Genomic DNA, 57671 nt, shown 5'->3' with positions numbered 1-57671 from the left:
TCGTACTCCCTGGGCCCGGGAGAAGGTAGAGAAACTCTACCTGATGACCCTGGAGCAGCCCCTGAGCTGGCCCTATCAACCTATTTAACGGATCCTTTCATGGCACTGAAACTCAAGTACAGCTACCAAGGTGAAACCAAGATCATCGGTTACGCCAACGACAAACACCACAGCATGTTTGAGGCCGCCGCCATCGCCGAAGGCCTCGATATCCGCAGCTACCAGATGCTGGAACAGCAAGTTCAGGCCAGTACCCGGGACAAGCAGGCCCACCGTGACTTTCGCGATAATTACTTTCGGGATCTGGGCTTCGATGACGTCCAGGTGATCCGAGACGAAGAGTAGCGCGGCCCCCATACCAGCCATGGGGGGCCAGTGGCCCCCCCTTGGGTTCTCAATGAACCGTCGTATTCGCCTTTCGCCGCTTCCTCGGCTTACGTTTGCGAGCATGGTTCGGTATGGGCTTCAATGCCTCCTTGCGCTTCTTCCGCCGCTTGGGGAGCATCAAAAACAGGACGCCCATCAGAGCCAATAGGAACAGAAGGACAATGGTAACGGTTTGCATGGCATCTCCTCTTGCCGCGGTGCTCACCAGCCAGTGTGACACGCTCCCTTGGCACTAATTGAGATCTTGCTCTAAATTTCAACAGCCTAGAGATCTCGCATCAGATCTTCCAGATCCTCGTCAGCATCGCGCAGCATCGCTTTGAGCCGACCGGCATCCTGCTCATGCAGCGTCAGACACCAAGTCTTCGGGCCACGGCAGACCACCCGGGTTCCTCGCCTGTCATCAACGAACCCTAGCTGTTCCACCGAAGCCAAATAGCGCTCTCCGGACGGCTCCAGATCCACCTCCACCAGGCCGGTGGGATCGATCCAGATCTGTGCCCGTCCATGCTCCGGCTCCAACAAACGAAACTCTCGATTCTGCACAATCATAACGTCCCCCTGACGGACCTCATTCTTTCAAAACGAACTCACACTCAAGTGTGGATCAGGGACTAGCCCACCGCTGGCGAAATGCTCAAAAGTGAAAGAATTTCATGATCGGGATCAATGTCTGCCAGGGCGTTTTTCACCCGCATTTACCGCTATAGATAGGGGCGGATCCCGAAGAACCGGGCAGTTCCAAAAGGTGGAGTGGGCACAGTAAAGATTGACCGTGTAATTGAAGTCCAGCACAAAGGGCACGCCGGTGCCTGAGGGCAGCTCCACATAGAGTTCGCGCCCGCCCCCGTAGGTTGTTACCCCATTGCTGGCATCTTTGAAGAAAAACAGCAGTTCCTGAAAGGGAGGCTGGCCATCCGTGTGATACGCCGCCAGCTGCACCGCCTCGCCCTGCCAGTCAAAATGTACCCAGCCAACACGGTAGAAGCGATTTTTCAGCCCCTGGACCGTTTGAAACATCACCGCCTCGGGGGCTTGAGGCTCAAAACGGGCAGTGATCCGGGCCATGGGGTCGTAATCGAAGAATCGATACCCAGGGAATGCCTCCACCCTGGGGTGCGCCGGATCGCGAACAAATGCCCGCAGGCCATCGCTATAGAGTGCGCCCAAGGTAATAAACAAACCATCATTGAGGGGATATTCCTCCCCCGCCATCAGCAGTCGTTGCTCGCCATATTGCTCCAGAAGCACCCCCTCTCCCCGATGGGCGATACGCAGATCAGCCTGATCAGGCTGGGCGGTCCAGCGGATCATCTCCGCCTCCATACCAGTATCGAGAAAAGCCTGATCCCCCGGCTTAAGGTAGCGTGCATCGCGGATATTCAGGAATGAGGCGCTAGGATCCCGTGCCTTTGCCGTCCGAGCATCGAGCCAATCCTGCCAGGCCGTGCGCCAGGCCGCCTGCTCCGGAGTGACACTCGGCTGGCACGCCGCCAGCACCAGCACCATCACTCCCCATAAGATCCTTCCCATCCTGCATCCTCCCGTGTTCGGCTCTCCTAGCCTACCTTTGCACTTTCGTCATCGGCAACAGGCCGGGATGATTCGCCACGATGTGCCAATTGAGCCATGATCTGGAGACGCTCCTGCTCATTCAGGGTACGCCAGGCGGCGATCTCATCCAGGTGGCGCCAACAACCCACACAATGCTGTTGCGGATCCAACTTACACAGGCCAACGCAGGGACTCGACACACTCATATCCTGACTCCTTCTGATCGGGGGGCTCCACCATAGCGCTCCCACAGATCATTGTCAGCCTAATGCCGCCGCTGAGAAAAGGCTGGCATCCGTCAACCGACTCTGCTTTGCTAAACCCTAAGCATTAAGCAAGGAGCCACTCTATGTCATCGCGTCTGTCCAGCTTGCTTGCCCTGCTCCTTGTCCTGCTGCCCGCATGCAGCAGTCAGAGGGGCCAGGTGGATTACAATGATGCCTTTGATTTCAGCACCATAAATCGTTATCAACTCGCCAGCCCCCAAGAGCAGCAGGATCCCCTGATGGCCCAGCGGATGGCCACGGCGATCCAGGCCAACCTGTCGGCCCGTGGCTGGCAGGAGGGAATGGAAACCGATCCCAGTGCCGTCACCATCCACTATCGCAGCCATACCGCCGTGCAGACCAAAGACAGTGGCCTAAGCATAGGGGTCGGCGGCGGACGAGCCGGCAGCCGGGGCAGCATCAGCGGTGGGGTGAGCTTTCCGGTAGGGGAGCGAGAAGAGCAGGTGCTGCGTCTGCAGATCGACATGGTGCAGCAGGGGGCCCTGATCTGGCGAGGCAATGATGAGATCCCCCTGCCTGAGCGGGAAAATCCGGAAAAGCGACAACAGAGGATCACTTCCGCCGTTGTTGCACTGCTGGCGCAGTTTCCGCCGGCCCCCTAATTTCCCCTCCGCACAGTGATCGGGAGTCGCTTGCCCTTTCCACAGCGAATGAAAAAACGGCCCCTGGGGGCCGTCGTGTTTTGGCTTCGCTCACAGCGGAGGGCTTAGAGCGCCCATAGCTGGCTCAGTTGACCAACCAGATCGGCCCCACCCTGCTGCTCCAGATAACCGAGGATCACCGGCGCAAACTGGGCGATGCTGGCCGCATTCAGGCCAAAGCTGTCAAAGGCGCCCAGTACATTGGCCATGGACAGGCCACCCTCGCCTTCACCGAGCAGGCCGCCAAGGGCTCCAAGGGTCCCCGCATCAAACTGGCCCAGATCCACCGCACCGGCCAGCCCACTGGCCTCGGGCAACAGCTGGGTCAGTTGACCCCACTCCTCGCCCCCCAGAGAGGACTGCGCCAGCGCCAGCAGGGCACCTGACCCGCCACTGGCCTGGTCCTCGGTCACCCCAAGCTGAGACACCAGACTCTCCACCAGGCCACCTGAGTTTGCTGCATCCGGCGCCACCACGCTTTCGGTCGGCTCCTTGCTGCCAAAGAGATCTGACAGCCAGCCCGCCTGGACCGGGGCACACAGGAGGGCACTCAACAACACAGCAGAGCCAATCATCTTGTTCATTTCATTTCCCTTATACACATCAAAACTCATTGAAGTGTAGACAGAAATTCAGTTACCGCCGGATCAGCGCACCTCCACCACACCGCGATAGCCAACAAAACGGCATTCTTCATTCAGCTCTCCTTAAAATGGCCAAGTAACTCAATGAAGTGTAGATCCCATTAGGCAACTTAGCGGGCCATGAACGCCTCTATCAAAAAACGCAGCTTACGCCCTTTCCTATACCAAAAGCGCTCGCGTTTCGGCGGCGCGGCGCGAACGGCCGACAAGCGCTTGGCCTGTACTTCCGGTGTAGTGAATTGATGGGTTTCCCAGTCGTAATAGCTTGGGTAGTGCACCAAAGTACCAAAGATCAACTCTTCCAGACTCAACTGCCGGGTTCGACGCTGTGCTATTACTTCCGATGGGGCTTCATCTTGAGTCAGGCCCCAGCCCGCATAGAAAGGCCAGCCATAGGTCACCACCCTCTTACCCTGCAGCAAGGCTTCAAACCCAGAGAGGGAGCTAATGGTATGCAACTCGTCAGTCTGGGCAATACAGTCATGGATATCCACATCGCGCAGCTCAAGATCAGCACAGCGGGCCAGGACTTCGTCACTCACCCCACCGATGCGATTACCACTGGTAACATCCGGGTGAGGCTTATACACCACGTAAGCATAGGGATTTAACTGCCGCACCCGCTCAAGCAACCCCGCATTGGTTTTTATCTCAACGCCACCGAAAGCGATAGAGGCATCATCCTCCACCTGACCGGCAATCAGCACCACCCGGCTTCTGCCGGACTGGCGGGCCTGTGCCTGAAGATCCACCTGAGCGCGCTCCCCCACGTTGTACTTGCTCACCTTCCCTGCCAACAAGGTTTGCTGCAGAGCTACGGCACGCAGGCGCTCAGCATCGGTAAACAGATGGGTTTGCAGATAGGACTCCAGATCCGACGGCCCGGTGCCATCGAAGTAGATCCCTTGGGCATCCAACACCAAAGAGCCGGAGCGACGCAGATCCGAGCCTAAGCCCACCGAGCGGATAAAGCCGTCTTCCATACGCCAAACCGGCACGTCCTTAGTCGCCAACTCAGCCTGCAAGGTCAAAAACTTCTTGCCCCAGAGCACCACCGCGTCGTCTGGCGTCGCCATGCACTTGATGCTTTCCGACGAGACAAACTGCACTGTCTGGCCAAAAGGCGCCAAGAAGCAACGAACGAAGGCCCGTTTCCACAGCGAGAAGCCCACGGCATAGATAGTCCGAGCCTGTGTCCTGTCTTTGCCCTGCTGAAGGTGAATAAAATGCTCGAGCACCGCCTCCAGCTCGCCCCGCTCCAGCGTAGCGGGATCCAGGTAACGGCAGTAGTCGAAATAGGTGTGGTAGAACAGCTGCAGCAAGGTCAGCGCTTGAGTGCGCCGAGGAACGACATATTCCATCTGAGCGCTGCGATCATCCGTCAATCCCCACCCCGCATAGAAGGGCACACCGAAACAGCTGACCTGTTTGCCCATCAGTAAGGCTTCAAAGCCCAGCTGAGAGGTCACCACATACAGATGGTCGAACGCCTCCACCAACGCCAAGGGATTCACATCGTCGCTGATCACCCTCACCCGAGACTGATCCAACCCCGTCAGGTAACCTTGCTTCAATCCCTTAAGCACATCGGGATGGGTCTTAACGAAGATCTGCGAGTCGGGATACTCTTCCAGCGCACAGGCGAGCATCCGCTCGAACGACTCCGGCCCGGCCAGTCCGCACTCCACCGACATATCACCAATGGTCTGATCCACCAACAACACCTTGGGCCCTGCCACCGAATCAAGCCGCTGACTCAACGCCTCGGACAGCTCGGCGGAGGTATGGTGGTTATACTTACTTAAACGATAGTTCTGGATCTGTGCCAGCGCCTGCTGCGCCCGCACCTGCTGCGACTCGCTCAGTCCCGGAGAGTCGTTAAGCAAGGACTCCAGATCACTGGAGGAACGTGCATCGTAATAGATCCCCTGGGTATCCACGATCAGCGAGTAACGCATCGTCCCATCACCCGGGTGGCCGGCGTAGCAAAGGAAGCCGTCTTCGAGCTGCCAAAAAGGTAGGCCTTGGGCCGTGAACCATGCTCGAGAACGCTGGGTGTTGGGCTTACGCCCCCACCCAACGGCGGCTTCCACACCAGCAGGAGGAGTGCGCCGACGCCCGATGATCTGACGTATCGGCTTATCAGAGAAAAAGCGATGAATGTCGTTGGATCTTGCGATACCAAAAGAGCCAGTAAGCAGCATTAAGAGCACTCAAATAAAAACGCGCATCACTAAACAGCAACGCGCGATTAAGAAACCAAACTGATGTTATCAATTCGAAAGACTACCGTGCAGCAAAGAGTTGGCGCACCGCTTCAAGATCCGATTGCGTATCGACGCCAGGGGCAGGAGAGTCCGCAACCACACTGACGTGGATCTTCATCCCCGCATGCAAGGCACGAAGCTGCTCAAGGCATTCCAGTTGCTCAATGGCAACAGGCGCCATCGCAGCCAAACGCTTAAGTGCCGCAACACGGTAGCCATACAAACCGATATGGCGCAAGGGTGACAATACATCGAACCCCTGCTCCAATCGGCCATCTCGGTCGAATGGAATGGGCGCACGGGAGAAGTAGAGCGCCAGCCCATCGGCAGCACATACCACCTTCACAGCATTAGGATCACGGTACTGGTTAAGATCCGCCACCGGGGTCGCCAAGGTAGAGATATCCGCAGCACTCACGTTGATCAGATCAGACGCAGCTTGCTCAATGCAGGCAGCCTCGATCAACGGCTCATCACCTTGCACATTCACTACGATAGCATCGTCTGCCCAGCGCAATTCGGTCGCCACCTCGGCCAGTCGATCAGTGCCCGAGTCATGATCGTCACGGGTCATGAGCGCCTGTCCGCCGAAAGCGGAAACGGCCGCAAAGACCTCATCATGATCGGTCGCAACCCAAACACGCTCAGGGGCAATCCCTGTCTCCAACACCCGCTCCCAGGTGTGCTGGATCATCGGCTTACCACAGATATCCAGTAAAGGCTTACCAGGCAGACGGCTGGAACCAAACCGTGCGGGGATCACCACGTAGTATTCAGCATTGCATTCAGCATTCATCGGTTTATTGCTCCACCAATTCATCAACCAAGTCAGCAGCTTTCACGCCATTGTGAGCAAACAGCCGTTCGATGGCCTCCCGAACAGCACCCTCACCGCCACGTCGCTGTGTCACCCAGTCAGCTTCAGCTTTAACATCTTCAACCGCGTTGGCCGGGGCAATCGAAATCGCGGCTCGGCGCATCGGTGGCAGATCGATCAGGTCATCGCCCATAAAGGCCATCTGACTGGCTTCTATCCCCTCCTTGACCATCACCTCAAGCAATGGTGGAAGCTTATTCTTCTCGCCCAGGATCATGTGGTGCACCCCAAGATCCGTCAGGCGGCGTCGAGTCGATTCAGTACTGCGGCCGGAGATCGCAACCAGGATCACGCCGCTCTTTTTCAGCAAAGAGAGTCCCATACCATCCTGAGCATGAAAGACCTTGAGGCCATCATTCTCACCGTCACGGCCGTAATACAGACGACCATCGGTCAACACACCGTCGATATCGAACGCAAAAAGGGCGATCTTATCGCCCTTAACTTCATTGCACAGCATCAAGCCAGCTCATCCTCAAGATAAGGACGCGCCTTAACAACACGGTCAATCTCAAGCAGGGTCTCGAGCATGGCTTCCATCTTGTCCAGGTGGATCATATTCGGGCCGTCACACAGAGCAATTTCCGGATTGGGGTGAGTCTCCATAAATAGGCCGTCGATCCCCGCCGCCACCGCTGCGCGAGCAAGCACAGGCACAAACTCACGTTGACCACCGGAAGAGGTACCCATGCCGCCCGGCTGTTGCACCGAATGGGTGGCATCGAAAACCACCTTGTGACCAGTCTTACGCATGGTAGACAGGCCACGCATATCGGTGATCAGGGTGTTGTAACCGAAGGAGGTACCGCGGTCACACAACCAGATATCGTCATTACCCACATCGCGGCATTTTTTAGCAACCTGGGCCATATCCCAAGGGGCCTGAAACTGACCCTTCTTGATATTAACCGGCTTGCCGCAACGAGCCACGCGCTGGATAAAATTGGTCTGGCGTGCCAGGAAGGCCGGCGTTTGCAGCACATCCACCACCTCGGCAACACGCTCCACCGGCGTATCTTCATGTACATCGGTCAACACACGCAGACCGTAGGTATCTTTTACCCGCTGCATGATCTCCAGGCCTTTTTCCAAACCCGGCCCGCGGAAACTGTCCGCAGAGCTACGGTTTGCTTTATCAAAGCTGGACTTGAAGATATATTCCACACCCAGCTTATCGGTCAATTCTTTCATATAGCCGGCCACATCCATGACCAGCCCTTCAGATTCCATGGCACAAGGGCCAGCGATTAAAAACATACAGAGCTCTTTTAACAGTTATTCAATTACAGCAAGTTCAGCTTCTTGCACACCAACTGACCTATTCTCAAATAAGGCAAGTAAAGTATTAAGTTTTTCTTTGCTCGGGCTAGATGTCACATGCTTCGTTGATGAATGGCGACAAAGAAGGAAGAAGATATTTTTCTTTGATACGATCTTACTTATTTCCTCCAGATCGTAACAGTCAGCAGCATAAGAACCACATTCAAAATAAATCGGTGAAGAATAAAGGCTTTCTGAAATACATTCAGCCACCGAAACAAACTCCTTTCCACAACCTCCGATCGTTGTATACCAGGAGCTATCATTATGAAATTTAGATGCTTCTAGTGATGTCTGCGGATTAATAGCGACAATGCCCCCAACATTCATCATTGAGCCGATTCTTATTGCTGCATATCCCCCCATCGACCCACCAACAAGGAAAACATTGGACATAGAAATCGAGAGTTCAGAAACCTTTTTTCTAATAATATCAGCATACTTATCTAACTTGGGTTTTTGAGGTGTTCCGCAATACCATTGGTTTTCGGTATCATTCAAAAACAAAAAAGCTGTACTGGCATCCCAAACTTCCGTTTCGTCCCAATACCAAGAATAACGATTGTAAGTTTTTCTAGGTGCATTGCCTGAGAACAATACAACTAACCTCATGCATGACGAGCTTGGATAAAATAGATAATCAATCCCTTCATGGCTATGCTCATAATGCTTAATAACATAATCTCTATCAAAAGGCATCAGACCGGTTTTCATTTTAAAAACCAGCTTGCAAATAGGCTCTCTAAGAGGAATCAAGGACACAATCTGTTCTGGCAATCCTTTTACGTTTGATATTTCCCAGTATCTAAAAACCTTAAGCCACTGCTCATATGAATCCCAGTCCCTTCCGATATCAGAGCTGCTTTCATCGTAAACGAACTTGATAATTTGTGATGTATTAAGAGACATTTATGGCACTCAAAATGAAGTTCGTTACAGTAAGACAAATGTTCATCAAAGCCTCAGATATGTGATTATACAAATCGTTACTTGTCAATTTCTCAAGAAAAATAACAGCCAAGAACTCTACCGGTGCAGTATGGGCAAATAATACACTTCAAAGTCAACGCCATGTATTAATGCCATCCTTTTAAAATATGAATAAACTCTTCCATTCAACGTATAGTACTTTTTCTTATTGAATAGGATTATAAACCTATAGGTCAACTCAATAAACTCCGCACTATTCAAACCATAAACAAGGCTTTGCTCACAAGCATCTGAATCATATTTATCAATATGTCTAGAGCAGAAGTTAGAGTGACCCAGCTCATCTAATGAACCACTCTTTTCCTTGATATAAAGTTCCAGCTCTCGCTCTAGTTTAAGCGGTATTTTTAATCGGAACATATGGAATAAGCAAAGAATTTCTTGACATATTGTATAGATTGACACCTCGCTTTGAAAGTTCTACAAATGCATTTCTTATGTTGTGTATTTGAACGCCTGTAAAGTTATCAATCGGTGCTACTGTTGACTCCTTGTAAAAACGAGGCGTGGCTCCGCTGTAATCAAGGTCGACGCCATATAGCAAAATCTCCCTGACACCAAGGTAATATGACAGTTGCAATGCAAGCAAGGTTGTTGTACAACCAAAAAAATACCCTTTACTCAAATCAAAACTAAAGCCATCTCGCCCTAAGGAACGAATATAATAAGTTGAATCAATTAATTGAGGGCAATCTTGGTATTTTAGCTCCTCACGAAAAACTCTTTTAGTTTTGGATCCCAACCCCTTGGTCAGCTCGAATTTATCCTTATCAGCCAAAAATCGACTATCACTAACTACATAATAGTCCAGGTGAAAGTCTTTCTGTTTCGCCAGCAAAGGAGTACCATTCATACCGATAACAACATGCTCATCGGATAAAAAAGAGAAATCAGTGTCAACAACTGATGGGCCGTTAGCTATAACAATAGCGACTTTCCCTGACTCTTTATTTATTAAGCTCTTAATTTTCATAAAGCCTCACAAACCTTTTTACCAACATGCCAGGCATCAAGTTATTTTTATAATAAGAAAGAGACTCAGAACGTACATGTTGTAAATGCTCTTCATCATAAACCAAATCATTGATCACCTTCTTAATTGAGCCTTTATTAGCTTTTACAAAAGGAGGAAGTGTGCTCACACCAGCTGCCAACATCAGCATTGCATCAGAAAAATAATCGCTATTATTAATAACTGCATTCCCGGCAGCTAAGCCTTCTAGACTAACTTGGTGATAGGAACCTGTAGTGATCTCATCAATTGTGATTATACATTTTTTACGCAACTCAAACAGAAGCTTTGGATGCATGATGGGGGGCGTCAAAATACTTACACTGTTGATGCCTTTTATCGAATCAACAGCCTGCTCTAGTTCAACACAATTCTTATCATTCCAGCGTCCACCGGTTCGAGTATGTGCAGGTGCAAACAGTACTTGCTTTGACGAGTTGCAGTCTACTGAATCGGTAGGTGCGTAAGGAACCAAATTCATAACAGGATGATATTCTTTATACATCCTTGGCTGATACTGAGCAACTGCCAGTTTTTTATCAAAATCAAGACCCATATGTTTTGCCATATCCACAAAAAGTGGCCCTTCCCGTAACGGGGAGTGGACGTGATAAATGAGCTCGCCTGAAAAGTTTTCAGCAACAAGATCAATTATACTGGGCGATATCTCATTATGAACATGACAAATGTCAGCATCATTGAGCATCTCTCGCATAACGTCTAGATCATGATCAGTAGAAAGCAAAATGCTATCTGATAACATCTTGTTTGCTAATTTCCCGGGATAGTCATGCTCAACAAAGTGCATAGACTCTACACCTTCACACATAGAAAGTGCACTACTAATTCTCCCTGGAGAGTTAGCTAAAGGGGTTTTACTCAAGTGTACAATCTTCACTTCTCCACCTTTATTCTTATGCTGTCAGATGTAGCATGGCGGATTATTTCATATGCTGACTTTGAGTTAATGGCAAATTGCAATTTTTGAGATACACTCTCTCGAGCAAGAATAAAGTCAACCTTCTTAGACATGGCAAGTTCAAAACTTGCAAAGTTCTCATAGTCGGCTGGATTTACATCACTTTTCAATTTAACGTACATATCGAAACAACCCTCATTCATACTATCTATATTCTCGAGATAGCCAATGGAGCCATACACTGGTACTAAGTAATCATACACTTTCTCACTGAAATTCTTTGAAATCGCAATAAGTGAAGCAACTAGCTGTGCAGTGTTCCCAAATTCATATTGTAATCTTTCAAATACTTTTAGGCTTTTTATAGACTTGTGCCTTATGATCGCATCAAAGCCATTAGTATAATGGTCAACATCTCTCTTTGACTCGAAACTCTCAGTAAAGATTCCAATAACCATTATATGAGGAGAGGCAGACCGTACAAATTGTGATATATTATTCCCTGGGTTAACAATGACAACGCAGCGATATTTGCCAAGCGATGATTGTCGCATGTTATTGCTCTGGTATGATGCCAAAAAATTAATTGGCTTAACTAAAGCCTCACGTGGCACCGAAACTACTTTTAAGTTTCTTTCCCTAAAACTAATATAGTCGTTCTTAACCAGATCGGAAACAATTCGTTCGTTTTCAATCCTAGCTGTCGTCCGCTCGCAGAGAAAAAGCATACCATAGCTTTTGTATGGTTCTGCTCCATTTAAATTTATTGCAACAACACCACTGTCGTAAGAGAGCTCACCCCCACTGTAGGAGACTAAATTGCTCTTCTTAGGTGACTTTTCTTCCTTGTTTATAATTGACGCCAATTCTTTCTCCCGATTCTTTCGGAAATCGAGAAAAAATCGCTTAGGATCTCTTTTTAGCTTTCTAACTTTGGCTTTCATGCAATTGTCTATATAAAGAATGGTACTTGCGAGCTACCTGACTCCATGTAATGGGAGTCCTAGAGAAGGTAGGCCTACCCCCACCATTCACAATGTTAATTATTCTTCTTAAGTTCTCGACATCATTTTTAATGTCAAAAGTTATATAATATCCCGAAGCACCATCAATCATATAATCAGGTACCATCCCACACCTTGTTGATAATAGGAATGTACTTGAACAAATAGCTTCTGGTACAGATGCCGGCCCAGCTTCATAAGGAGAACCAATATAAAGAACATCTATGTTTTGATACGCCTCAACAATATCGCGATACGTTTCTACACTAACAATTACATTATTTTTGGCCTTCTTTACCTTTGAGTGCTCCCAGTTGCTTCCAACATAGTAGAACAACAACTCTTGTTTTCTGAAATGCTTTGAAAGCTCAAATAGATAAAGCTCTCCTTTGCGATTATCGTTATAATGTCTAGCAACAACACCAACTCTAACCTGATTGCAACTTGTCTTATTTTCGCTCCAATTAAACTTGTCATTAACACCATGAGGTATAAGCTCATTTCTCAGATTTAGCTTCGTGAGTAGCGCTTTCTGCTGGCTATTTATACATGCAACTACCGAGAAGTCACGAAGTCGCCTGATTAGATCAGAAAATTCTATTCCCTGCCTCAAGTCAAATGGATCAAAATGCATAGTGCAAAGACTTTTACCTGGCACAAAGTTACATTTATTGGGCCGGTGAAAATGATACACGTCAGCCCCCTCAATAGGATCTACAGACTTGACAAAGCAGATGTCATCAGTTGCTTCATCTTCAATATATTTAATAAAACTATCAAATATTGATGATTGACTTTCCGATGACATTACATGGTTAACTAACACTATTATCCGAAAGAAAATCAGTCAAAAATCTCAACAACACCAACAACTTCGCCATACGCATCAGCAACAAGCAATGCTTTGACATGCTTTTCCTTCATTTTTTTTTCGGCTTCGGAAATCATATCTTCCGCATCAACCATCATTGGTTCTGAAGTCATAATATCTCTGGCCAAAATAGTGATGGAGTCATTAACTTCATTACGGCTTAATGCCCGGCGAATATCTCCATCAGTGATCAATCCAGCTAACGTTTTACCATCCTCGGAAAGCACGACCGCCAAACCATAACGACACTCTGTCATAGTAAATAGCACATGACGAAGATGATCACTCACTTTGACAAAAGGCAGGTTTTCGGTGTGCATCACATCCTTAACCTTGGTCAGCAAGCGCCGCCCCAAACTTCCACCTGGATGAAACTGTGCAAAATGTTCTGCACGGAAATTGCGCATTTTCATCAGACCCACTGCCAGTGCATCTCCCATCGCAATAGTCACTGTGGTTGAAGTGGTTGGGGCCAGGTTGTTCGGACAAGTTTCCCGATCAAACTTTATTTCAAGAACACAGTCCGCATGCTTAGCCAGAGTCGAGTTCATCCCGCCCGTCATGGCAATGACCTTATTGCCAAAGCGCTTCAGCGACGGGATCAACTGCAAAATCTCATCAGATTCCCCGGAGTTCGATAGCAAAATCACCACATCTTCAGGGCAGATCATCCCTAAATCCCCATGAAAGGCTTCCGCAGGATGAACGAAATAGGTCGGTGTGCCTGTAGAGGCAAAGGTCGCCGTCATTTTCTTTCCGACATGACCAGATTTACCAATCCCTGAGATGATCAAGCGCCCGCTGGAGCGCAAGATCAACTCCATCGCTTGCCAGTAGGCATCTGCGTTCAAATTCTTACCAAGGTTACTTAATGCCTCTGCTTGAACAGAAAAAGAATCTCGGATAGCCGTGACAAATTCACACTCATCACTTGGATGGAGCTGTGCTACAACGGAAAGTGCCATAAATTCGTATCCTTACATTACTACTGCTGCGGCAAGTGCTAGCTGATAGAGCACTTGGGTAAAGTCTTTTGTCACCTGCAGGGATTTAAAGTCTGGTGTCGCTAGCACCATGATTTCATCTCCAGGCGCCATTACTGTTTTGGAGCGTCGGCCAATATCCCCTTCCGTGAAGGTGCCATTCTGGTGCAATACCAACACCTTGACGTTGGATTCTTTCTGAGTGAGGCCACCAGCCAAACGGATGTAGTCCATCAATTTGGCTTCCCTGTCGTAGGTAATGGCAGTGGGTGACAACACTTCACCATGCACCATGACCAGCGCAGAACGACGGGGGATACGAACAACGTCCCCAGGCTCCAAAATGATCTCCTGCGCTTTTTGACTGTTGCTCAAGATAACCTGGCCAATGGGCTCAACATTTCTCGCCCGCTCAATCCACTGCAAGATCAACTGCGCCTCTTGAGTGCGCAGCTTTGCCGCCTCAGCCGTCTCAGCACGGGTGTTCAAAACGGACGATTCGAGTTGCTTCAACGACTGCTCGATCATCGCCGCCTGACGCAGCTTCACACTTTCTCGGAACAGCTGCGCACTCTCAGGCAAAGAGCGATGATTAAACTCAATGCGCCCCATCAACTGTGCCAAGGAGCTGCCATAGGGCAGCACATACTCTTGGGCACTGTCGTGCTCACCCTCAACGCGGACAGAGATAGTGGCATCACGCAGATCAGCGGTCACCTCCAACACATCCCCATTAGCCAGCATGATCCCCTCAACATCCTGTAACGCGTGGTATTCCACCGTCGCAAAGCGGTCCTGTTTTCGGGAGATCCTGACATGTGTGCTCTGTGGCAAAGGCTGCATCACACGCAGTGCGTCCGACAAAGCCCACTCTCTTCTGGAGAACTCGAAGCTATTGGGGTGGCGGACTAGGCCACGAGCCTTAACTCGCGCCCCAACGGGGCGCACAACCAAGGTATCGCCATCACGCAATTGTCGCTGTGCCAACTGACCGTTGAGCAAGAAATCATAGAGGTTGTAGGTCTCCAGCAACCGCTCACCACGTCGAAGCTGCACATCGATATAGGATCCCTGATCACGGGAAATGCCACCGGCCAAATCAAGAAACTTGAGCACGGAATCGGCACTGTGACCGGCATAGAGGCCTGGACGATCGACAAAGCCCGTCACAAACACCTTCACCGGCTGAGCCGCAGCCAAGGTGGCATAGACACCCACGTTGGACTGGTATACCCGCTCGACCGCAGCTTGCACGACCTCATTCACACTGGCATTGGTCACCCCTTGGAGCCGCACCGGCCCAATACGGGGAATAAAGATGTTGCCCTGTGCATCGACCGTGAGGTCATCTTGGAACTCGGTTCCGCCCCACATCTGCAGCTGGATCGTGTCTCCCACAGCGACCGTGTAGTCGGCATTGAAGCCCACAAAGGACTGCTCGGTGAAATCACCACCAAAGAGCCAGTGACCAAAGGGCAGCCCATCGACATTGAGATCCGTACTGGCCTCAGCCACTTCGGCCTTTTGACCGACCTCAATCGCCTTGACGGGGGCTACGAAGCAAAGCAACAGGGCCAAACCGTGGCTTAGAAAACGGGATACTAACGAGCGATTCAAACGACAATTTCCTTGCTTAACCTTACGCATCTGCCTGCTCCCTAATGGTTTTCACAACCAGAGACCAGATCCCGTAAAACATGCTTAATACGATAAAAATGGTGAGGAGATTCTTCAGTCGCAGCGGGTAAGCCGCTTCTTCCGCCAATAGGGGCGACTGCACCACCACTAAGTGCTTCAACTTTCGATAGGCTTCCGTTCGCGCCTGTTCGTAGCCCACCAAAGCCGACTGATAACTGTCAGCGGCAAACCGAACATTCAGTTCTACATCACGGAACAGCGTGCTCAGCTCTGTCAGCGCTCCAGGCTCATCGGACGCCAAGAGGCGCTTCTGCTCCTGCAATTGATTGAGCAAAGCCAGGCGCTTGTTCTTCAGTGCCACCACATCAAACGCATCGTCACGCATGTAGGCTTGCTTCGACTCAAGCTCCGCCTCCAGGCGAACCAACTCGGCATTCAACTCATTGACCAGGCTCTGGACCACTTCACCTTGTACCGTAGGGCTCAGCAGCTCATGCTGACCTTGAAAGCGCACCAACTCAGCCTCTGCAGCGCGAAGCTTGTCCATGGCCCGCTCAAGCTCTCGCTGGACAAAACGCATCTGCTCCTGGGCCAACTGATGACCAATGTCATTAATAAAGAGCTCGGCATGACGCTGCATATTGGCCACCAGGCGTTCAGCAAAATCCGGAGTGAAGCCTTGCGCCTTGATGCTGAGCACCCCGGCCACCTCGTCATAGGCGATGTCGGTGCGCTTGCGGTAGTAGTCAAAAAAGCTTTCTTGCGTTGCATTCGAAGACAGCCTGCTTAACCCGTCCCAGTTGCTGCGCTGATAATGCGCCTTCAACTGCAACTCCTCATCCAGTTTCAGGATAAGGTTGGTACTGAGCAGGTAATCACGAACCAGTAAGGCATCCGCACGTTCTGGCGAGCTGACTCCGGTCATTACTGGCATAAAGTCGCTGCTGGCTTGCGGCCGATCTGCGTCCTTAACGATCACCCGCGCTTCGGCTTCGAAACGATCGGACGCGAGAGCTCCATAATAGATGCAGGCCAGCAGGAAGGCCGCGACTACCCAAAGGAAACCACCAAGCTTCAGCATCTGGGTGCGCGTCCGCTTGGCCACCTTGAGTCCGCTGGAATCGACCAGAAACAGCTTGGGGTTATTTCTAAATTTCCGAAGCTTTCGCTGCCATGATGGCATGACAAGCGCATCGCACCCTTTTTGCGCTTTGGCTGGATGGACTTGGGGGGCACTTGCCTTTGCGTCACTCCCCTTGATCACTTTGTTCGTCACCACAGACTTAACCTTGTTCGCCACCGCCATATCAAGAGCAGCACTGCCCTGAGTCATTCCCTCAGACTGTCCTTTAGGCTGCTCAGTCTTACTGTGTTTCTTATCTAAACTCATAGCGTTTACAGCTTTTGATACCGGGCGATGGCTTCATCAAGGTCTTCATAGGCTTCAAGCTTGCCTTGGTGAAGCACCAGCCCGTAATCACAGTGTTCCTTCATTTTCTTGGCGCTGTGCGCCACCAGCAGAATATTTGCCCGCTCCCGTTTGGCCTCCAGCGCGGCTTTACACTTGCGCTGGAAGGTCTGATCCCCTACAGCCATCACCTCATCCATCAGGTACAGTTCAAAGTCGAAGGCCATGGAGAGGGCAAAGGCAAACTTGGACTTCATCCCTGAGGAGTACCCCTTTACCGGCAACTCAAAGTTATCGCCAATACCTGAGAACTCCTGGACGAACGCCTCCTTTTGTTCGAGATCGTGCTCGCCATAAACCCGGCTGACGAAGCGGGTGTTTTCCCGTCCACTCATGCTGCCCTGAAAGCCACCCGACAGAGCCAATGGCCAGGAGGTACGATAGGGATTAATGATTTTGCCGCTGTTGGGAAAGTCGATGCGCCCCAACATGCGCAGCAAAGTGGACTTGCCGGCCCCATTGGCCCCCATGATGGCTACATCTCGGCCTGCGGGGATGGAAAGGCTAACATCCTTAATAACGTGGCGACGCCCCAGCTTTGAGGGGTACCACTTGGAAACAGATTGCAGCTCAATCATGAGGCGATCATCCGTTGCCAATTCACGCGATACAGCATCATCCCCAACAAAAGAGTGGCCAGCACCCAGTAGCCGAGATATATCCAGCTATCCATGGGGTTCAGGATAATCGGGTAGTTGGCGATCCAAGCGCCTCGTATCAGCTCAAGGGCATGGAGCATGGGGTTCCAAGCCAACCAATGATGGTACTGAGGGGGGACAATACTCAAAATCGGCATGATTGCACCACATAGAACCATCAGGGGCATGGTCAGCATGCTCCAAAACTTGTTAATTGACTCGACGTGCTCCAACAAGCTACAGAGGATCAAACCAAACCCAAAGGCTAACAGCCAAATCGCGGTAATTGAGAGAACGACAAAGAGCAGATCATTGGGTAACGCTTGGTAGCCGACATACCAAAAGCCTGAGGTCAAAGCGATAAAAACAATAATTGAGATGACAAGTTCAAGGAGCAGCCTGGTCATAATCGCCGCAAAAGGGCGCACCATGGGGAAATTGAACAACCCTCTATTTGCTCTTGCAGCATTCATGCCCGCCCCGGCTCCATTTTTAAAGAGAAAAAGAGGAACCAAACCGGTCGCAACAAAAACAGGAAACTCGACATTGCCGACCCCTTCTGCACCTCGGAGACCAAACATGACGGACATGACAACAATAATCGCCAGCGGCTCAACCAAGGCCCAGAGCACACCAATACGATAATTACCAAAACGAGTACTCAGCTCGCGCATTAATAAAGCAAAAACCACATCACTCATCGAGTGTAATGGACTGCGACGGTGTAATCGCTCCATATAAAATAAAAACTCCGCTTTCTATGCTAGCCAAGTAATTAATCACTCGTTACCATGCTTGCACTCCGCTCAATTCAAAGAGCGGTCAAGAAGCTCTTGAACTATACCTCAACCAAGCTGCCATTAATTTGACGGCGGCTAAGGTACGATACCGATAGAACCTTTGCAATACACAAGTGAATACCAAACGATCATGACTCGAATGATGCTCAACTCCCGCAGCCAACGGATTACTGACGGATTGGGTTATCTCTTACACCAGGCTAATGCAATCACTTGTTAAACCACTACCACGCAACGCAAAAACAACATGCAAGAAATAATTTCAGCAAAACTGAGTGAGATTCACGAGCAGGCGCACACTTTCTCCTTGACTGGGTTTGAGATTTTTATTTAATGAATTTTTTACTGATCCAAGGTCCTATAGGGCCCTTTTTTCGTGAATTGATAAAAATACTTACCAACATGGGTCATCATTGTGAGCAGATCGTCCTGAATGGTGGGGACGAATTTTTCTCTGATAAAAATAATGTGCACACATACACTGGCACGCTGGATGATTTCAAGTCCTTCCTGACTGCGACAACCAAGACTTCTCCTATTGATGTGATGGTGTGCTATACCGACAGCCGCCCGCACCATCGCATTGCCCGCAAATTCTGCATAAACAACAAAATCAGTTTTTGGGCTTTAGAAGAGGGCTATCTACGACCGAACTATCTCACCCTTGAACCTTGGGGGGTTAATGCCAACAGCCTACTGTTCAACTCTCCCAAATTGTTGGAACCTTGCGAGACAGAACTTATGCCAGACGACACCCATATCGGTAAGAACTTTGGCTTGAGGATTCGCAACTGCATTATCTACTATCTGGCAATGGCCTATCATCGCAAGCGTTTTGCCAAAGTGGAGTACCATCGAGAAAACAACTGGATCATTGAAGGCTACATGTGGGTGCGCGCCTATTGGCGTAAACTCCGATACAGCCATCGTGATAAGCGCAGGATCTGCCCTTGGCTTGAGCAGCACAGTGGTAGGATATTCTTCCTTCCACTGCAGGTGCACTGCGACTCACAACTATTGCGCCACTCCATCTTCAACAGCATGGAGGAGTTCATCACCACCAGTATCGACAGCTTTGCGCGTTCGGCGCCTATTGGCTGTGTTTTGCTGATCAAGCACCATCCAATGGACCGTGGCTACAAGCACTACGGTGCCATGATTGACCGCTTGGCAAAGCATCATGGCATTGAGGGACGAGTCAAATGGGGCTTCGAATACCACCTGCCAACCATCTATCCACACTTAGCCGGTTGCCTGACTATCAACAGCACAGTGGGGATGTCGGCGATCCTGCATAAGATCCCGACCATCTGTCTGGGTCAGGCGATCTTCGATCTTCCCGAACTGTGCTTTCAAGGGGAGCTGGATGAATTCTGGCATGGTGCGTTGTGGGAAGAGGCGAAGCCACGAGAAGAAGCCGTAGAGCGCTTCCAGCAGAATCTAAAGCGGCTAACTCAGATCAACGGCAGCTTCTACAAGCAGATCCCACTGACCGCTCAACGGGTCGCGGAACGTATTGTCAGTGGGACGATCCACATGAAACCGCAGCGTGAAGGTAAGCTGATGGAATCGAGCACATCGACTTGCGCATGCCAACATAACCCTCCTCGCACCTCGGACGCTGCTTAGAAACGGTAACCCACGACAACGTTATGGGTGTCAAGTGCCGGGTTAAGAGTGTAGGTATTACCATTAGACATGTGCTGGAAACGATACCCAAAGTAGATGTCTCGCTGGACCTTGAACGTGGCGGCAAAGGCATAGGAATACTGCATGTTGCCGCCATAATCCTTGGTATGCCCCTCACCATCGGAAAATCGATAATCGCTAAGACAAATCACCTTTCCTTCGGCCCTCAGTTGCAACCAGTTCCAGACGTTATAATGAAGATTCAAGCCAGAGAACACTATCGCACCCTGCCCCTGACCGGCACTCAATGCACCGCCGCCGGCCAACCAGCCTAAACCAAACTGAGCGCTGGGGTCGCGCCAAAACACATCGCCATACTCAAGCTCAAAGGTCGAGACATCAACGTTCTGTTTGGATGTTGGGATACCTCCTGATAACTGCAAATGCTGCCCTTCCAGAGCCATCACCTGGCCAGCAGTGCAGAACATCCACAGCACCAACTTCAAACCAATCATCCTGCTCATGACACCCCCCCATCCTGTCCATACCTCACACCCCAAACCTAGCAACACCCTGCTTACAAAAGCAAATCACGCCAGTAACAATAATCAGCTGGTGCTACCGGTACGGTCATAGCTGCTTCGACATGCGACAAGGGGGCTGCTATTCCATGGCAGCTAGCGCACCTCCACCACCCGACTGGCGCGACGGTACTTTACTCTCCAGCCATGCCAGGAGGGTAACTCCCAACGCTTAGGATCGGCCTTGCGCGCACCACTGTGGTAGACCACCTCCACCCGCTTGCCTCGCGGGAAATACACCACATCAAGCTTCAACTCCGCCAGCATCAGATGGTGGGGATACTTGTCATCCAGCTCGGCGCGCTCCCACTCAGGAACGCCCTCGAACCTAAGATCATCCGGCTCCAATAGCTCAAGATCCTCGACGCTCTCCACACCCAGGGCCTCAAGCCGCTCACGCAACCAGCCCTCGGCCTCAGGGATCACCTCCCCTCCCTCTCCCCTGCCCAGTGCCAGATAGAGGCTCCAAGCGCGCAGATCAGCGGTCAACCTCTCTCCCGCCGGGGCGAGCAGGCGTCCGTTTAGGATCCGCTCAACCATGATCGCCATCGCCTTCTCCCCTTCGGGCAGTGCCTCCCGGCTGCCGATCACCCGACCGGCGTAGATCCGATCCAGCACCACATGCCCCGCCTCAGCGGCCCGACGTTCGGCGACGATCTCCTCTCCCAGTCCAGCCGTCACCAGGTGTTTGAGGGTCACAGGCAACATACAGGTCGCCAGGTTCAGGGTCTGCCGTACGCCCCGCCCCGGCAAGCTGAACTGATCCAGCACCAACGCCGCCTCGGCATCCTCGCTGAACCGAGTATCCCGACTCGGCTGAACCTCAGAGTGCCCATTGCCCAGCGCCTCACGCCGCTTTTGCCGACGGACAAAGGTCAACTCAGGCATCGCCGCCATGATCGCATCAAGCCATTGGCCGTAGGGCAGGTGGGAGCTGGCTTCCAGCTCAGGCAACGCCAGGGCCGAACGGATCTGGCCGGCGTTCTGCCGCGCTTCACGGCGCAGTTGAGGATCAATATTCAGTTCCTCCGGCGGTGCCCGCCGCACCAAACTGACTAAGGTAAGGCCATCACAGGGGATCGGCTGCCATGCCTTGAGCGCCTTCCAGCCATCGTCCCCTTTCGGCGACTGCCAGAGCCGCCCGCCGACGGACAAGGCCGCCACCAGATCCACCATCGCCTCGCGGCAGGGGGTATTCGGCATGGCGGTGATCAGATGGGCAAACTGGGTGTCGATGGGCAGGGGAAACAGGCGCTGGCCATGCTGGGTCACCCGGTCGTCGGCGTCAATCGCCTGCATCTGCTGCAGCTTCTCACGAGCCAGCCTGAGGGATTTGTCCGGCAGGGGATCGACAAAATCCAAGGCCGAAAGCCGTGCATCGGCACAGGCCGCCGCCAGCATCGGCTCCACCAGCTCTTCACGCTGCAGCTCAGGCGGGGTCAGTGGCTCCAGCGGCGCATGCTGCCCCCACAAGCGCAGGCACACCCCGGGGGCCACCCGACCGGCGCGGCCACAGCGCTGCTCCGCCGACGCCTTGGAGATCCGCGACAGGCCCAAGACCGTGCGGCCGTTACGCTGATGGGTACGGCGCTCCAGGCCGGTGTCCACCACCAGAGTCACCCCGGGAATGGTCAGGGAGGTTTCCGCCACATTCGTAGCCAGGATCACCCGCTGTTGGCTGCCCGCCGTCAACGCCTGCCGCTGCACCTCCTTGGGTACGGAGGCATGCAAAGGGATCACCCGAACCCGCTCCCCCAACGCCGCAGTCAACGTCTGCTGTGCCTGGGTGATCTCCTTACGCCCGGGCAGAAAGATCAGGGCATCGCCCTGGGTCTGTGGCAAGGCCTCCAGCAACGCCGACTTCAGACGATTGCTCAACTCCCTGTCCGAGGGCAGATCCCGCCCGTCGCGGGCCAGATGGCGGATCGCCACCTCGAAGCGGCGCCCCTCGGCATGGAGTCGTTTGCCCCCCAGGTACTCGGCCAACCGCTGGCCATCAACCGTGGCCGAGGTCAACACCAGGCGATGACGCGCCAGGCGCTTAAGCAGAGCAAGCAACAGATCCGTATCCCAACGGCGCTCATGGAATTCATCGATGATCACCGTGTCATAGTCCGCCAACCGGTCCTCGCTGAACCAGCGCAGGGCAATGCCCGGGGTGACAAAGGCCACCCGGGTCTGTTCATCGACCGTACTGTCGAAACGGATGGCGTAGCCGATCCCCTTATGCTGCTGGCCGAGAAAATCCGCCAGGGCCGTACAGGCGATGCGTCGTGGCTCAATCACCAGCACCCGGCCCCGCTCTGCGGCCCACAGGGGCAAACGGGTGGACTTGCCCGAACCGGTTTCCGCCTCCACCACCAGATGGTGCTGGGACAGCTGGCGTAAAAACTCGGGTTTTAGCGGGTCAATGGGGAGGGACTGACTCATAACGGGCTCAATAACAGGATGATAAGATCGATCTTACCGACTTACCCACCACGGGCAAGATCTTGGCTAAAGTCTCTTTGGATCATGTCGATAGCCTTACTAGAAGCAGCTTGTTGTCAGCCAGGAAGTCGACATGATCACCAACCTTGTCCATAACGCCGCCCACACAGTGATCCCCAAAACCCTGTGTCCACTGGATCACAATGATGCCATGCCGGATCAGGCCAAGCAGATCATGAAAGCCGCCAGCCCGGTCAAGACCGCAGCGGCCTTTGCCGGTGCCGCCGCCGAAACGGCCGTTAACCTCTACCTGGGCCGCCGCCTGCTGGCCATCGCCTGAGCGTAATAAGGCGTCCACACAGGCTGTTACAATCGGCAACACTCCTCCCAAGCTCACTGGGTTAACATGGCTGGAAATTCGGCGATACAATACAACCCTAAGTGATCTTTGACCTTTTCCTGATGGCACTGGATGCCATCGCAGCCCTGGCGGACTGGCTATGGACCTTATTCGTTTCCTTCTAAATATCCTCTGGCTGCTGACCGGTGGCCTCTTTATGGCATTGGGCTGGGCCCTGGTGGGCCTGTTCATGGCCATCACCATCATCGGCCTGCCCTTTGCCCGCAGCTGTTTCGTCATTGCCCAGTTGAGCCTGATGCCCTTCGGTAAAGAGATCGCCAGTCGTAAACTGATCAATCGCGAAGGCGATATCGGCACCGGCGCCATGGGCACCCTGGGCAATGTGATCTGGTTTCTGATCGCCGGGATCTGGCTGGCATTGGGCCACCTGTTTTGTGCGGTCGGCCTGCTGCTGACCATCATAGGGATCCCCTTCGCCATCCAGCACATCAAGCTGGCGATGCTGACCGTGGCCCCCATAGGTCAAACGGTCATCGATGGCTAAAGACCAGGGGTTAGCGAGGGGCTAAGTGCTAGGCGCTAGGTGCTAGGTGCTGGGTGCTAGGTGCTAGGTGCTAGGTGCTAGGTGCTAGGTGCTAGGTGCTAGGTGCTAGGTGCTAGGTGCTAGGTAAAGCATATCGCGCTCTTCCCTGGAACCTAGGCTCTTTCCCAGAACCTAGGCTTTATCCTCAGAACCTAGACTTTATCCCAAGAGCCTGGCGGCCCGCCTCAGCGCAATCGCCCCATCTGCACCACGTCGGTCAGTTTGCCGGCGCGAAATGCCGACTGACGGGCGATCCCCTCCTGCTCGAAACCAAACTTGTGATAGAGCGCCAGTGCCGCCTCGTTGTCCGGGTAGACCTCCAGCTCCAGCCGGGACAGGTTGAGCCAGTTATCGGCCAGCTCGATGGCCGCCGCCATCAGTGCGCTGCCAACCCCCCGGCCTTGCCACTCTTCATGAACAAACATGCCGATCTGCCCCACATGGCGTCGCCGTGGGGATTGCACCGCCTCCATCCCCAGATTACCGATCACCTTGCCCTCGGCGTTTTCCGCCACCAGCATATGCAGATGAGCTGGCCAGTTATCGCAGTTTTTCTGCCACTGCGCCACGCTGGGCCAGGGCAGCTGCATGGTATTGCTGTACGCCGACTCCCCGGCGGCGATCTCTTGGAATGCCTTGGCATCGGACGGCTCGGCCCGGCGGATCAGATAAGGCGGGTGCATGGTCAACTCCTTTGACTACTTGAGAGGAAACCATGTTTTTAACACATTGTTTTAAAATAACAAACCGCCAGACCCAAGAGTGGATCCGGCGGTTTGAAGGACACGGAACTCCCCTAGCCTTGCAGGTAGACCAGCTGCGCCTCGGCTTTTAGCGCGCCCGGTCGAGCAATGCGGATGGATTCCAGGGTTTTATCCCAATCCGCGCCGGCAGATAACACCACCTTGGCTGCCACCAGGCCAGTGCGGCCCGTCCCGCCACGGCAGTGCACCGACACCCGCTCACCGGCATCCAGCAACGCCTTGAGCTGAGGCTGGACGTCGGGCCAACGGGCGTCGAAGGCCTCCGCTGGCAAGGACTTGTCCTGTACCGGCAGGTGGAACCACTTGAGGCCAGCCGCCTCGATGGTCGCGCCCAGCGAGCTCAGGCCGAAGCGCTCCAGCTCTTCCTCGGTCAGGGTGGTCACCACGGCGCTCACGCCCGCGGCTTTCAGTTCCGCTACATCTTCGGCAATGGGGTTTTCCAGGCCAGGGGCACTGTGCAGAGCCAACTTGAAGCCATCGGCTTCGGTCAACGCAGGAGTAAAAGACATCAAGGTTTCCTTCTAAATTACACTTCTGCCGTGGCCACGCCATCGCGGGGCAGCCACAGGGAGATCAGGGTGGTCAGGGCCAGGAAGGCTGTGGCGATCCACAGGCAAGCGGCCAGCCCCGCCAATTGAAACATCAAACCGGAGAGCACGGTGCCGATCAGCCGGCCCATGGCATTGGCCATATAGTAAAACCCCACATCCAGTGAGACCCCATCCTCACCGGCGTAATGCACGATCAGAAAAGAGTGCAGGCTGGAGTTGATGGCAAACACCGCACCAAACAGCATCAGGCCAATGACGATGGTGAGCTGGGGGTGCCACTGCCACTGGACGCCCAGCGCCACCGCACCTGTCACCAGGGTCAGGACGCCAGCCCAGTTCAGGGCAGCGCGACCATCGGGCAGCTTGCCCGGCGATCGCCCAGTGCCTCTGCCCGAGCCGGTGATCTTCGGTGCTATCCCCTGAATAAAACCGTAGCCGATCACCCAGGCGGCCATAAAGCTGCCCACGGCGGTGTGGCTCCAGCCAAAGACACTGCCCAGATAGAGGGGCACCGCGATCACAAACCACACGTCTCTGGCACCAAACAGGAACATCCGCGCCGCAGAGAGGATATTGATGCTGGGGCTTTTCGAGAAGATCTCCGAGAACTTGGGCTTATTCTTGGCCTTGCCCAGATCCTTGCCCAGCCACACCAGACTCAAGCACAACACCACCAGCAATACCGAAGCCATGGCGATCATCGCCCCCTGGAACCCCAGGGTGGCCAACAGGACGCCGCCGAGGAAGAAACCCACACCCTTGAGCGCATTCTTCGAGCCGGTAAGGATCGCAATCCACTTGTACAGTGCCCCGCCCTGCCCCGCCGGCACCAGCATCTTGATTGAGCTCTTGGCGCTCATCTTATTGAGATCTTTCGCGATCCCAGAAAGAGCCTGGGCCGTCATCACATAGATCACCGACAGATACTCGGAGGGCACCGCCAGCATCCCCAACGCGACCACCTGCATCGCCAATCCGATATTCATGGTTCGATTCAGGCCTAACCGGGCACCGAGGTAACCCCCAATCAAGTTGGTTACCACCCCGAAGATCTCATAAAACAGAAACAGCGAAGCGATGGCCAGCGGACTGTAGCCCAGTTGGTGGAAATGCAGCACCACCAGCATGCGCAGCGCACCGTCGGTGAGGGTGAAGTTCCAGTAGTTAAAGGTGATCAGCAGATACTGCCGCATCTGCCGATCCAGACCTTGGAGTTTGGCCCACATACGATTCCAATCCCGAGTTTGGGGTCAGAGTAAAAACTGGGGCGACTCAGCCGCCATTCCAGCGTTCAGCGTTCATGTCAGCCGGGGAGTTTTTACTCTGACCCCAAATTATTTAAAGGCCTTGGGCGGCCACGTATTTGGCCAGCTCCATGGTGCGGTTTACGTAGCCCCACTCGTTGTCGTACCAGAGGTACATCTTCAGCTGGGTGTCGTTCACCACCATGGTGGAGGGGGCATCGACGATGCAGCTGCGCGGATCCGTGCGGTAGTCGATGGAGACCAGCGGGCGCTCCTCATAGCCCAGAATGCCCTTGAGCTCGCCTTCGGCGGCTTCCTTCATCAGGGCATTGACCTCTTCGATGGTGGTCGGACGCTCCAACTCAAAAACGCAGTCGGTCAGGGACGCGTTACACAGGGGGACCCGCACCGCGTGGCCGTTCAGGCGACCTTTGAGTTCGGGGAAGATGTGGGTGATGGCGGTCGCCGAACCTGTGGTGGTGGGGATCAGGCTCTGCCCGCAGGCGCGGGCGCGGCGCAGATCCTTGTGGGGCGCATCCAGAATGGTCTGGGTATTGGTGATACTGTGGATGGTGGTCATGGAACCATGCTTAATCCCCAGCTTCTCCTGGATCACCTTGACGGCCGGGGCCAGGCAGTTGGTGGTGCAGGAGGCAGCGGTGACGATCTTGTGTTTGGCTTTGTCGTACCATTGATGGTTGACGCCGAAGACCGCATCCAGCACCCCCTCCTGTTTCACCGGTGCGGTAACGATCACCCGCTTCACCCCCTGATCCAGGTAGGCCTGCAGCACCGCCTTGTCTTTAAACTTACCGGACGCCTCAATCACCATGTCGCAGCCCGACCAGTCGGTCTGCTCCAACGAGCGATTGCTGGTCACCTTGATCGCCTGACCGTCGATCACCATGTTGTCACCGTCGACGCCGACCGGGCGATCCCAGCGGCCATGGACACTGTCGAACTCCAACAGGTGACCCAGTGACTGGGCGCTACCGGCCGGGTCGTTGATCTGGACAAATTCGAACTCCGGCCAGCCCCAGGCCGCGCGCAGCGCCAGGCGTCCCATGCGGCCAAAGCCATTGATACCAACTTTAATGGTCATGCTTCATCTCTCTGTGTTGTTGGGCCTGCCGGAGCAAGCCGCGCTCTTAACTCGTGTTGCCTGCAAACCAGTGACGGGTACGGTTGGCCAGCGCCACCAAAGAGAGCATCACCGGCACCTCCACCAATACGCCCACCACGGTGGCCAAAGCCGCCCCGGAATGCAGTCCAAACAGGGCGATGGCCACGGCCACGGCCAGTTCAAAGAAGTTGGAGGTGCCGATCATCGCCGCAGGGGCCGCCACGTTGTGGGGCAATTTGAGCAGTTTAGCTGCGCCGTATGACAGGGCGAAGATCCCATAGGTCTGCAGCAGCAGGGGGATGGCGATCAGCAGGATCAGACCCGGGCTGGCCAGCAGCGTCGGCGCCTGAATGGCAAACAGGATCAGCACGGTGGCGACCAAGCCCACCATGGAGGCCGGCTTGAGCCGGGCAATCACCGCATTGAGTCGGGCCTCGCCGCCCCGCAGCAACCACAAGCGCACCAGCACGCCCGCCAACAAGGGCAGCACTACGTACAGCACGGTGGCCAGCAACAGGGTCTGCCAGGGCACGAAGACCTCGCTGATCCCCAAGAGCAGTGCGGCAATGGGCGCGAACGCAAACACCATGATGATGTCGTTCACCGAGACCTGCACCAGGGTATAGGCAGGGTTCCCTCGGGTCAGCTGGCTCCAGACAAACACCATGGCGGTGCAGGGGGCGACGCCCAGCAGGATCATCCCCGCGATGATCTCGGAGGCCGATTGCGGATCAACCCAATCAGCAAACAACACGCGAAAGAACAGCCAGGCGATGGCGGCCATGGAGAAGGGCTTGATCAGCCAATTGACGATCAGCGTCAGCCCCAGCCCCTTGGGTTGACGGCCCACGGCTTTGACCGACTGGAAGTCGATCTGCAGCATCATGGGGAAGATCATCACCCAGATCAGCACGGCGATCACGCCATTGATCCCGGCGATCTCCCAGCTGGCCAGGATCACAAAGGTCTCGGGCGTCCATGAGCCGAGGGCGACGCCGGCCAGGATGGCCAGGCCGACCCAGAGGCTTAAGAAGCGTTCAAAGTAGCCCATCATTGCCCCCTAGTTACAGCACAACTGCTGACGATTTGGTCTATCACCCATGTTGGCCAGACGCCCACGACTGGCCAGATGCACCTCTGGTTCCTGAACGGCAATTCCGTCCAACGCTTCATTGAACCAATGAGGAAGCTCGGCCAGACGGTAATAAACCCATTGGCCGGCACGCCGATCCCGCAGGATGCCATCCTGCCGCAAGCGTGCCAGATGACGAGAGATCTTGGGCTGGCTCTGAGCCAGGGCGCAGGTCAACTCACAAACGCAGCACTCCCCCTCCTGACGGATCAGCAGAAGGATCTGCAGCCGAGTTTCATCGGCTAAGCCTTTCATCAGTGTCACGGAATGGCTCATGGGGACCTCGATTCTGAACACATAACAAAAACCATATATGCGAAAGTCCATATATTCAAGGAAATTTGAAGTGCCAAGGGTGTATCTAGCTTGACGGATGCCATTGTGCATCGCACAATGTGCTCATAAAAACATCAAAGGTTTGTCATCTCCAGCAGCTAGAGTGCGGGAGATCCCTTAGCTTAAGTACAGGATGTCACTATGAATAGCGAACTGTTTGGAAACTGGAATCAACAGCTGCAATCACTGTCTGCACCTTGGCAGGCCTACAATCAGGCGGTGACCAACAGCATCGAGAAACTGACCCGTATCAACTTGGCATCTGCCAACTACTACAGCGAATTAGCGCTTGAGCAGCTGCACAATGTGAGTCAGTTGAGTCAACCTGAAGAGTGGAGCCAATTGGGCGATCGGCAACTGGCCAGCTGCAATGCAGCCCTCAATCGCTTTGACGCCGATTGCAGCCAGATCAATGATGTGGTGCTGGAATGCCAATCAGCCTGGCAACAATTGTTAGAACAGGCTGCCCAGCAGTAATTCCAGTCCAGATCCGCAGTCCGAAGGGAATCATTATGAGTTCAGGATCCTATGAAAAACTGCTCGACAGTCTGATGCACTGCAACGAGCAACTGTTCGAGCTGGCCAAGAATCAAGGCCAACACACCAGCCAGGCCCTGATGCAGAACAGCTTCGATGATGTCAGCAAAGCCGTCAACGAAGGCTTGAAGAACCCAACCGGCCTGATCGAGCACCAGGTTGATTGGTGGCAATCACAGCTTCAGTTATTTCAGAACGCCATGCTCAAGCAGGCAGGCCAGCAAGTCGAGCCAGTCATAGAGCCGAATAAAGGCGATCGTCGATTCCGCGATCCCCAGTGGGAAGAAAATCCCTGGTACGACTACATCAAACAATCTTACCTGTTGACCGCACGCAACCTCCTCAACAGCATCGATCAGTTTGACGATCTGGACGAGGAAGCCAAGGATCGCCTGCGCTTCTTCACCCGCCAGACGGTGAACGCCCTGGCACCGAGCAATTTCATCGGTTCCAACCCAGAGTTGTTGCAACTGACCATCGAGAGTGGCGGAGAAAATCTCGTACGCGGCATGAAGCAGTTGTACAACGATCTTCAACGCAGTGCTGGCACGCTCAACGTCAGCATGACCGATGAGTCGGTCTTTAAGCTGGGCGAAGATCTCGCTTCAACCCCGGGCAAGGTGGTGCATACTGCCCCCCTGTTCCAGTTGCTGCAATACAGTCCGACGACGAAAACCGTCGCCAAGCGACCGATCATGATCGTGCCCCCCTTCGTCAACAAGTACTACATCCTGGATCTGCGCCCGGCCAACTCCCTGGTGCAATACTTGGTGGACCAGGGTCATACCGTATTTATGATCTCCTGGGTCAACCCAGATCTGAGCCATGCCGAAGTCGACTTTGAAGACTACGTCGTGGACGGCGTGATCGACGCCCTGGATGCCATCGAAGCCGCCACCGGCGAGCGCGAAGTCAATGCGGTCGGCTACTGCATCGGCGGCACTCTGCTGGCTACCACTATGGCCTACATGGCCGCCCGCCGAATGAAGCAGCGGATCAAGTCCGCCACCCTGTTCACCACCCTCCTCGACTTCAGCCAGCCCGGTGAACTGGGAGTCTTTATCAATGATGGGATGGTCACCGCCATGGAGGCGCAAAACGCCGACAAGGGGGTGATGGACGGTCGTCAATTGGCAGTGGCCTTCTCCCTGCTGCGGGAAAACAACCTCTACTGGAACTACTACATCGATGGCTACCTCAAGGGTAAAACGCCCGTCGCTTTCGATCTGCTCCATTGGAATTGTGATAACACCAATGTGGCAGGTAAAACCCATTCCACCATGCTGCGCCGCTTCTATCTCAATAACGAGCTGATCCAGGCGGGAAGCTACACGGTGCGCGGCACCAAGATCGATCTGTCCAAGATCACCGTCCCCACCTACTTTGTCTCCACGGCGGAGGATCACATCGCCCTGTGGCAAGGCACCTACCAGGGCATGCTCAAGCTGGGCGGCGACAAGACCTTTGTTCTGGGAGAATCGGGTCATATTGCCGGGATCATCAACCCGCCCGGCGGCAAATACGGCCACTATATCGGCCCCAGCGCCGACGTCAGCCCGGACGAATGGCTGGAACAAGCCGAGCATAATGAAGGCTCTTGGTGGCCCGTCTGGCAGACCTGGCTGACCGAACTGAGCAAGGAAAAGCCGGTTGCGGCACGCCAACCCAGCACTACACTGCCTGATGCCCCAGGCGACTATGTGCAAAAACGCTTAAACAGTACGGTTGCCGATGGCGAGGAGGTGGTATGAGCCTGAAAGAAGGACAAAGCGCCGAGATCAGCAAGGTCTTTGGCTCCGAGGAAGTGGCGGCGTTTGCCGAGCTGTCGGAGGACCGAAATCCGATCCACCTGGATCCCGACTTTGCGGCCCAGACCCCCTTTAAGAAGCCGATCGTTCACGGCATCTTACTGTCGAGCCTACTGTCCGGCCTGTTGGGGCAGAAACTGCCCGGCGATGGCACCATCTATCTGGGGCAAACCCTGAAGTTTGTCCGTCCCGTCTTTGTTGGCGATAAGGTCACAGCTCGCGTGACGGTCGCCGAAGTCAGGGAAGATAAACCCATTGTAACCCTCTACACCGAGGTGCTTAACCACAAGGGCGAACCCTGCGTCAAAGGCGAGGCCGTCGTCAAGGTCTGAGTTAGCATCCGCCCCGGGATCTCGATGTCGGGGCGTCTCTTTTCTATCGAGTTTAACCCCCTGTTACCGTCAGCGTATCAGCAAGCCTTTCCGCCCATACGTCACCGTCTCAACTTCGCCGGATTCAATTAAACCCCTAAATTAGCTCCCCTTTCCTAGCTTTGTTGCTATCTTTTTAGCAAGTTCCATAAACCAAGGAAGGATTATGAAGCATTACCCCATGATCATGGCCGCAATCTTCTGCGGTACCAGTCAGGCCGAAACCGTTCGGATCTACAACTGGGCCGACTATATCGCACCGTCCACCTACCGGCAGTTTGAGCAGGAAACCGGCCATGTTGTCGAAGAAACCCACTTCGATGATGAAGATGTCCGGGATGAGACCCTGTACAGCGGCCGGCACAGTTTTTTTGATCTAATCATGCTCGATCACGCCAGCAGCCTGGCGCTCGCCCAGGAGGGCCTGCTCACTCCGCTGCCTGGCTCTGTGGTCACTTCAGAGCATTTCTCCGAGCTCCATAAGGACAGCTGTGGCGATGGTACCGTGCCTTATGCTTGGGGCACAGTCGGGATCGCGTACCGCACAGCGCTCCCGCCGACCAGTTGGCAGCAGTTCTTTCGTCCCCAGAACCCCAGCCTCAAGCGCGTCATGCATCTGTCATGGGATGAAACTCTGGGACTCTCCCTCCTGTCTCTGGGCTACTCTCCCTACACCAAGACCAAACAGGAAATAGACCAGGCCGCCAGGCTAATAGGGGCCGAACCTGCCACCTATGAATACACCCTGACCCTCTCGGAACAGCAGGGAAACCGCTTCGACGCCGACTGGGCCTTGGCCTTCAGCAGCGACCTGGCAGTCCTCAAGGACCATACCGACAACCCGCACTGGCACTACCTGGTGCCGGAAGAGGGCACCCTTGTCTGGCTCGACTGTCTTGCCGCCCCCAGTGGCCGCCCCATCAGCGACGCGACCCTGGCCTTTGTCGAGTTCATCAATCGTCCCGAAGTGGCATTACGCAATGCCATGGAGATTGGAATGGCCAGCAGTAACTTATCGGCACTGAAAATCGCGCCGCCAACCTATCTGAATAATCCCGTCCTGTTCCCAGCACCCGAGGTGCTCAATAAAAGCCAGATGCTCCGCACGGTCTCGCCTGAACTCCTGGAGTACCGGACACAGTGGATGTTTAACCTGGGCCAGAAAACGGCGGAACGCTGATGAGCCTGAACCGTCGCCTCTATTTAATGTGGGTGCCTGCACTGCTGCTTATCGTGACCGCCAGCGTTGCGCTGAGCCTGAAGGGAAGCAGTCACGAACACAGGCAGCAGCAGATGACCATCTATAAGGGGCAGATGGCCCTGGTGGATCAGGTCGTCCGTGAACATATTGTGCTGGGCCATCACAACTTGGTCAGCATCATTGAAAGCGTCGCTTTCCATCAATTTGTCAGCAGCCTGGCCGATAAGGGGGAACGCAACACACGCTTAAAGCAACAATTTCTCCGTACCTTTAGTGCCAAGAAAAGCATCCAAAACCAGCTGTTAAATCTGTCGATATTTGACCCTGAGGGCTACGTAGCCCTAGCGATCGAACAACGGGAAGATGGTGGCTTGCATCTACCGATGGGTGAAACCTCGCCCCCCATAGCAACCATGAGCCATCAAGCCCATCAAGAAGCAAACCTGGATCAGCTGTTGCTGCTGTCCGACAGCGAAGGCAGGCTGGAGCTTAACTACTCGATCGCCTTTCATCCTGCACTCGGTGTCGGTGATAACCATATTCTCCAAGGCAGTTTCTTCCTCTTGCAAGCGACCATTGCACTCCCTCTGGATAGCCTTGTGGCAGTCATGCCCCCTCACGAGCGTTTCATCCTGATGTCCTCGCAGGAACTCTTGCCACAGCCCCTGGAGGATATCTCAGGCAAGATCATCGCGGCCGAACATGAGAGCCATATGGATCTGACTCTGATTGCCCAGGGGTACCAGATCTACATCGATACCCTAAGTGAATCGTTTTTCCAAGGCTGGTTGGCCAAATGGCTCAGTCAGTCCCTGCTGGGGATCCTCATCGCCATCGGGTTCATGGCATGGCTTACCCAGCGACTGCTCGTCTCACCGATTGTCCAACTGACGCGGCGGGTCAGTAACTCCGGCCATGATCCCAAAGCCCTCGAGGCCTTTAACAGCAAAGATGAGATCGGTACATTAAACCAAGCCTATCTCGATATGCTTGAACGACAGAACGAGTTGACCATTCGCGACCGCGATACCGCCCTACTCAATCGCCTGGGCTTCCACACAGAGTTGGAAACCTTCTGTCAGCTCTCCTTGGAAAAAGGCGTTCCCTTCAGCCTGGCGCAGATCCGCCTGTCCAAATTCGGAAATTACAGTGAACGCATGATTGGCAACCACGCCGAGGAGCTGGTGATCCATCTAAGTAATGAGCTCCGACAACTCTGTAACACCCTCAAGCTCAACACCTTTCACTTGGGCCGTACCGCAGAGGCTGAATTTAGCCTGATACTTTCCGGCGCGCAGAGCAAGACACAGCTCCTCGAGTTTAGCGAGCAGGTGCTGAGCCTGTTTGCCAATGGCTATCGTGTGGCAGAGCGCCAATACAACCTGCAGTGCAATATTGGCATCACTGAATTCCCCAAAGACGCCTCTACGACAGCCGGACTCACGCTTTGCTGCAGCAGTGCCACAGAGAAAGCCCAGGAAACGAAAAGCAACAACAAGCAGGTGTTCGATTATCGGCACATTCGCGAGATCGAAAGACAGATCAGCATCGAAGCGGCCCTGCTGGAAGCCCTGGCGGCGGAACAGTTTGAACTGGTCTTTATGCCCTATGTCGACAGCGACTCACAGCTTCCGAGCGGTGTCGAAGTCTTGCTGCGAAGCAGCCATCCGACTTTGAAACAAGCCGGACCGGGGAATTTCATTCCCATCGCGGAGGCTACAGGTCTGTCTCAGAGGCTGGACCTCTGGGTCTTGCAACACGCCATTGAACTCACCCCGAAACTGCACCAACTGTTTGGCCAGCCCATCATGGTTTCCATCAACATCTCTGCCGGGCTGATGCTTGACGCCACCTTCGCCGATCACTGTCGTGACCTGCTTAAAGCCAATAACGTAACCCCGGACTGGATCGAATTAGAGCTCACTGAAACCCAGTTGGTCCCCGACAGCAAGCTCGCGATCAAACGATTGCAACAGATCCGGGATCTCGGGATGGGCGTGGCACTGGACGACTTTGGCACCGGCTATACCTCCTTCTCCCAGCTCGGTGACTTCCCCTTGACCAAACTCAAAGTGGACCAAATGTTTGTCGAGCGTATTGCCCGCTCCCAGATGGATGCCGAACTGGTGCGTCTCCTGGTCAAGCTGGGCAAGAATTACGGCTATAAAACCGTCCTGGAAGGCATTGAAACCCAACAAGACAGCCAGATGGCACGGGAGCTGGGGTTCGATATTGAGCAAGGCTATTATCACAGCCAACCCAAGGATTGGCAGGCACTTGAGGCGTACGCCAACCAACAGCAAAGGCTCCCAACAGCCAGTTCAGGGTGGGACTACACATTATGAAGCGCTATGAGATCAAGTCTTTATGGATGACAGGGCCTGGGCCCTAACCTGAGGGGCTCTCGCACCCTGCGACAGCCCCTCGGGACAGCCCCCTTAGGAGCTTCTCCGTCCTTCGCTACGTCTTGCGTTACCCGGCTGACCTCGCCCCTGCTCCACTTTCGATGAAGCGCCTCTCTTCGCCTTCGAGGAGCGTCCAGACTTCGAAGGATTTTTAAACTGGCCCAGGCCGGTATGCTTGGTCATGGCTGGCCGAGCCTTGCCCTGCCCCTGATGGCTGCCACGCCCTCGATGCTCACCACCGGCGGGCGGCACCAGGCAGTTGGCACTGTGGCCGATCAGTCGGCTCAGCCCCATGTTGGTCAACGCCTCACGGATCAGCGGCCAGTTTTCCGAGTCGTGGTAACGCAGCAGCGCCTTGTGCAGGCGGCGCTGACGGCCGCCCTTGGCCACCGGCACGTCTTCGGACTTGTGGGTCACCTTGTGCAGGGAGTTCTTCTGGGTGTGCCACACCGCCGTGGCGTTGGCCAATGGCGATGGATAGAAGTTCTGCACCTGATCCAGCTTGAAGTTGTTCTGCTTGAGCCACTGGGCCAGGTGCACCATGTCCTCATCCGTGGTCCCCGGGTGGGCGGAGATGAAGTAGGGAATGAGGTACTGCTCCTTACCGACTTCCTTGGAGTACTTGTCGAACAGCTGCTTGAAGCGGTGGTAGCTGCCCATGCCCGGCTTCATCATGATCGACAGCGGGCCGGCCTCGGTGTGCTCCGGGGCGATCTTCAGGTAGCCGCCCACATGGTGCTGGGCCAGCTCCTTCACATAGCGGGGATCTTCCACCGCCAAGTCATAACGCACCCCGGAGGCGATAAAGATCTTCTTGATCCCCGGGATCTTACGGGCCGCCTGATAGAGCTCGATGGTGGGCGTATGGTCCGTGTCCATATGGCCGCAAATGTCCGGGTAGATACAGGACAAACGACGACAGGTGGCCTCCGCCTTGGGGCTCTTGCAGCGCAGGTGGTACATGTTGGCGGTGGGCCCGCCCAAGTCGGAAATGACCCCGGTAAAGCCCGGCACCTTTTCCTTAATTTCCTCGATCTCATCCAGGATCGACTGCTGGCTGCGGCTTTGGATAATGCGCCCTTCGTGCTCTGTGATGGAGCAGAATGAGCAGCCGCCGAAGCAGCCCCGCATGATGTTGACCGAGGTCTTGATCATCTCAAAGGCGGGGATCTTTTTACCCTGGTACTTGGGGTGCGGCACCCGGGCATAGGGCAAACCAAACACCCCGTCCATCTCTTCGGTGGACAGGGGAATGGCCGGCGGATTGAGCCAGATATGGCGATCGCCGTGGCGCTGCATCAGGGCACGGGCACAGCCGGGATTGGTTTCCATATGGAAAATGCGCGAGGTGTGGGCGTACAGCACCTTGTCGGCACGCACTTGGTCATACGCTGGCAGCAGGATGTACTGCTTCTCCCAGGGCTTGGGCTTCTTACCCGCATTGACGGGTTTGAGTTCGATGGGCTGAGCGGTCTGATTCGCCGGGGCATCCTCAAACTTGCTGCCCAGCTCACAGCCCATATCGTCCGCGCCATAGGGGTTGGGGATGGGATCGATCTTGCCCGGGGTGTCCAGGGTGGTGGAGTCCAGACCGGACCATTCCGGCAGGGCCTCTTTGGTCAGAAACGCGGTGCCACGGACGTCGCGGATAGCTTTGATATCCTCGCCACCCGCCAGGCGATGGGCCACCTCCACCAGGGGGCGCTCGGCGTTGCCGTACACCAGCATGTCCGCCTTGGCATCGAACAGCACTGAGCGGCGCACCTTGTCGGACCAATAGTCGTAGTGAGCGATGCGGCGCAGGCTGGCCTCAATGCCGCCAATGATCACCGGCACTTCCTTATAGGCTTCCTTACAGCGCTGGGTGTAGGCCAGGGTGGCGCGATCCGGCCGCTTACCGTGGACATTATCCGGGGTGTAGGCGTCATCGTGACGCAGGCGGCGTTCGGCGGTGTAGTGGTTGATCATCGAGTCCATGTTGCCCGCCGTCACCCCGAAAAACAGGTTGGGCTGACCCAGTGCCATAAAGGCGTCTTTGCTGTGCCAGTCCGGCTGATCGATGATCCCCACCCGAAAACCCTGAGCCTCCAGCATGCGGCCAATGATGGCCATGCCAAAGCTGGGGTGGTCAACGTAGGCGTCCCCGGTCACCAGGATGATGTCACAGCTGTCCCAGCCCAGTTTCGCCATCTCCTTACGGGAGGTGGGCAGAAACGGCGCCGCGCCGAAGCACTCGGCCCAGAACTTGGGGTAGTCAAACAGTTGGGTTTCGGGGGTCTGGATCATCGTCTTTCCTCACTCACACCGGCACACGCAAAGGGGATCTGGCACCGGGGCGCGGATTGTACCAGCTTAGCCGGAGAGACGCGATGGTGGTTTTTTGCACAGCCCGACACCGTTCTCTCCAGACTATCGCCACATCTGCTGCCCTGCCCCCCCCTGCACCTGTTGAGCCAAGCACAGCCCTTGGCGGGCCTGGCCGCCTTCGATACCCTATCGGCCTAATCGACCGGATTGGATCATGAGAGAGCGAATGGAAAAGGTTGGCCCTAATGCATTGATTGTCGAAGGAGGCGCCATGCGCGCGGTATTCTCCTGCGGCATTCTGGATCACTTCCTTGAACACGGGTTTTCACCCTTCGACAGCTTCTGGGGCGTCTCCGCCGGTGCGTCCAACCTAGCGGCCTACCTGGCAAAAATGCCTGGGCGTAACCTCAAGGTGTACACCGACTACAGTTGCCGCCGTGAGTTTATCACTCCGGGGCGCTTCCTGCTGGGGGGGGATCTGATGGATCTGGACTGGATGTGGCGGGAGACCCTCAAAGATCTGGGGATCGACAAAGCCACCCTGGCCACTGACACTCGGCCCTTCTTCCTGGGCGTGACCTGTCGTCATACGGGACACGCCGAGTACCATACCCCCTGTCCCGACACCCTGGCCGAGACCATGAAGGCCAGCAGCGCGCTGCCGCTGCTCTATCGTCATGGCGTGAAGCTCAAGGACCGATGTTACGTGGATGGTGGCGTCGCCGATGCCATCCCAGTGAGTGAGGCGATCCGCCGCGGCGCTAAGCGCATTATGGTGCTGCGCAGCCGGCCTGCCCACTACCGCAAATCGGCAAGCAAGCTGCCGGGGTTGATGAAGCGGATGCTGAGAGAGACGCCAGCCTTGATCGATCCCATGTTGCAGCGATCCCAACGCTATAACGACACGCTGGATCTGATCCGCAACCCGCCCGCAGGCATAGAGATCATCGAAGTGTGTCCGCCGGAGTCATTCCGGCTCAAACGCCTGACCCGGGATCCCGCGCCGCTGCATCAGGGCTACCGGTTTGGCCTACAGGCCGGGCACGAGGCGATCCAGCGTTGGAGTACGACATAAAAAGCGCGCCAATTGGCGCGCTTTCTCACGGCAGAAAAATTCAATCTCTGCAGGATACCCGGGGCGGGTGAGCCGAGGGGCATCCGCCCAGTTCACTCCAACTCTGAACCGGCCACCAAGGGCTGGTAGGTCTCCAGATCTTTCGGCCGTCCCAGACCATAACCCTGGGCGTAGTTCACCCCGATGGTACGCAGCCGCTCCAGAGTCTCTTGATCCTCGACAAACTCTGCCACGGTTTCGATCCCCATCACCCGACACACATCGTGGATCGATTTGACGATGGCATAATCTTTTGGATTGGTGGCCAGGTTACGCACAAAGCAGCCATCGATCTTGACGTAATCCACCGGCAGTTGGCGCAGATAGCCGTAGGAGGCAAATCCAGAGCCAAAGTCATCCAGGGCAAAGGCAAAGCCACGACGACGCAGGGCGTGGAGGATCTCCAGGGCGTGATTTTCATTGCCAATGGCCGCGGTTTCCGTCACTTCAAAACAAACGGTATGAGTCGGGATCCGATAGGTGGCCACCATCTGATCGATGTAGTTCACCAGACCGTCGCTGGACAAGGTGGTGCCAGACAGGTTGATGGAGATCACCTGGGTCTCCCACAGGTGCTCATTGTGATTGAGCCATTCGAACGCCTTGCGGATCACCGCCCGATCGACCTGGGGCATCAGGTTAAAGCGCTCAGCGGCTGCAATAAACTGACCGGGAGCCAGGATCCGCCCGCCCTCTTCCTTGATCCGCAACAGGATCTCACACTTACGCTTCTCGCTCCTGCCCTGAACCGGCTCAATGGGCTGGTAGAAGAGGACCAGATCATCGTTAACGATGGCATCATTGATCCGCATCGCCCACAGGGGCGCATTGCGTTGATGGGCGAGATCCTGATCCAGGGAATCAAAGAAGTGGATCTGGCTTTCCCCCCCTTTGGCCTTGGTGGCATGGCAGGCGATCTCCGCATCCTTGAAAGCTTCCCTTGGAGTTTGTTCCCCTCCACGATGGAATGCCACACCGATACTGACGCCCACCTTATAGCTGCCGGAATCCCAGTACAGGGTGATCCCCTGGATCCGCTCGCTCAGGGTCTTGAGCACCCGGGCCGCTTCCAGTGCGGAAGTATCGTGCATGATCAGGGCAAACTCATCCCCGCCGATCCGCGCCAGTACATCGCCGGGCCGTGCACTGAGGCTCATCTCCTGAGCCACATCCCGCAACATACGATCACCCGCCTCGTGACCACAACTGTCGTTGATCAGCTTAAAGCGATTGAGATCCATATAGCAGACCGCATGCTGTCCGCTGATATTCACCAGGTCTTCCAGGCTCTGCTCGAATACATGACGGTTAAACAAGCCGGTCGTATGGTCCCGCTCCGACTTCTTCTGCAACTCCTGCTTCATCTGCTCGGAGTGGGTGACATCCCTAAGCACCATCACGGCTCCAAGTGTCTTCCCTTCACCATCCAGGGTCCGAGCAGCGCTGTATTCCAGGGTTTGCCAACGTTCGCCTCGAGGGATGTAAACTCGCCCCTCCTGATTGATACGGCCAGAGCCGAGCAGTTCCGTCAAGGCGCCATGCAGCTCCTGTCCAGCACTGCCCGCCACCAGGCTGGAAAGGGTACACTGACGCACCGGCCCATGATCAACGGCGAGCAAACGCTCAGCCACCGGATTCACCAGTTCGATCCGGGCCCTTTTGTCGACCATCACCACGGCATCGCTGACCGCACGCAGCAAGGTATGCTTCTGTTGACGTTGCTGATGGCGGTGACGAAAGAGATCGTTGCACAGGGTGGCGATCTGACCTAACTCCCCCCCCTCGGCGACCTTCAGGGGGTGGCTCAACTTATGATTGGGCAGCTGACGTTCCAGTTGCTCCAGCAAATGGTGAATAGGCTCCAGAAGGCTATGCCGGGCAACAAGGTAAAGTCCCAGCAAAATGCTGATGATCCCCAGCAACATCAGCAACTGGAGGTAGAGCATCTCGGCGCCCAGTTCGTCCGCAGCCTGAGACTGATAACGAGGCTCGAGCTCCAGCTCTGGACCAAATAACGTCGGAAGTCTCAGGGCCGGTAGCGTAAGGGGATCCGCAGGAATAAGGCGAACCGCATCAAATCGTACATGTCGGGCCAGCAAGGGCTTGAGCACCTCGTCACTGATCTCCTGCGCTAACAGGATCCCGCGCCAGTTGCGATGTTTGATGGGGAGAGAGTTCAGGGCAAGGGGGTAGCCGTCGAGGCTGATGAAGCCGCGCTGCTCAAACTGGACTCCACCCTGCTGTAGCAAGGGTAAGAGTCCTAGGATCAGGCTTTGAGCTGAACCGTCATCTTGACGACCGCTGGGCAGTAGGGGATTGATCTCGCCATGGTGGTTCACCACCATGATCCAGCGGCGTGCCAGATGATGACGCAACAGCAGATGATCCAGCACCTCGCCCCGCCCCAGCTCGAGGGCGGCACGTAACTCCAGCAGATCATCGCGCCGCCGCAACAGAAGACCATCAAATTCCAGCTGCAGGTTGGCGTGTTCCATTGCCTTCTGCTGAAGGTGGTGGTGCTCAATCCCGTCCCGCACCAACCAGTGCAGGCCAAGCGACGCTAGCAAAAGCAATGGCATTGCCAGGCCGAACACCAGTAACATCAATCGACGGGATAGCTTCATCGCAGGCAAAGATCTGAACCCTATTCTCGGGCCTAGTGGTCTCTCAAATTAGCCAATAGGCGTCCAGATGCAATCGCATCTTGAAAAATATTTTAAATAACAACATATTGCTGCAAAAAACATGGTTCCAACTTACACCAAGTTTCCGCTCTCACCTCTAGGGTGTCGGCATTGTGAAGACAGACTTGAGCCTCGGCCCGTCGTGCAATTGGACAGCCGGGCCCGTTTACTGATCATCGGTCAGGCACCTGGGCTCAAGGTACACCAAACCGGGATCCCATGGAACGACCCGAGTGGCCAGCGGCTGCGTCTATGGTTGGGGCTGAGATCTGAGCCGTTTTATGATGCCAGCAAGGTGGCGATTCTGCCCATGGGGTTTTGTTACCCCGGCAGAGGGAAAAATGGCGACAACCCGCCAGATCCGCGCTGCGCTCCGTTATGGCATGAGCCAATACGCCAACACCTTCCCCGCATCGAGCTCACTCTCTTGATCGGCCAATACGCCCAGCGCTATTACCTGAAGAATTACTCCAGTCTCACCGAGACGGTGCGAAATTGGCGCCATTACGGACCCAAGCTGCTTCCCCTGCCCCACCCCTCACCACGCAACACCCTCTGGCTCAAGCGTCATCCCTGGTTTGAAGCGGAGTTGGTACCTGAGTTGCAGGCGCGGATCCGTGCCATGAGGCTGAGCTAGGTGCCAGGGCCTGGATGCCAGGTGCTACGCGATCTTCCCTAGTACCCAGGCTCTTCCCTAGTACCTAGGCTTTATTCCTAGCACCCAGGCTCTTCCCTAGTACCCAGGCTCTTCCCTAGTACCTAGGCTTTATTCCTAGCACCTAGGCTTTATTCCTAGCACCCAGGCTCTTCCCTAGTACCCAGGCTCTTCCCTAGTACCTAGGCTTTATTCCTAGCACCTAAGCTTTTCCCTAGTACCTAGGCTTTTCCCTATTCCCTATCTCGCCATCCAGCACTCAAAAACAAAAAACCGCGCGCGACATAACGTCGCGCGCGGCTAACAGCTAACAGCTAACAGCTAACAGCTAACAGCTAACAGCTCAGCTTACTGGTGATACGGCTTCGACAGCTTGTGAACCGCCTCGATAAAGGCACCGGCATGCTCGGGATCGGCATACTGGTGGATGCCGTGACCCAGGTTGAAGACATGGCCTTCACCATGGCCAAATTCACCCAGGATCCGGCTCACTTCCTCTTCAATCCGCGGGACCGGGGCATACAGCATGGAGGGATCCATATTGCCCTGCAGCGCCACCTTGTCACCAACACGGGCACGGGCGTCACGGACATCGACGGTCCAGTCCAGCCCCACCGCATCACAACCGGTAGCCGCGATATCTTCAAGCCACTGGCCACCGCCCTTGGTGAACAGCACCACGGGGACTTTTTGGCCATCGTGATCGCGGATCAGATTTTCGACGATCTTGTGCATGTAACGCAGAGAGAACTCACGATAAGCCGGGCCGGACAGGGCCCCCCCCCAAGTATCGAAGATCTGCACCGCCTGGGCACCAGCCTTGATCTGGGCGTTCAGGTAGAGGATCACAGAGTCGGCCAGCTTATCCAGCAACAGGTGCAGAGTCGTCGGCTCAGCAAAAGCCATCTTCTTTATCTTGGCGAAATCTTTGGAACTGCCTCCCTCCACCATGTAGGTGGCCAGGGTCCAGGGGCTGCCGGAGAAACCAATCAGCGGCACCTCGCCCTTAAGCTCGCGGCGGATGGTGCGCACAGCATCCATCACATAGCCCAGTTCCTGCTCCGGATCCGGGATGGGCAAGGCTTCAATAGCAGCCTTGTTGTCCGCCAAGGTCTGGAAACGTGGACCTTCACCGGTCTCAAAATAGAGCCCCAGTCCCATCGCATCGGGGATGGTCAGAATATCGGAAAAGAGGATCGCCGCATCCAGTGGAAAACGACGTAGGGGTTGCAGGGTGACCTCGCAAGCCAACTCCGGATTCTTGCACAGGCTCATAAAATCCCCGGCCTGGGCCCGGGTGGCACGATACTCAGGCAGGTAGCGACCAGCCTGTCGCATCATCCATACCGGAGTGACATCCACTGGCTGACGCAGCAGCGCACGCAGATAACGATCGTTCTTCAATTCTGACATGTTGTTTATCCCTAACGCACAACTAGCAACAAATGTGGCGCCATTGTAGCACCGCGGTAGTCAATTGATACGGAGTTGGCGTGAGGTGGTCCACAGATTAACCCTGTCGAACAAAGTTCCATCAACCCAGTCGTCGGAGACAAAGGGAAAACGTCTCCCAAGTGGTCCTCCGTGCGCATGCAAATCGGCAAAAAGTCCTTCTTATTGGGCCTCAACAAAGCCCACCTGTGCACCATGTTGACTGATGGTAGCGATCGTTGCGACTCAACGTGCGTTACCCCATGAATGTTGCCAATTTCATCCGGTAATGAAAAAAACCGTTGATCGAACACCAAACACGGACTTAAATTGGAAGAATCAAACGGCGAGTTAGCTTGCAAGAGGACGGTGCTATGCTGACAAGATTAGAAAATGCAGTAAATGCGTGGGGCGGTTCCAACAAGCTTATTGACCAATGGCTGGCAAACCGCCGAGAGCTACTCATCACATACTGTCAGTTAGCAGGGATCCCTCCCTATGACGACAACGCGGATACCCTACCCGAAGAACAAAACATCAAGCAGTTTTGCAACCAACTGGTGGATTATGTCTCCGCCGGACACTTCGAAGTCTATGATCAGATCGCTTCCGCCTGTGAACAAAATGGCCCTCGCAGCAAGGCGCTGGCTGAAGCCGTGTTACCAAAGATCAGCATGAGTACAGATACGGCACTGGACTTTAATGACAAGTTCACCAATGGTGTCGATGAAGAAGTCTTGATGGAGCTGGATCAGGAGCTGTCCAAACTTGGTCAGGCAATGGAGGAGCGCTTCGAACTGGAAGATCGCCTGCTGGAGAGCCTGCATAGCCACCATAGCGAAGCCCAAGCTAGCTGAACCGGTTGATAAAGCCCGAATAAAAAAATGCCCCGCTAATGCGGGGCATTTTTTATCCCAGGTTCTAACCACTGGGCGCGAGGTACTGGGTTGTAGGTACTAGGTACTAGGTACTAGGTAAGAGCCTACCGAGCGCTTCCCTAGAACCTAGGCACTTCCCTAGAACCCAGGCTCTTCCCTAGAACCTAGGCTCTTTCCTCACCCATTACGCCGGTTGCTGAAAGATCACCTCGTCCGCGGGCTTGGTGTACTGCTCCATCTTGTGGAAGTTCAGGTAGCGATAGGTGTCCGCCGCCTGCGCATCGATGGTCTTGGCGTACTCCAGATACTCCTCCACGGTGGGCAAACTCCCGGTGATGGACGCCACCGCCGCCAGCTCTGCAGACGCCAGGTAGACGTTGGCACCGGTTCCCAAGCGATTGGGGAAGTTACGGGTCGAGGTGGAGACCACAGAGGCACCGTCTGCCACCCGGGCCTGGTTACCCATACACAGGGAGCAGCCCGGCATCTCGGTGCGGGCACCGACCCGGCCGTAGATCCCGTAGTAGCCTTCATCGATCAACTGCTGCTGATCCATCTTGGTCGGCGGCGCCACCCACAGGCGGGTCGGCAAGGCACCCTTATGTTTATCCAACAGCTTCCCGGCAGCACGGAAGTGACCAATGTTGGTCATGCAGGAACCGATAAACACCTCATCGATCTTTTCACCCTGAACCTGAGACAGCAGGCGGGCATCGTCCGGATCGTTCGGCGCACAGAGGATCGGCTCCTTGATCTCAGCCAGATCGATCTCGATCACCGCGCTGTATTCGGCATCGGCATCGGCGGCCATCAGCTCAGGGTTGGCCAGCCAGGCTTCCATCGCCTGGATCCGGCGCTCAATGGTACGGCGATCGCCATAACCTTCGGCAATCATCCATTTGAGCATCACGATGTTGGAGTTGAGATACTCAGCAATGGAGTCCTCACCCAACTTGATGGTACAGCCAGCCGCGGAGCGCTCAGCCGACGCATCGGACAGTTCAAATGCCTGCTCGACGGTCAGGCCTTCCAATCCCTCGATCTCCAGCACTCGACCGGAGAAGATGTTCTTCTTGCCCTGCTTCTCCACGGTCAGCAGGCCTTCCTGGATCGCGTAGTAAGGAATGGCATGGACCAGATCCCGCAGGGTGATCCCCGGTTGCATCTCGCCTTTGAAGCGCACCAGTACCGACTCAGGCATATCCAGTGGCATCACACCGGTAGCGGCAGCGAAGGCCACCAGACCTGAACCAGCGGGGAAGGAGATCCCCAGAGGGAAGCGAGTATGGGAATCGCCGCCGGTACCCACGGTATCCGGCAACAGCATGCGGTTGAGCCAGGAGTGGATCACTCCGTCGCCCGGACGCAGGGAAACACCGCCCCGGTTCATAATGAAGTCAGGCAGGGTCGCGTGAGTATTTACATCCACCGGCTTGGGATAGGCGGCGGTATGACAGAAGGACTGCATGGTCAGATCGGCCGAAAAGCCCAAACAGGCCAGATCCTTGAGCTCATCCCGAGTCATGGGGCCCGTGGTGTCCTGGGAGCCCACCGTGGTCATCTTCGGCTCACAGTACTGGTTGGGACGGACACCTTCGACACCGCAGGCCTTGCCCACCATCTTCTGGGCCAAGGTGTAGCCTTTGCCCGTGTCCGCCACATCCTGAGGACGGCGGAACACTTCGGAAGGTGCCAACCCTAAGGCTTCTCGGGCCTTGTCGGTCAGGCCGCGACCAATGATCAACGGGATCCGGCCACCGGCGCGCACTTCGTCCAACAGCACATCGGTTTTCAATTCAAATTCGGCGATCACTTCACCGGCTTCGTTCTTCACCACGCCCTCATAGGGATAGACGGTGATCACATCGCCCATGGCCATTTGGGACACGTCCATCTCGATGGGCAGGGCACCGGCATCTTCCATGGTGTTGAAGAAGATCGGGGCGATCTTGCCACCGAAACAGAAACCGCCACCGCGTTTATTGGGCACACCAGGCAGGTCATCCCCCATAAACCACAGCACCGAGTTGGTGGCGGACTTTCGTGAAGAACCGGTACCGACCACGTCCCCCACGTAAACCAGCGGGTGACCCTTCTGCTTCAGCGCATCGATGGTACTGATGGGACCCACTTCACCGTTCACATCCGGGCTGATCCCTTCACGAGCGGTTTTCAACATGGCCAAGGCGTGCAGCGGGATGTCCGGGCGGGACCAGGCATCCGGTGCCGGCGACAGATCATCGGTGTTGGTTTCCCCCGGCACCTTGAACACGGTCAGGGTGATGGACTCGGCCAGTTTTGGCTTGGAGGTAAACCACTGCGCATCGGCCCAGGACTGCAGCACCTGCTTGGCATGAGCATTCCCCGCCTTAGCCAACTCCACCACATCATGGAAGGCATCAAACATCAGCAGGGTATGGGACAGGGCCTTGGCTGCAATCGGTGCCAGGGCGTCATGGGACAGCAGTGCGATCAGCGGCTCGATGTTGTAGCCACCCTGCATGGTACCCAGCAACTCGGTCGCTCGTTCGGCGCTGATCAGCGGTGAGCTGGCCTCGCCCGTGGTAAGGGCGGCCAGGAAGCTGGCCTTGACGTAGGCCGCTTCATCCACCCCCGGTGGGATGCGATTTTCCAACAGGTCAATCAGGGTGGCTTCTTCACCGGCAGGGGGATTTTTCAGCAGCTCAACCAGCTCGCTGGCTTGCTGTGCATCAAGGGGTTTGGGAACGATTCCCTGTTCGGCACGCTCTGCGACGTGTTCGCGGTAAGCTTCTAACACGGTTCACTTCCTTCTCTTCTGGCAGGCTCATAACAAGCTGCACGTCCTGTGAACGGATGTGGCTTGTGATCCTGCCTGAACAGAGAAAAGAGTGGCGTGGGAGAACCCGCCCGCGGGAGGCCAACGCGCCATGGTATGGCTGCGTCGCGGCCCCGGAAAGGTTTAGACATCCTTCTCTTCCCTGGAAGACAGCTTCAGTCGTTTTGTGACTGAGACCACATCCTTCGGGGTGCGGGCAGTATAGCGATCTTGAGTACAGTTTGAAATCAGCAACCCGGACTAGCCGACTAAAGGCGAATAGGCCGATAACAAAAACGGACGCCGAAGCGTCCGTTTATCTATCTCACCCAAGTGACAAGACTCAGAAGTCGCGAACCGTCGTCGCCCCTTCGCTGACGGTCACGTCCAGCTGTTCTTCGAACAGGAAAAACGTCGCCGCATCGCCGTTCAAGTCATCTGCCAATGGATCGTCTTTCTGTGCCACACAGGTGTAGCCCAGGGCGTAGTCGTCAGCGACGACAAAGCCAAACTCATAGTCGCCGTTTTCATCAACCCGGGCAGCAGCTACCGGAGAAGCTTCGAGCGTTGTGTACGCACCGGCGCGGAAATCCGCCATCTTCTGGCTGTTCTCAACGCCATCCAGCGTTGCTCCGGCACGATAGAGGTATACCGCCCCTCGATTGTTGGCATCCTCACCGGCCTCGACGGTGCAATCACTGATCAATTGAGCATTGATCGAGCCTTGCAGTGTGCCCACCTCGGCGACGTTCTCAATGCGAACCACATCGGTCGGCTTAAGCTTCCAATAGTCTTGGTTCGGGTTGTTCTTTGGCGGTTGCAGTTTGGCCAGGTTAAATTCGGCGACAAAATCATTGTCCCCCGTGGCAATGACAAACTTACGATTAAGGAAGATTCTGCCCTCCTCTTTGACCTGGGCAGCCTCAGTATCGGAATCGCCGACACCACAGTTGCCCTGAGAAGTCGACACTAGCCCCTTCTGGCCATTGGGATCGATCACGAAAGATTTGTCACCGACTCCCAGGGTGTCATTCTTCATATAGATGCACATCTGGTACTCGCCCGTCGGCACATCCTGACCGGACACCAGCATCTCCACATTGCTGCCTTCAAACTCAAGCAGATTCACTTGCTTGAGCTCACCACTTTCCGCAACCTGAAACTCGAAGCTTTCACTTTCCCCTTTAAGGACCACACGATCAAAGCCGATGGTCACATTGGTGGCTAAAGCAGGGTTATCGGAGACACCCAGAGAAAAGCGCCCCATCTCCTCGGTACTATCGCTACCGCCACACCCCACCAAACCCACCAGGACACCGGCGGCTAACAAAGAACGAGAATATTGCATACGACTACCCCTTAACGGCTCTGTTCATATTCGGCTCAAGGTACCAGTGTAGGCCCCTGCACCTGCTTTGCTTTATTGTCCCTGGACTAAAGCGTCCAAACATTCACTGAAGCGAATTCATGGGCGATTTTTTGACAGGTTTTTGGTGAGATTTAAAGCGCTCATTTTTAATGCGAAGCCGGATCACCTCCGAAAGGGCCGTTGCGTGGAGGCCAATCCATCCCTTAATAATCATTCATAACAACCACTTGTCGACCTGGCTGCCACCTGTGGCCACAAGCTGTCGCCCCTGGCCTGCAGTGATCACCCAATACGTCAACCGAACACAATTCCACCAAGGGTGAACAGGATCCTGGGAAACAAAAAAACCGACCTCAATGGTCGGTTTTTAACGCTTGCTATGGGAACCCTAGGCTCCAAACTTGAACACCGAATTACAGGATAGGCTCAAGATCCTGAACCGTGGTCTGCTCGGCAACCACCTCTACCGGAACATAGTGCTGGTAGATCATAAAACCCTGCTCATCGGTTTCGTGGGTCTGAGGCTGATCCGCATTGGCCACACAGGTGTAGCCAATGGTGTAGGTGCCCTCACCAATAAAGCCAAAATCGTAGCGATGGGCAGGCTCTGCGCTGCGGCTCATGTCCTGCTTGATGGTGGCAACCGCCACCGGCTCAACCAGCTCGCTGCCCTGAGGGAAACCCGCCTCACCGACAATGTCACCCATGGTGCTGCGATCGTGAGAGTTGGCGTACAGGTAGGCGGCGTGAACAAAGCTATCCGCTCCCAAGATGGAAGCCAAATCCGCCTCACAAGCTTCAAACTGCGCCTTCGCCAGCTCACCCTGGATAAACCCGGCGCCAGCAATATTGATCAGCTGTACGGCGTTGGGGTTGATGTACATCCCTTTGCCATTGCCTTGCGGATTGGTCAGGCCCTTGCGCAGATCAAACTCCGCAACGAAGGCGTTGTGGCCGGTGTTGATGGTCACGTACTGGCCGCCCTTGGTAAAGGACATATGGCCCTGATCGGCCATCTCCGGCTTGTAGCCATGGCAGGCACCCTGACTGTTCACCTTCAGGGAAACAATGCCATCGGTCTTGGTTTCGACGAAGGAGAGGTTGCTGCTGCCATCGCCATCTTTGGCGTACAGGCACATGCGGTAGTCACCGACTTCCAGCTCACGCTCGCTGATGATGACATCCATGGCACTGCCCTGGTATTCGAGCAGGTCCACCAGATGTGGTTGCCCCTCTTCACCCACCACAATATGGACAGGCTCGCCATTGTTCTGACCATCCTGTGGAATAAGCACGACATCGTTAAACGCCAGGACGACACGCTCGGCATCATCCACCGGTGCGTCAGACACCCCAAGGCTGAAAGTGCCAGTCTTGACCGGATCAGCACTGTTGCTGCCATCGCTACCGCAACCGGTCAGCGCCACCAGCATGCCGGCTGCCAGCACAGAATTCACATACTTCATACTTGCTCCTAAAAGGCATTGCGTCTTGCTTTGTTCACCACACCAGAGCGCCTGAGCAGCGCCCAATCGATGGATATTTGCCCTTGCCTTCAAGGTACTGAACAAAACTCAGGGGCCGTTTTTTGACACAATGCCCAGACAATGAAAAGTAGAAATTTTTATCGAGCCGCCCGGCAAATTGAGATCTTCGTCACAATGAACTGTGTCACTTCGCTGCCGACAGCTGAGCCAAACGCCAACAAGTTTTCGACAGATATGGCGAAAACCCAAAGACTTAGAAAAAACAAATGGCTGAGTATTGACATGGCCCACCATCACAGAATTACGACGATGGGAGGCGACTTATGAAAGAGGCAGTTTGCGACACGGCTCACACCTTGGCTGTGTCGGATAAAAGGCAAATCGATTGATTTTTACGGACAAAATATAACCAGCGTGCCCCATTGCCTCTCCACTGACACAGAGGAAAACTGATGGTACCCGCACCGAAATGAGGCAGTAACACCTACCCCATAGGTCAATCCCAGACCAACGGGGAGCGCGGCCGAATAGGCTGTCCCAGGCTCTGCTGCATCCAGTGGCAGCAAGCATCTCCCTCCATCGGTCGGGCAAACAGGTAGCCCTGGACCCGATCACACCCCTGCTGCGCCAAGAACGCCAGCTGCTCCGGAGTCTCGACTCCTTCTGCCAGCACCTCCATGCCCAGGTTACGACCTAGATCGATGATGGTCCGAACGATGGCGGCCTGGGTCGGCTCCTCGGCCACCGCCTGAATAAAGGAACGATCGATCTTCAACTCGTCCACGGCAAACTGACTGAGGTAGGCCAGGCTGGAGTAGCCGGTGCCAAAGTCGTCGATGGCCACCCGCACCCCGAGTCGGCGCAGCGCCTGAAGCTGATGACGGGCCAGCTCCACCTGACGCATCAACACCCGCTCGGTGATCTCCAGGCACAGCTGGCCCGGCGCCAGACCGCTGCGCTGCAGTACCGAGCCGACAAAGTCGACAAATTCGGGATCGCGGAAGTGAGTGGCGGAAACGTTCACCGACACCACCATGGTCTCATCCAGCCCCCAGCGGGCAAACTGCTCACAGGCTCGCTGCAGCGCCCACCTGTCCAGCTGGATGATCAGCCCATTGGATTCGGCCAGCTCGATAAATACCTCGGTCAGCATCTGCTGTGAATCAGAATCAAAGCAGCGGAGCAGGGCCTCCACCCCCACTGGTTTTCCCTGGGCCACATCAAACTGAGGCTGGTAGTGCATCTGTAACCCTTCGTTAGCCAAGGCCTGACGCAGGGAGTGATCCATCGCCAGTTGATAGGTCGCCTGAGCATTGCGCTGACGCGAATAGAAACAGAGCTGGCCGCGCCCCTCCTCCTTCGCCTGATACATGGCCAGATCGGCATTTTTGATCAGGTTCTCCGGCTGTTCGGCGTCCTCCGGCCAACAGGCGATCCCAACACTGGTCGATAGGTAGAACACCTGGCCATCGACCTCGAAGGGCTCGGCAATGGTATCCAGGATCTTCGCTCCCAGACACTCAAGCTCGGCACGCTCCCGGTATTGGGGCACCAACACCAGGAACTCATCCCCACCAAACCGACACAGCACTTCGCCTTGTTTCATCTGTGCGCTCAGACGACGGCCCGCCTCCACCAGCAGGCCATCCCCGGTGCCATGCCCATAGGTATCGTTAATATGCTTGAAGCGATCCAGATCCAGGAACATCAAGGCCGCGGCTTCCCCCAACAAACGGTTTTGCTCCAGGGCCTCAGACAGACGCTGATTAAAATGAGTGCGGTTGAGCAAACCGGTCAAGGGATCAAAGTTAGCCAGCCGCACCATGGCCAGCTCGGTTTGTTTGCGAGCGGAAATATCGGAAAACAGCAGGATCCAGCGACGTTGATTATCCTGTTCCATGGTGCTGATATTAAGAAAGATTGACAGAACATTGCCCTGTTCGGTGCGCAGGGAGATCTCCCCTTGCCAGGGTGCTGTGATCTGCTGCAGCTGGACCAGGCTGATCTCAGACTCCTTGCCCCAGAATCGTTCGAAACCCAAGCCCTGCAGCCCATTCAGTGGCATGCCCAGGATCGCAGCCGCTGCCGGGTTACACACCTGGATCTGCCATTGCCGATCCAGGATCAATGCACCTTCTGCCGCATTAACAAAGGCTTGCGCATAGATCGAGTGCTCCTGCTCCATCTGTCGATTGGCGGTGATGTCGGTGTAGATCCCGGTCATGGACAACGCCTTGTTGCTGGCCTTGTCCCGCTGCAATGCCTGCCCAGAGGCCCAGATCCAGCGCCAGCGCCCATGAAAATCCGCCTGCCGATAGCGAGCATCATAGCGTTCACTCTGTCCGAGAAGGTGCTCCCTCCACAGTCTTCGCACCTGCAGGCGGTCATCCGGATGAATATTCAGCGTATTGATCTCCAGCTCCAGCCAACGTCCATCTGGACTGAACAGGCGCTGGCGATCCTGTAATCGGATCCGGTTACTGCTGCGCTCCCATACCCAGGTGTCTGCCCCGCTGGCCTTGAGTGCCAACTCCAGTTTTCGCTGACTCTGATCCAGCGCCTGCACCGCGGCCTGGCTGACCAGTTTACGCCGGTGCCATACCTGGAACAGGGCAAAGGTGCTCAGCACCAGGATCACCAAGGCCCCGATCTGCACCATGGGCCACTGCCACCAGTGGGCATGAATACGAAAGTGCAGCTCGCTGGGCAGGGCGTACCATAACCCCTGCCGGGCACCATAGAGCGACAAGCGATATTGACCCGGTGGCAGCTGACTAAACACCAGTTGACCATGTTGAGGTAATGCGATCTTCTCACCGAGTTGCTCTTCGTGATCCAGTCGGTAAGCGAACGGCTTGGGGGTGGGATCGAGCAACCGATTACTGGCAAATTGCACTGAGATCATCCTGTGGTCCGGCTTGATCTCCACCCGCTCGGATTCCGGTCGCAATACCCATTGAGGCTCGGCATCCCGGTAGAGCACCGACATGGATTCAATGACCGGCCGTTCCCCCCGCTCCACCACGGACAAACGCGCCGGATCCAGCAACACCGCCCCCCGCACGCTGCCGACCATCAAACCGATCTGAGGGTCGGCGAAGAACGCCCCTTCGTTGAAATCGGTGATTGCCAGGCCGTCATACTGATCCAGGCCCAAGATCTCATCCAGTGTTGGCTCGATCTGGTACAGATAACTGTCGCAACCCAGCAATACCCGCTTGCCCCATCGGGTGGCAAAGTTCGGATTGTCACACAGCAGCCCCCAACTCTCCCCGATGGGCGTCAGCTCCCGCCATTTGGTGTCATATTGCCAGACACCTCGGCCAAAACTGCCGAACAATATCCGCTGAGAGGAGAGCGGCAAGATCATACTGATGCTGTGCTCCCGTTGCTCGACTGGCAGCATCTCCAACAGCGAACGATAGCGACCGGAGAGATCAAAATACCCCCAGATCCCATCGCCACCGAGCCACAGCCGGCCGAGATCATCCCGCACCAGGTTACGCACTCCCGTCACCGCGAGCCCATCGATCTGCAACGGTTCCAACCTCTTCTGCCCTGGCCACCACTGATAGACATAGAGATCAGTGATCAGCCAGATCCGCTCTCCATCCTCCACCAGCTGGAACACCTCTCGCTGTCTCAATGCGGCATCATCGGCCGGATCGATACGGGTTACCGCCAGGGAGCTGCGATCGATCTCATAGAGGCCATCTGAGCTGCCGACTAACAGGGTATCCGCCTCACGAGCCAATAGAGACCAGGCCACCCCATCCTTATCCAGGCCGGGTAGCTGCAATTGACGATGCAGCCCCTGCGCCATATCAAACCACTGTACGCCCCCTTGGGTCGCCAAAAATCGCTGGGTTTCCTCACCATACAGGGCCCAAACCGTATCACTGCCCATACCGGGCCACAGACGGCGGTTGTAATGCTCCTTGATAAAATTGGAAGCAGGTCGAAAACCCAGCAGCCCCTCGTAACTGCTCATCAACCACAGCCGCTGGCGGGAATCGAGAAACAGGCGGTCGGCCAACTCGGTACGAAACTCATCCTGCCAGGGGATCTCATAGGGCTGGGGAGCTGCCTCATCGGGGCCCCAGCGCCACACCTGTCCCCGCCCCAGTAACCATCGAGTTCCCGAGGCGTCGATCGCCAGATCCCAAACCGTTTGAGAAAAAATGGGTTCAGGGTCCAGTTGCCGGCGATTTAGATCCAGCCGATAGAGGCCATCACTGCTCGCCAGCCACGCGTAACCCGGCTCACCTTCCGACAGACTCCACAACCGGCCCCGCTGCACTGGCCAATAGTCCCGGCGCAATACTCGACCGGCGGGATCCAGCAACCACAAATGATTGGGCCCCATGGCCCAGATCGCCCCATCCGGCTCAACCCAGAGCTGATCCCAGCGCAGCTCCGGGGCCAACTGGGTCACCGGCGCCAAGGCGCTTAGCTGCTGATCCGTCCGGAAGATCCAACCATCGGTAGTCATAAAGGTGATCTGCCCGAGCCGATCCAGATGAAAATTGCGCACCGCGCTGGCCTGGGGGAGAGTATCGAAGCGTTCGGCCAGGGCTTCCGCTCGATTTTCGCGGATATGGTAGATCCACAACTGACGACTGGTACTGATCAGCAGACGCTGATCTTGCAACGGCAGGATGGCACGGATCACGGGATCCGGCAGCAAGCGGCGCGCCCCCTGCAGATCGATCCGCCGGATCACCCGGTCTCCCACCCGGTAGAGGCCATCCTCGGTCCCCACCCAGAGCAGGCCATCGGGATCTTCCGCCAAGGCCAATACCGTCTGATTCGTTAATCCCTGCTCGGCACCGATCGCCCGATAGACATTGGCCTGCACCGCAGTGCAGAGCAACATCAGCAGGGCACATCCTAGTCGCTTCACTGCCAACCGTGCCATCCTGCTCATCCTGCGGCTCAAGTTACGCGAAAATGGGCCAAATTTCACCCAAGAAAAAAGGCGGCCCTTGGCCGCCTTTCTATTTTGTATTAGATAGTTATTTCTTTTTCTTGGCCTTGGGATTGGGCAGATCCGTGATGCTGCCTTCAAACACTTCCGCCGCCAGCCCCACCGACTCATGCAGGGTGGGGTGCGCATGAATGGTCAGTGCCAGATCTTCCGCGTCACAGCCCATCTCAATCGCCAGGCCGATCTCACCCAGCAGTTCACCGCCATTGCTACCGACGATCGCCCCGCCGATCACCCGGTTGCTCTCCTTGTCGAAGATCAACTTGGTCATGCCGTCGCTGCAATCGGATGCAATGGCCCGGCCGCTGGCCGCCCAGGGGAAGGTGGCCGTTTCATAATCGATCCCCTGCTCCTTGGCTTCCTTCTCGGTCAAACCAACCCAGGCAACTTCCGGATCCGTGTAGGCGATCGAAGGGATCACCTTGGGATCGAAGTAGTGCTTCTTACCGGCGATCACCTCGGCGGCCACATGGCCTTCGTGTACGCCTTTGTGCGCCAGCATGGGCTGGCCAACAATATCGCCAATGGCGTAGATGTGGGGCACATTGGTGTGCATCTGCTTGTCGGTACGAATAAAGCCACGCTCATCCACTTCGACACCCGCATTCTCCGCCGCCAGCAACTTGCCGTTAGGCACCCGGCCGATGGCCACCAGGACGGCATCGTAGCGCTGAGGTTCGGCAGGCGCCTTCTTACCCTCCATGGAGACGTAGATCCCGTCCTCTTTCGCCTCAACCGCGGTAACCTTGGTTTGCAGCATGAACTTGAACTTCTTGCCCATCCGCTTGGTGAAGGGGCGCACCACATCCTTATCGGCAGCCGGGATCACCTGATCCAGCATCTCCACCACGTCCACCTCGGAGCCCAGGGCCTTATAGACGGTCCCCATCTCCAGGCCGATGATCCCACCGCCCATGATCAACAGGCGCTCGGGCACCTCTTTGAGCTCCAGGGCATCGGTGGAATCCCAGATCCGTGGATCCTCATGGGGGATAAAGGGCAGTTCAATGGGACGAGAGCCCGCCGCAATGATGGCATTATCGAAACGCACCGTGGTGACCTTGCCATCGGCCCCGGTCACCTCGATGCTGTTGGCGCTGGCAAACTGGCCCTTACCTTCGACCACCTTGACCTTGCGCATCTTCGCCATGCCCCCGAGGCCACCGGTCAGCTGGCCAATCACGCCCTCTTTATAGGCGCGGATCTTATCCAGATCTATGGTCGGCTCACCGAAGCTGATCCCATGGCTGGAGACCATCTTGGCTTCATCGATCACCTTGGCCATGTGCAACAGGGCCTTGGAGGGGATACAGCCCACGTTAAGACAGACCCCGCCGAGGGTGCTGTAACGCTCAATGATGACAGTTTCCAGGCCCAGATCGGCGGCACGGAATGCCGCGGAGTAGCCTGCTGGACCTGCGCCGAGTACGACGACCTGAGTCTTGATCTCGTTGCTCATGTTATTCCTCTGATTATTCTGCATTCCTTTTGGGGGCGATGGCATTGTACGCCCCCCGCGCCAGGAACAGAAGACAGATCACAAAGAACCGCCTTCATGTGATGTTACCCTGCACATCAGTAACTTGCCTCCCCGCCATGGACGAGGCAGGGAGAGTCACCTGAAGCCAGGGCTTACAGGGTCAGCTTACGGATATCGCTCAGGTAGCCGGCCAGGGTGGAACTGAAGCGGGCACCGTCGGCCCCATCTATAACCCTGTGGTCATAGGAGAGGGACAGAGGCAGGATCAGGCGAGGTACAAACTCGCTGCCATTCCACACCGGCTTCATGTCGGATTTGGACACCCCAAGGATGGCCACTTCCGGGGCATTGACGATGGGGGTAAAGGCGGTACCGCCGATCCCACCCAGGCTGGAGATGGTGAAACACCCGCCTTGCATATCACCGGCCATCAGCTTGCCGGCACGGGCCTTCTTGCTGATCGCCATCAGTTCCTGTGACAGCTCGTAAATTCCCTTCTTATCCACGTCGCGCACCACGGGGACCACCAGGCCATTCGGCGTATCCACCGCCACACCGACATTGATGTATTTCTTCAAGATCACACTCTGACCGTCCTCGGACAGGGAGCTGTTGAACTGGGGCAGATCGGCCAGGGTCTTGGCCACGGCCTTGAGGATGAACACCAGCGGGGTGATCTTAAAGCCCAGCTCCTGCTTCGCCACCACCAGGTTCTGCTCCTTGCGGAACGCCTCGACCTCGGTGATGTCAGCTTCGTCGAACTGGGTCACATGGGGGATCATCGCCCAGTTACGCGCCAGGTTGGCGCCGGAGAGCTTCTTGATCTTCGACAGCGGTTTGACTTCCACCTCACCAAACTTGGCAAAGTCCACCTTGGGCCAGGGGATCAGATCCAGCCCACCCTGACCGCCACCGGCCGGGGCCACCGCACCGGACTGCACCTGGGTCATGGCCGCCTTCACATAGGCCTGCACATCCTCGGTGAGAATTCGGCGCTTGCGACCTGTCCCCGTCACCCGGGACAGATCCACCCCCAGCTCCCGAGCCATGCGACGGATCACCGGCGTGGCGTAGGCGTAGGCACTGTTCTCGATAAAACCGGTACCCGGCTCAGTGGTGGCCACCA

At 55.3% G+C, this 57671-nt stretch carries 49 protein-coding genes (2 of these 49 running past the window's edge); 14 read left to right on the top strand and 35 right to left on the bottom strand.

What is annotated here, in order from left to right; genetic code table 11:
* Both AC2D8U_RS12365 and AC2D8U_RS12360 read left to right on the top strand, forming a co-directional pair.
* Nucleotides 1-88 carry the final stretch of a VF530 family protein gene (locus AC2D8U_RS12365; protein WP_484619373.1) on the top strand. Its footprint begins 161 nt before the window's first position, so the window shows 88 of its 249 coding nt (coding positions 162-249); its start codon lies beyond the left edge, outside the window; it ends in the stop codon at nucleotides 86-88.
* An 11-nt stretch (nucleotides 89-99) separates the two neighbouring features.
* Complete coding sequence (locus AC2D8U_RS12360; protein ID WP_484619372.1) at nucleotides 100-345, top strand: DUF2960 domain-containing protein; 246 nt, start codon at nucleotides 100-102, stop codon at nucleotides 343-345.
* 306 nt (nucleotides 346-651) lie between these two features.
* Here AC2D8U_RS12360 and AC2D8U_RS12355 read toward each other — a convergent pair whose 3' ends face one another.
* The 3 genes from AC2D8U_RS12355 to AC2D8U_RS12345 all read right to left on the bottom strand — a co-directional run bounded on the left by AC2D8U_RS12355 (nucleotide 652) and on the right by AC2D8U_RS12345 (nucleotide 2147).
* Nucleotides 652-939: a hypothetical protein gene (locus AC2D8U_RS12355; RefSeq protein ID WP_484619371.1), complete on the bottom strand. Its 288-nt coding sequence runs from the start codon at nucleotides 937-939 to the stop codon at nucleotides 652-654.
* Between the two features lie 114 nt (nucleotides 940-1053).
* Complete coding sequence (locus tag AC2D8U_RS12350) at nucleotides 1054-1920, bottom strand: DUF1684 domain-containing protein (protein ID WP_484619370.1); 867 nt, start codon at nucleotides 1918-1920, stop codon at nucleotides 1054-1056.
* Between the two features lie 26 nt (nucleotides 1921-1946).
* The gene (locus AC2D8U_RS12345) at nucleotides 1947-2147 is read right to left on the bottom strand and encodes a DUF1289 domain-containing protein (protein WP_484619369.1); all 201 of its coding nucleotides are present in this window, start codon (nucleotides 2145-2147) and stop codon (nucleotides 1947-1949) included.
* Between the two features lie 143 nt (nucleotides 2148-2290).
* Here AC2D8U_RS12345 and AC2D8U_RS12340 point away from each other — a divergent pair, with 143 nt between their 5' ends.
* Nucleotides 2291-2830 carry a DUF4136 domain-containing protein gene (locus AC2D8U_RS12340; protein WP_484619368.1) on the top strand — a complete coding sequence of 180 codons (540 nt, stop codon included), beginning with the start codon at nucleotides 2291-2293 and terminating at the stop codon, nucleotides 2828-2830.
* A 104-nt stretch (nucleotides 2831-2934) separates the two neighbouring features.
* Here AC2D8U_RS12340 and AC2D8U_RS12335 read toward each other — a convergent pair whose 3' ends face one another.
* From AC2D8U_RS12335 to AC2D8U_RS12265, 15 genes are all read right to left on the bottom strand, one after another.
* Entirely contained in the window at nucleotides 2935-3453 is a 519-nt protein-coding gene (locus tag AC2D8U_RS12335; protein ID WP_484619367.1) for a DUF2780 domain-containing protein, read from the bottom strand.
* 170 nt (nucleotides 3454-3623) lie between these two features.
* The gene (locus tag AC2D8U_RS12330) at nucleotides 3624-5717 is read right to left on the bottom strand and encodes a capsular polysaccharide biosynthesis protein (protein ID WP_484619366.1); all 2094 of its coding nucleotides are present in this window, start codon (nucleotides 5715-5717) and stop codon (nucleotides 3624-3626) included.
* A gap of 82 nt (nucleotides 5718-5799) precedes the next feature.
* Nucleotides 5800-6576: a 3-deoxy-manno-octulosonate cytidylyltransferase gene (gene kdsB / locus AC2D8U_RS12325; protein ID WP_484619365.1), complete on the bottom strand. Its 777-nt coding sequence runs from the start codon at nucleotides 6574-6576 to the stop codon at nucleotides 5800-5802.
* A gap of 4 nt (nucleotides 6577-6580) precedes the next feature.
* A complete protein-coding gene (locus AC2D8U_RS12320; RefSeq protein ID WP_484619364.1) occupies nucleotides 6581-7117 on the bottom strand; it encodes a KdsC family phosphatase in 537 nt (178 codons plus the stop codon).
* Entirely contained in the window at nucleotides 7117-7914 is a 798-nt protein-coding gene (gene kdsA, locus AC2D8U_RS12315; protein WP_484619363.1) for a 3-deoxy-8-phosphooctulonate synthase, read from the bottom strand. The genes AC2D8U_RS12320 and kdsA overlap by 1 nt, the downstream gene beginning before the upstream one ends.
* An 18-nt stretch (nucleotides 7915-7932) precedes the next feature.
* Nucleotides 7933-8886: a hypothetical protein gene (locus tag AC2D8U_RS12310; protein WP_484619362.1), complete on the bottom strand. Its 954-nt coding sequence runs from the start codon at nucleotides 8884-8886 to the stop codon at nucleotides 7933-7935.
* A 415-nt stretch (nucleotides 8887-9301) separates the two neighbouring features.
* Nucleotides 9302-9940 (bottom strand): motility associated factor glycosyltransferase family protein, encoded by a 639-nt coding sequence (locus AC2D8U_RS12305; RefSeq protein ID WP_484619361.1) that lies wholly within the window; start codon nucleotides 9938-9940, stop codon nucleotides 9302-9304.
* Nucleotides 9930-10877, bottom strand: a complete 948-nt coding sequence (locus AC2D8U_RS12300; RefSeq protein WP_484619360.1) for a hypothetical protein — start codon at nucleotides 10875-10877, stop codon at nucleotides 9930-9932. Before AC2D8U_RS12300 ends, AC2D8U_RS12305 begins: the two co-directional genes overlap by 11 nt.
* Nucleotides 10874-11842, bottom strand: coding sequence for a hypothetical protein (locus AC2D8U_RS12295; RefSeq protein WP_484619359.1), 969 nt, complete (start codon nucleotides 11840-11842; stop codon nucleotides 10874-10876). Before AC2D8U_RS12295 ends, AC2D8U_RS12300 begins: the two co-directional genes overlap by 4 nt.
* Nucleotides 11826-12728, bottom strand: a complete 903-nt coding sequence (locus AC2D8U_RS12290) for a glycosyltransferase (RefSeq protein ID WP_484619358.1) — start codon at nucleotides 12726-12728, stop codon at nucleotides 11826-11828. The genes AC2D8U_RS12295 and AC2D8U_RS12290 overlap by 17 nt, the downstream gene beginning before the upstream one ends.
* A 17-nt stretch (nucleotides 12729-12745) precedes the next feature.
* Entirely contained in the window at nucleotides 12746-13738 is a 993-nt protein-coding gene (locus tag AC2D8U_RS12285) for a KpsF/GutQ family sugar-phosphate isomerase (RefSeq protein ID WP_484619357.1), read from the bottom strand.
* A gap of 12 nt (nucleotides 13739-13750) precedes the next feature.
* Nucleotides 13751-15403 (bottom strand): polysaccharide biosynthesis/export family protein, encoded by a 1653-nt coding sequence (locus tag AC2D8U_RS12280; RefSeq protein WP_484619356.1) that lies wholly within the window; start codon nucleotides 15401-15403, stop codon nucleotides 13751-13753.
* Nucleotides 15396-16784 (bottom strand): KpsE/RkpR family capsule polysaccharide export protein, encoded by a 1389-nt coding sequence (locus AC2D8U_RS12275; RefSeq protein WP_484619355.1) that lies wholly within the window; start codon nucleotides 16782-16784, stop codon nucleotides 15396-15398. The genes AC2D8U_RS12280 and AC2D8U_RS12275 overlap by 8 nt, the downstream gene beginning before the upstream one ends.
* Before the next feature lie 5 nt (nucleotides 16785-16789).
* Nucleotides 16790-17440: an ABC transporter ATP-binding protein gene (locus AC2D8U_RS12270; RefSeq protein WP_484619354.1), complete on the bottom strand. Its 651-nt coding sequence runs from the start codon at nucleotides 17438-17440 to the stop codon at nucleotides 16790-16792.
* Complete coding sequence (locus AC2D8U_RS12265; RefSeq protein WP_484619353.1) at nucleotides 17437-18201, bottom strand: ABC transporter permease; 765 nt, start codon at nucleotides 18199-18201, stop codon at nucleotides 17437-17439. The genes AC2D8U_RS12270 and AC2D8U_RS12265 overlap by 4 nt, the downstream gene beginning before the upstream one ends.
* Nucleotides 18202-18633: 432 nt before the next feature.
* On the opposite strand from AC2D8U_RS12265, the gene AC2D8U_RS12260 reads away from it, so the two are divergent.
* Complete coding sequence (locus AC2D8U_RS12260; RefSeq protein ID WP_484619352.1) at nucleotides 18634-19929, top strand: capsular polysaccharide export protein, LipB/KpsS family; 1296 nt, start codon at nucleotides 18634-18636, stop codon at nucleotides 19927-19929.
* Here AC2D8U_RS12260 and AC2D8U_RS12255 read toward each other — a convergent pair.
* Both AC2D8U_RS12255 and AC2D8U_RS12250 read right to left on the bottom strand, forming a co-directional pair.
* Complete coding sequence (locus AC2D8U_RS12255) at nucleotides 19926-20453, bottom strand: acyloxyacyl hydrolase (protein ID WP_484619351.1); 528 nt, start codon at nucleotides 20451-20453, stop codon at nucleotides 19926-19928. The two genes, AC2D8U_RS12260 and AC2D8U_RS12255, sit on opposite strands and share 4 nt — an antisense overlap.
* A gap of 153 nt (nucleotides 20454-20606) precedes the next feature.
* Nucleotides 20607-22940: a helicase-related protein gene (locus AC2D8U_RS12250; RefSeq protein ID WP_484619350.1), complete on the bottom strand. Its 2334-nt coding sequence runs from the start codon at nucleotides 22938-22940 to the stop codon at nucleotides 20607-20609.
* A 133-nt stretch (nucleotides 22941-23073) separates the two neighbouring features.
* On the opposite strand from AC2D8U_RS12250, the gene AC2D8U_RS12245 reads away from it, so the two are divergent.
* Nucleotides 23074-23280 carry a hypothetical protein gene (locus tag AC2D8U_RS12245; RefSeq protein WP_484619349.1) on the top strand — a complete coding sequence of 69 codons (207 nt, stop codon included), beginning with the start codon at nucleotides 23074-23076 and terminating at the stop codon, nucleotides 23278-23280.
* Nucleotides 23281-23440: 160 nt separating this feature from the next.
* Entirely contained in the window at nucleotides 23441-23845 is a 405-nt protein-coding gene (locus AC2D8U_RS12240; protein ID WP_484619348.1) for a YccF domain-containing protein, read from the top strand.
* Between the two features lie 224 nt (nucleotides 23846-24069).
* Here the strand turns inward: AC2D8U_RS12240 and AC2D8U_RS12235 are convergent, their stop codons facing one another.
* From AC2D8U_RS12235 to AC2D8U_RS12210, 6 genes are all read right to left on the bottom strand, one after another.
* Nucleotides 24070-24567 (bottom strand): GNAT family N-acetyltransferase, encoded by a 498-nt coding sequence (locus AC2D8U_RS12235; protein WP_484619347.1) that lies wholly within the window; start codon nucleotides 24565-24567, stop codon nucleotides 24070-24072.
* A 113-nt stretch (nucleotides 24568-24680) separates the two neighbouring features.
* Nucleotides 24681-25157, bottom strand: coding sequence for a phosphatase domain-containing putative toxin (locus AC2D8U_RS12230; RefSeq protein WP_484619346.1), 477 nt, complete (start codon nucleotides 25155-25157; stop codon nucleotides 24681-24683).
* Between the two features lie 17 nt (nucleotides 25158-25174).
* Nucleotides 25175-26425, bottom strand: coding sequence for an organoarsenical effux MFS transporter ArsJ (arsJ, locus tag AC2D8U_RS12225; protein ID WP_484619345.1), 1251 nt, complete (start codon nucleotides 26423-26425; stop codon nucleotides 25175-25177).
* A 112-nt stretch (nucleotides 26426-26537) separates the two neighbouring features.
* Nucleotides 26538-27545, bottom strand: a complete 1008-nt coding sequence (locus AC2D8U_RS12220; RefSeq protein ID WP_484619344.1) for an ArsJ-associated glyceraldehyde-3-phosphate dehydrogenase — start codon at nucleotides 27543-27545, stop codon at nucleotides 26538-26540.
* Between the two features lie 46 nt (nucleotides 27546-27591).
* Nucleotides 27592-28617 carry an ACR3 family arsenite efflux transporter gene (gene arsB / locus AC2D8U_RS12215; RefSeq protein ID WP_484619343.1) on the bottom strand — a complete coding sequence of 342 codons (1026 nt, stop codon included), beginning with the start codon at nucleotides 28615-28617 and terminating at the stop codon, nucleotides 27592-27594.
* Between the two features lie 9 nt (nucleotides 28618-28626).
* Nucleotides 28627-28974 carry a metalloregulator ArsR/SmtB family transcription factor gene (locus AC2D8U_RS12210; protein ID WP_484619342.1) on the bottom strand — a complete coding sequence of 116 codons (348 nt, stop codon included), beginning with the start codon at nucleotides 28972-28974 and terminating at the stop codon, nucleotides 28627-28629.
* Nucleotides 28975-29175: 201 nt separating this feature from the next.
* On the opposite strand from AC2D8U_RS12210, the gene AC2D8U_RS12205 reads away from it, so the two are divergent.
* The 5 genes from AC2D8U_RS12205 (at nucleotide 29176) to AC2D8U_RS12185 (ending at nucleotide 35296) form a co-directional block, all read left to right on the top strand.
* Complete coding sequence (locus AC2D8U_RS12205; protein ID WP_484619341.1) at nucleotides 29176-29511, top strand: hypothetical protein; 336 nt, start codon at nucleotides 29176-29178, stop codon at nucleotides 29509-29511.
* A gap of 35 nt (nucleotides 29512-29546) precedes the next feature.
* The gene (gene phaC, locus AC2D8U_RS12200; protein WP_484619340.1) at nucleotides 29547-31322 is read left to right on the top strand and encodes a class I poly(R)-hydroxyalkanoic acid synthase; all 1776 of its coding nucleotides are present in this window, start codon (nucleotides 29547-29549) and stop codon (nucleotides 31320-31322) included.
* Entirely contained in the window at nucleotides 31319-31711 is a 393-nt protein-coding gene (locus tag AC2D8U_RS12195) for a MaoC family dehydratase (RefSeq protein ID WP_484619339.1), read from the top strand. The genes phaC and AC2D8U_RS12195 overlap by 4 nt, the downstream gene beginning before the upstream one ends.
* A 205-nt stretch (nucleotides 31712-31916) precedes the next feature.
* Nucleotides 31917-32930 carry an ABC transporter substrate-binding protein gene (locus AC2D8U_RS12190; RefSeq protein WP_484619338.1) on the top strand — a complete coding sequence of 338 codons (1014 nt, stop codon included), beginning with the start codon at nucleotides 31917-31919 and terminating at the stop codon, nucleotides 32928-32930.
* On the top strand, nucleotides 32930-35296 hold the full coding sequence (locus tag AC2D8U_RS12185; protein ID WP_484619337.1) for an EAL domain-containing protein: 2367 nt from the start codon (nucleotides 32930-32932) through the stop codon (nucleotides 35294-35296). Before AC2D8U_RS12190 ends, AC2D8U_RS12185 begins: the two co-directional genes overlap by 1 nt.
* 93 nt (nucleotides 35297-35389) lie before the next feature.
* Here the strand turns inward: AC2D8U_RS12185 and AC2D8U_RS12180 are convergent, their stop codons facing one another.
* Nucleotides 35390-37642 (bottom strand): YgiQ family radical SAM protein, encoded by a 2253-nt coding sequence (locus tag AC2D8U_RS12180; protein ID WP_484619336.1) that lies wholly within the window; start codon nucleotides 37640-37642, stop codon nucleotides 35390-35392.
* 247 nt (nucleotides 37643-37889) lie between these two features.
* On the opposite strand from AC2D8U_RS12180, the gene AC2D8U_RS12175 reads away from it, so the two are divergent.
* Entirely contained in the window at nucleotides 37890-38738 is an 849-nt protein-coding gene (locus AC2D8U_RS12175) for a patatin-like phospholipase family protein (RefSeq protein ID WP_484619335.1), read from the top strand.
* A gap of 92 nt (nucleotides 38739-38830) precedes the next feature.
* Here AC2D8U_RS12175 and AC2D8U_RS12170 read toward each other — a convergent pair whose 3' ends face one another.
* Entirely contained in the window at nucleotides 38831-41401 is a 2571-nt protein-coding gene (locus AC2D8U_RS12170; RefSeq protein ID WP_484619334.1) for a putative bifunctional diguanylate cyclase/phosphodiesterase, read from the bottom strand.
* A gap of 121 nt (nucleotides 41402-41522) precedes the next feature.
* On the opposite strand from AC2D8U_RS12170, the gene AC2D8U_RS12165 reads away from it, so the two are divergent.
* Nucleotides 41523-42098: a uracil-DNA glycosylase family protein gene (locus AC2D8U_RS12165; protein WP_484619333.1), complete on the top strand. Its 576-nt coding sequence runs from the start codon at nucleotides 41523-41525 to the stop codon at nucleotides 42096-42098.
* 366 nt (nucleotides 42099-42464) lie between these two features.
* Here the strand turns inward: AC2D8U_RS12165 and hemE are convergent, their stop codons facing one another.
* Nucleotides 42465-43529: a uroporphyrinogen decarboxylase gene (hemE, locus tag AC2D8U_RS12160; RefSeq protein WP_484619332.1), complete on the bottom strand. Its 1065-nt coding sequence runs from the start codon at nucleotides 43527-43529 to the stop codon at nucleotides 42465-42467.
* Nucleotides 43530-43921: 392 nt separating this feature from the next.
* Here hemE and rsd point away from each other — a divergent pair, with 392 nt between their 5' ends.
* Nucleotides 43922-44404 carry a sigma D regulator gene (gene rsd, locus AC2D8U_RS12155; protein ID WP_484619331.1) on the top strand — a complete coding sequence of 161 codons (483 nt, stop codon included), beginning with the start codon at nucleotides 43922-43924 and terminating at the stop codon, nucleotides 44402-44404.
* A 205-nt stretch (nucleotides 44405-44609) separates the two neighbouring features.
* Here rsd and acnB read toward each other — a convergent pair whose 3' ends face one another.
* From acnB to aceF, 6 genes are all read right to left on the bottom strand, one after another.
* On the bottom strand, nucleotides 44610-47204 hold the full coding sequence (gene acnB / locus AC2D8U_RS12150; RefSeq protein WP_484619330.1) for a bifunctional aconitate hydratase 2/2-methylisocitrate dehydratase: 2595 nt from the start codon (nucleotides 47202-47204) through the stop codon (nucleotides 44610-44612).
* Nucleotides 47205-47565: 361 nt separating this feature from the next.
* Nucleotides 47566-48570, bottom strand: coding sequence for a DUF4382 domain-containing protein (locus AC2D8U_RS12145; protein WP_484619329.1), 1005 nt, complete (start codon nucleotides 48568-48570; stop codon nucleotides 47566-47568).
* 434 nt (nucleotides 48571-49004) lie between these two features.
* Nucleotides 49005-50057, bottom strand: coding sequence for a DUF4382 domain-containing protein (locus AC2D8U_RS12140; protein WP_484619328.1), 1053 nt, complete (start codon nucleotides 50055-50057; stop codon nucleotides 49005-49007).
* A 517-nt stretch (nucleotides 50058-50574) separates the two neighbouring features.
* Nucleotides 50575-54996: an EAL domain-containing protein gene (locus tag AC2D8U_RS12135; protein WP_484619327.1), complete on the bottom strand. Its 4422-nt coding sequence runs from the start codon at nucleotides 54994-54996 to the stop codon at nucleotides 50575-50577.
* A gap of 97 nt (nucleotides 54997-55093) precedes the next feature.
* Nucleotides 55094-56524 (bottom strand): dihydrolipoyl dehydrogenase, encoded by a 1431-nt coding sequence (gene lpdA, locus AC2D8U_RS12130; RefSeq protein ID WP_484619326.1) that lies wholly within the window; start codon nucleotides 56522-56524, stop codon nucleotides 55094-55096.
* 173 nt (nucleotides 56525-56697) lie between these two features.
* Nucleotides 56698-57671, bottom strand: partial view of a pyruvate dehydrogenase complex dihydrolipoyllysine-residue acetyltransferase gene (gene aceF / locus AC2D8U_RS12125; RefSeq protein WP_484619325.1) — the 3' portion only. 631 nt of this gene lie beyond the right edge of the window; the window shows 974 of its 1605 coding nt (coding positions 632-1605); its start codon lies off the right edge, out of view; the stop codon is at nucleotides 56698-56700.

The sequence above is a fragment of the Ferrimonas sp. YIN67 genome (assembly GCF_057219095.1).
The sequence above is the reverse complement of the archived record's forward strand: the minus strand, read 5'-3'. Positions and strand labels throughout refer to the sequence as shown.

Coding starts and splice junctions, on each gene's coding strand:
- AC2D8U_RS12190 (WP_484619338.1), top strand. CDS start 31,917: ATGAAGCATTACCCCATGATCATGGCCGCAATCTTCTGCGGTACCAGT.
- AC2D8U_RS12175 (WP_484619335.1), top strand. CDS start 37,890: ATGGAAAAGGTTGGCCCTAATGCATTGATTGTCGAAGGAGGCGCCATG.
- AC2D8U_RS12305 (WP_484619361.1), bottom strand. CDS start 9,940: ATGAAAATTAAGAGCTTAATAAATAAAGAGTCAGGGAAAGTCGCTATT.
- AC2D8U_RS12345 (WP_484619369.1), bottom strand. CDS start 2,147: ATGAGTGTGTCGAGTCCCTGCGTTGGCCTGTGTAAGTTGGATCCGCAA.
- AC2D8U_RS12355 (WP_484619371.1), bottom strand. CDS start 939: ATGATTGTGCAGAATCGAGAGTTTCGTTTGTTGGAGCCGGAGCATGGA.
- AC2D8U_RS12340 (WP_484619368.1), top strand. CDS start 2,291: ATGTCATCGCGTCTGTCCAGCTTGCTTGCCCTGCTCCTTGTCCTGCTG.
- AC2D8U_RS12255 (WP_484619351.1), bottom strand. CDS start 20,453: ATGAGCAGGATGATTGGTTTGAAGTTGGTGCTGTGGATGTTCTGCACT.
- AC2D8U_RS12310 (WP_484619362.1), bottom strand. CDS start 8,886: ATGTCTCTTAATACATCACAAATTATCAAGTTCGTTTACGATGAAAGC.
- AC2D8U_RS12245 (WP_484619349.1), top strand. CDS start 23,074: ATGATCACCAACCTTGTCCATAACGCCGCCCACACAGTGATCCCCAAA.
- AC2D8U_RS12240 (WP_484619348.1), top strand. CDS start 23,441: ATGGACCTTATTCGTTTCCTTCTAAATATCCTCTGGCTGCTGACCGGT.
- kdsA (WP_484619363.1), bottom strand. CDS start 7,914: ATGTTTTTAATCGCTGGCCCTTGTGCCATGGAATCTGAAGGGCTGGTC.
- rsd (WP_484619331.1), top strand. CDS start 43,922: ATGCTGACAAGATTAGAAAATGCAGTAAATGCGTGGGGCGGTTCCAAC.
- AC2D8U_RS12195 (WP_484619339.1), top strand. CDS start 31,319: ATGAGCCTGAAAGAAGGACAAAGCGCCGAGATCAGCAAGGTCTTTGGC.
- kdsB (WP_484619365.1), bottom strand. CDS start 6,576: ATGAATGCTGAATGCAATGCTGAATACTACGTGGTGATCCCCGCACGG.
- AC2D8U_RS12265 (WP_484619353.1), bottom strand. CDS start 18,201: ATGAGTGATGTGGTTTTTGCTTTATTAATGCGCGAGCTGAGTACTCGT.
- lpdA (WP_484619326.1), bottom strand. CDS start 56,524: ATGAGCAACGAGATCAAGACTCAGGTCGTCGTACTCGGCGCAGGTCCA.
- AC2D8U_RS12185 (WP_484619337.1), top strand. CDS start 32,930: ATGAGCCTGAACCGTCGCCTCTATTTAATGTGGGTGCCTGCACTGCTG.
- phaC (WP_484619340.1), top strand. CDS start 29,547: ATGAGTTCAGGATCCTATGAAAAACTGCTCGACAGTCTGATGCACTGC.
- AC2D8U_RS12235 (WP_484619347.1), bottom strand. CDS start 24,567: ATGCACCCGCCTTATCTGATCCGCCGGGCCGAGCCGTCCGATGCCAAG.
- AC2D8U_RS12210 (WP_484619342.1), bottom strand. CDS start 28,974: ATGAGCCATTCCGTGACACTGATGAAAGGCTTAGCCGATGAAACTCGG.
- AC2D8U_RS12280 (WP_484619356.1), bottom strand. CDS start 15,403: ATGCGTAAGGTTAAGCAAGGAAATTGTCGTTTGAATCGCTCGTTAGTA.
- AC2D8U_RS12230 (WP_484619346.1), bottom strand. CDS start 25,157: ATGTCTTTTACTCCTGCGTTGACCGAAGCCGATGGCTTCAAGTTGGCT.
- AC2D8U_RS12360 (WP_484619372.1), top strand. CDS start 100: ATGGCACTGAAACTCAAGTACAGCTACCAAGGTGAAACCAAGATCATC.
- AC2D8U_RS12170 (WP_484619334.1), bottom strand. CDS start 41,401: ATGAAGCTATCCCGTCGATTGATGTTACTGGTGTTCGGCCTGGCAATG.
- AC2D8U_RS12270 (WP_484619354.1), bottom strand. CDS start 17,440: ATGATTGAGCTGCAATCTGTTTCCAAGTGGTACCCCTCAAAGCTGGGG.
- AC2D8U_RS12330 (WP_484619366.1), bottom strand. CDS start 5,717: ATGCTGCTTACTGGCTCTTTTGGTATCGCAAGATCCAACGACATTCAT.
- AC2D8U_RS12135 (WP_484619327.1), bottom strand. CDS start 54,996: ATGGCACGGTTGGCAGTGAAGCGACTAGGATGTGCCCTGCTGATGTTG.
- AC2D8U_RS12250 (WP_484619350.1), bottom strand. CDS start 22,940: ATGAGTCAGTCCCTCCCCATTGACCCGCTAAAACCCGAGTTTTTACGC.
- AC2D8U_RS12320 (WP_484619364.1), bottom strand. CDS start 7,117: ATGCTGTGCAATGAAGTTAAGGGCGATAAGATCGCCCTTTTTGCGTTC.
- AC2D8U_RS12145 (WP_484619329.1), bottom strand. CDS start 48,570: ATGCAATATTCTCGTTCTTTGTTAGCCGCCGGTGTCCTGGTGGGTTTG.
- AC2D8U_RS12260 (WP_484619352.1), top strand. CDS start 18,634: ATGAATTTTTTACTGATCCAAGGTCCTATAGGGCCCTTTTTTCGTGAA.
- hemE (WP_484619332.1), bottom strand. CDS start 43,529: ATGTCAGAATTGAAGAACGATCGTTATCTGCGTGCGCTGCTGCGTCAG.
- AC2D8U_RS12295 (WP_484619359.1), bottom strand. CDS start 11,842: ATGAAAGCCAAAGTTAGAAAGCTAAAAAGAGATCCTAAGCGATTTTTT.
- AC2D8U_RS12335 (WP_484619367.1), bottom strand. CDS start 3,453: ATGAACAAGATGATTGGCTCTGCTGTGTTGTTGAGTGCCCTCCTGTGT.
- AC2D8U_RS12220 (WP_484619344.1), bottom strand. CDS start 27,545: ATGACCATTAAAGTTGGTATCAATGGCTTTGGCCGCATGGGACGCCTG.
- AC2D8U_RS12140 (WP_484619328.1), bottom strand. CDS start 50,057: ATGAAGTATGTGAATTCTGTGCTGGCAGCCGGCATGCTGGTGGCGCTG.
- AC2D8U_RS12180 (WP_484619336.1), bottom strand. CDS start 37,642: ATGATCCAGACCCCCGAAACCCAACTGTTTGACTACCCCAAGTTCTGG.
- AC2D8U_RS12165 (WP_484619333.1), top strand. CDS start 41,523: ATGGTTCCAACTTACACCAAGTTTCCGCTCTCACCTCTAGGGTGTCGG.
- arsJ (WP_484619345.1), bottom strand. CDS start 26,425: ATGTGGGCCAAACTCCAAGGTCTGGATCGGCAGATGCGGCAGTATCTG.
- AC2D8U_RS12205 (WP_484619341.1), top strand. CDS start 29,176: ATGAATAGCGAACTGTTTGGAAACTGGAATCAACAGCTGCAATCACTG.
- AC2D8U_RS12350 (WP_484619370.1), bottom strand. CDS start 1,920: ATGGGAAGGATCTTATGGGGAGTGATGGTGCTGGTGCTGGCGGCGTGC.
- AC2D8U_RS12275 (WP_484619355.1), bottom strand. CDS start 16,784: ATGAGTTTAGATAAGAAACACAGTAAGACTGAGCAGCCTAAAGGACAG.
- arsB (WP_484619343.1), bottom strand. CDS start 28,617: ATGGGCTACTTTGAACGCTTCTTAAGCCTCTGGGTCGGCCTGGCCATC.
- AC2D8U_RS12285 (WP_484619357.1), bottom strand. CDS start 13,738: ATGGCACTTTCCGTTGTAGCACAGCTCCATCCAAGTGATGAGTGTGAA.